Below are 57671 nucleotides of genomic sequence, written 5' to 3' on the forward strand. Positions count from 1 at the left end.
AAACGCTCGCGGTCTTCTGCGCGGTCAATCGCATCCGGGCTGGTGCCGATAACCGGTACACCTGCCGCTTCCAGCGCGCGCGCCAGTTTCAGCGGGGTCTGGCCGCCGTACTGTACGATAACGCCCTTCGGCTTCTCGATGCGCACGATTTCCAGCACGTCTTCCAGGGTCACCGGCTCGAAATAGAGGCGGTCAGAGGTGTCGTAGTCGGTCGATACCGTTTCCGGGTTACAGTTGACCATGATGGTCTCGTAACCGTCTTCACGCAGCGCCAGAGAGGCGTGTACGCAACAGTAGTCAAACTCAATGCCCTGGCCGATACGGTTTGGACCGCCGCCCAGCACCATAATTTTGTCGCGGTCTACGGACGGATTCGCTTCGCACTCGTCTTCATAAGTGGAGTACATGTAGGCGGTGTCAGTTGCGAACTCAGCGGCGCAGGTGTCCACGCGTTTGTAGACCGGGTGCAGGTTGTACTGGTCACGCAGCTTGCGGATTTCGGATTCACGCACGCCCGCCAGTTTAGCCAGACGCGCATCGGCAAAGCCTTTACGCTTCAGCATACGCAGGAAGTCCGCGTCGAGACCGGTGATGCCCATCTCAGCCACTTTCTCTTCCAGACGCACCAGCTCTTCAATTTGCACCAGGAACCAACGGTCGATGTTGGTCAGGTTGAAGACGCCATCCACGGAGAGGCCCGCGCGGAACGCATCGGCGATGTACCAGATACGCTCAGCGCCTGCGTCTTTCAGTTCGCGACGAATTTTGGTCAGCGCTTCCGGGTCATCGAGGCTCACTTTCGGGTCGAAGCCCATTGCGCCCACTTCCAGGCCACGCAGCGCTTTCTGCAGAGATTCCTGCTGAGTGCGGCCAATCGCCATCACTTCGCCGACGGATTTCATCTGGGTCGTCAGACGGTCGTTTGCGCCCGCGAATTTCTCGAAGTTAAAGCGAGGAATTTTGGTCACAACATAGTCGATAGACGGCTCAAACGACGCAGGAGTGCGGCCACCGGTGATGTCATTCATCAGCTCGTCGAGGGTGTAACCTACCGCCAGTTTCGCCGCCACTTTCGCAATCGGGAAGCCGGTCGCTTTCGATGCCAGCGCCGAGGAGCGTGAAACGCGCGGGTTCATTTCGATAACAATCAGGCGACCGTTTTTCGGGTTCACGGAGAACTGCACGTTAGAACCGCCGGTTTCGACGCCGATTTCACGCAGTACCGCCATCGAGGCGTTACGCATGATTTGATACTCTTTGTCGGTCAGCGTCTGGGCTGGCGCGACGGTGATGGAGTCACCGGTGTGGATGCCCATCGCATCGAAGTTTTCGATAGAGCAGACGATGATGCAGTTGTCGTTTTTATCACGCACCACTTCCATCTCGTACTCTTTCCAGCCAATCAGCGACTCATCAATCAGCAGCTCTTTGGTTGGGGACAGATCCAGACCGCGTTCGCAAATCTCTTCGAACTCTTCGCGGTTGTAAGCGATACCGCCACCGGTGCCGCCCATGGTGAAGGACGGACGGATAATGCACGGATAGCCCACGTCAGCGGCAACCGCCAGCGCTTCTTCCATGGTGTGTGCGATGCCGGAGCGCGCGGTGTCGAGGCCGATTTTTTTCATCGCCACGTCGAAACGGCGGCGGTCTTCGGCTTTATCAATCGCGTCGGCGGTGGCACCAATCATGGTCACACCGAATTCCGCCAGCACGCCCTGACGTTCCAGTTCCAGCGCGCAGTTAAGTGCTGTCTGGCCGCCCATGGTTGGCAGTACGGCGTCCGGACGCTCTTTTTCGATGATTTTGCGCACCACTTCCCAGTGAATCGGCTCGATGTAGGTCGCATCGGCCATTTCCGGGTCGGTCATGATGGTGGCTGGGTTAGAGTTCACCAGGATTACGCGGTAACCCTCTTCGCGCAGGGCTTTACACGCCTGTGCGCCGGAGTAGTCGAATTCGCAGGCCTGGCCGATGACAATCGGGCCAGCGCCAAGGATCAGGATGCTTTTTATATCTGTACGTTTTGGCATGGTGTTCTCGGCTCCTGATTATTTAGCGGTCTGACGGTATTGCTCGATAAGTTCGATGAAGTGATCGAACAGCGGCGCGGCATCGTGCGGGCCTGGGCTGGCTTCCGGGTGCCCCTGGAAGCTGAACGCCGGTTTGTCGGTGCGATGGATACCCTGCAGGGTATGGTCGAACAGCGACTTGTGGGTGACGCGCAGGTTGGCGGGCATTGACGCCTCATCCACCGCAAAACCGTGGTTTTGCGCGGTAATCATCACCGTGTTGTTGTCGATATCTTTCACCGGGTGGTTTCCACCGTGGTGGCCGAACTTCATCTTGATGGTTTTCGCACCGCTCGCCAGCGCCAGCAGCTGATGGCCGAGGCAGATGCCAAATACCGGAATATCGGTTTCGAGGAAGCGTTTAATCGCTTCAATCGCGTAATCACACGGTGCCGGGTCACCCGGGCCGTTGGAGAGGAAGATGCCATCCGGGTTCATCGCCAGCACGTCTTCGGCCGGGGTTTTCGCCGGAACGACTGTCAGGCGGCAGCCGCGATCCACCAGCATGCGCAGGATGTTGCGCTTCGCGCCGTAGTCGTAAGCCACCACGTGGAACGGCAGCTCGTCTTCTTTTTTGGCTTCTGGCAGTTCACCTGCCAGCGTCCAGCTCCCCTGGGTCCAGCTGTAGGCTTCCGCTGTGGTCACTTCTTTCGCCAGATCCATTCCGTTCAGGCCAGGGAAGGCTTTCGCTTTTTCCTGCGCCAGTGCCGCATCCAGGTTGTCGCCTGCGATGATGCAGCCGTTCTGTGCGCCCTTCTCGCGCAGCAAACGGGTCAACTTACGGGTATCGATATCGGCAATCGCCACGATGTTGTGACGCTTCAGGTAAGAAGAGAGGTCTTCAGTATTGCGGTAGTTGCTGGCAATCAGCGGCAGGTCGCGAATAATCAGACCTTGCGCGTGAACCTGAGAGGATTCTGCATCGGCTTCGTTGGTGCCGACATTACCAATATGAGGATAAGTAAGGGTGACGATTTGGCGGGAATAGGAAGGATCAGTGAGGATTTCTTGATAACCGGTCATTGAAGTATTGAAAACGACTTCCCCAACCGCCGAACCTGTTGCCCCTATGGCCCGACCGATAAACTGGGTTCCGTCTTCCAGAACCAATAGCGCTGACTTAATCAAAACACCCTCCAGAGAATATTCACTCACTTTATCTGCATATTAATTCACAACGGCGTTATGAATCAATGCAAATTTGTTTCCCGCGGATTTTCGGCAAACGGCGGCATTCTGGGGATTTAGAGGGGTAAAGTCAACTCAAAATGGCTTTTTTGTTTATTATTTTACGCGGCTTTGGCGTTTAACGGAGTTTAAGCCATAAAAAGATCAACAAAATCACGTTAGAAAACGTTTGTACGCTGAGTTTAGTGATATTTGATGAGGTAGCACAACAAAAACCAGACCAAATGGTCAAAATTTACAGTGCGATAACACAATAAAGAGAGATAACTGTAACTTTACTCAAAAATATTACGGAATCAATTTCAAACAGGCAAAATAAAAGGGCAATAAAATATTGCCCTGTGCAATCAATCAATTAAGACTGCAATAACCACATCACGATGGGTAATAACACTTATAAATCGTTAAGATTAAGCACATCTCGCATGTCAAAAAGACCATTATCTAAATTTTTGAGCCACAATGCCGAGCGCACAGCGCCGTTGGCAAAGGTCATGCGGCTGGATGCTTTATGAGTAATCTCCACGCGCTCACCGATATCGGCGAAGATCGCCGTATGTTCGCCGACGATATCCCCCGCTCGCACCGTAGCAAACCCAATCGTGCCCGGAACACGCTCGCCCGTATGCCCTTCGCGAGAATAGACCGCGCATTCCTTAAAATCCTTATGAAGTGCATAAGCAATCGCTTCGCCCATCGCCAGCGCCGTACCGGATGGCGCATCCACTTTGTGGCGGTGGTGCGCTTCGATAATTTCGATATCCGTGTAGTCGCCCATCACTTTCGCGGCTTTCTCCAGCAGCTTGAGCATGACGTTCACGCCCACGCTAAAGTTAGCGGCGAAGACAATCGCAATCTCCTGGGAAGCGTCTTTGATCGCCTGTTTGCCCGCGTCGTCAAAACCGGTGGTGCCGATGACCATTCCTTTACCGTGCTGACGGCAAAAGGCCAGATGGTGCAGCGTCCCTTCCGGGCGCGTGAAATCGATGAACACGTCAAAATCGTCTTTCACCGCATCCAGACTGCTTTGCACGATTACGCCCGTCTTGCCCACACCCGCCAGTTCACCCGCGTCCGTTCCAAGAAGCGAGGAGCCGTCGCGCTCCAGCGCCGCGCCAAGCGCAACGCCGTCTAACTGCAGCGCTGCCTGAATTAACTGACGGCCCATACGGCCACCCGCGCCCGCTATCGCGACACGCACCTGTGCATCATGCATAGTTATTCTCTTACGTTAAAAGTATGTAAATCGTTTTCAGATTAACCAGCCTGTGACGAAGCCGCTATCTTAAAACGCCGATAATTAGAATTTTATGATAAACAGGCGGCAGTATCAGTAAAAGACATGAGGATCAGCGAAAACCGCATGATTCACGCAAAGGGTGGAACTGTCGGGTTCATCACAGGGAATCAGACAAAAAAATGCCGGTCTCTTTCGGGACCGGCATTTTCTAAACAGAGAGGATTATTCGACTTCTTTCGCGTCGATGCGCAGCTCTTTCGGCACTTCAAAGACGATATTCTCTTCGCGACCTTCCAGCGGCACCGCTTCGCCGCCACCCAGCTCCTGCAAACGCTTAATCACGTTTTGCACCAGAATATCCGGCGCGGAGGCACCGGCGGTCACGCCGACACAGGCTGCGTTTTTGACCCACGCTTCCTGAATGTCCGTGGCGTCATCAATCAGAAACGCGGTTTTCCCCATACGCTGCGCCAATTCGGCCAGACGGTTGGAGTTGGAAGAGTTTTTGGAACCAACCACCAGCACCACATCCGCCTGCTCGGCCAGCGCGCGCACCGCTTCCTGACGATTAGTGGTGGCGTAGCAGATGTCATCTTTGCGCGGCCCGACAATTTTTGGGAACCGACTGCGCAGGGCATCGATCACATCAGAGGTGTCGTCTACCGAGAGCGTCGTCTGGGTCATGAACGACAGGCGCGCTTCGTTTTTCACTTCCAGCGACAGCACATCGTCCGGCGACTCAACCAGGTACATTCCCCCTTCCGTGTTGCTGTACTGGCCCATCGTGCCTTCCACTTCTGGATGGCCGGCGTGGCCAATCAGAATCGACTCTTCACCACGACGGCTGGCGCGGGCGACTTCCATATGCACTTTGGTCACCAACGGACAGGTGGCGTCGAAGACCGTCAGGTCCCGGCTTTTCGCTTCGTTACGCACCGCCTGCGAGACGCCGTGCGCCGAGAAGATCAGGATCGCGCCGTCAGGCACTTCACTGATCTGCTCGATAAAGATTGCGCCGCGCTCGCGCAGGCTGTCTACCACATAGCGGTTGTGGACCACTTCGTGACGGACATAAATCGGCGCGCCGTAAATTTCCAGCGCGTTTTCAACAATGCTGATAGCGCGGTCTACTCCGGCACAAAAACCGCGCGGGTTAGCCAACAGGATCTGCATTTACTTCCTCCAGCGCCGGGTCGATCTCCAGCACTTCAACATCAAAATGGACGGTACGCCCGGCCAGCGGATGGTTGAAATCAACGGTGATGGAATCGCCATTAATTTCACGGATCACGCCAGGCATTTCGCTGCCGTCCATAGCGGTAAAGAGCATAATCGCGCCGATTTCCGGCTCGCCCGCGTCCATGAATTCACGGCGCGAGAAATACTGGATCAGATCCGGGGTTGGCACGCCAAACGCCGCATCAGGCTCGAGAGAGAAGGCTTTTTTCTCACCCTCTTTCAGCCCAAGCAACTGCTGCTCCAGACCTTCCGAAAGAGAGGTGTCACCCAGGCGGAACAGCGCAGGTTTGCCGTTATTGCGGGTCGATTCCGCAGTGGAACCGTCGTCCAGTTTCAGCGTGAAATGGACCAGCACCGCGCTATTGCTCTGTATGGATTTTGACATGCCGATTTGCTCGCTTGTTTTGCCTCAACGGTTTGCCCGGTGGCGCCTGGCTTCCGAGCTTACGCGAGGCACATATTCTATAGGCCGGGTCACACCCGGCCTTTACATTTACGCCTGCTCTTTCGCTGCGGGTTTAGGCAAGAAACCTTCCAGCACAATCAACGCGGCGCCGATGCAAATTGCGCTATCGGCCAGGTTGAAGGTGGCGAAGTGCCAGTTACCGACGTAGAAGTCGATCATATCGACCACAAAGCCGTGCCACAGACGGTCAAACAGGTTGCCCAGCGCACCGCCAATGATCAGCGCGTAGGCGATGTTGGTCAGCTTCTGCGTCGCTTTTGAGCGATACATCAGCACCGCGAGGATCACGCAGATACCGACAGCGATACCCGCGAAGAACCAGCGCTGCCAACCTCCGCTGTCAGCGAGGAAGCTGAACGCCGCGCCGTAGTTGCGCGCGTAATGCAGATTTAGTGACGGGAACAGCAGAACCGTATCCCCCAGAGCAAAGTTCTGGAGGATCAGGAATTTGCTGCCCAGATCAATAATCAGTACGACGACGACCAGCCACAGCCAGCGCAGTCCTGTTGCACAGGGACATTTACTCATCAGGCAAACTTACGTTTTTCGCCATCACCGGCGATGTTGCTGACACAGCGTCCACAGATATCTGCGTGTTCCGCCACCTGGCCAATATCGTTGGTGTAATGCCAGCAGCGCGGACATTTCTCACCTTCGGCTTTGCTCAGCGCCACTTTCAGCCCTTTGAGCAGCTCGCTCTGCTGGGCATCGGCAGTCGCCTGTGCATAATCGGCAACGCTGGCACCTGAGGTCAACAGGACAAATCGCAATTCATCGCCCAGCGCCGTCAGTTTCGCCGCCAGCTCAGGTTCTGCGTACAGGGTCACTGCCGCTTCCAGAGAACCACCGACTTTCTTGTCAGCACGCGCCTGTTCGATAACCTTGTTCACTTCGCCACGCACTTTCAGCAGCTCGTCCCAGAAGGTATCGTTCATGGCTTCAGTCTCAGCCAGACCAAACAGGCCGGTGTACCATTCGCCGGTGAAGACGTACTTCTCGCGGTCGCCTGGCAGGTAGCCCCAGATTTCGTCTGCGGTGAAGGACATGATCGGTGCCATCCAGCGAACCAGCGCTTCTGCGATGTGATACAGCGCAGTCTGGCAGCTGCGACGCGCCACGCTGTCTGCTTTAGCGGTGTACTGGCGGTCTTTAATGATGTCGAGGTAGAACGAGCCCATCTCGATGGAGCAGAAACGCATCAGGCGCTGCACCACTTCGTGGAAATCGTAAGACTCGTAGGCTTTCAGGATATCGTCCTGCGCCGCTTGCGCGCAGCCCACAGCCCAACGATCCAGCACGACCATCTCTTCCGGTTTCACCATGTCTTTGACCGGGTCGAAACCGTTCAGGTTAGCGAGCAGGAAGCGCGCGGTGTTACGGATACGACGATAGCTGTCGGCAGCACGTTTGAGGATCTCATCGGAAACCGCCATTTCGCCGGTGTAGTCCGTAGAGGCCACCCACAGACGCAGAATGTCCGCGCCCAGTTTGTTCATCACATCCTGCGGAGAAACGGTATTACCGATGGATTTGGACATCTTGCGTCCCTGACCATCCACAGTAAAGCCGTGCGTCAGAACCTGACGGTATGGCGCTTGACCTTTCATCGCGGTGGAGATCATCAGAGAAGACATGAACCAGCCGCGGTGTTGGTCAGAACCTTCCAGATACATATCCGCCGCATGGCCATAGAACTCAGGGCGCACATCCACTACAGAAGAGTGGGTAGAGCCGGAGTCGAACCATACGTCGAGGGTGTCTGGTACTTTCTCGTAGTTGGCCGCGTCGTCGCCCAGGATCTCCTTCGAGTCCAGATCCCACCACGCCTGGATGCCATCCACTTCAACGCGTTTGGCGACTTCTTCCATCAGCTCCAGCGAGCGAGGGTGCAGCTCCTGCGTCTCTTTGTGAACGAACAGGGACATCGGTACGCCCCAGGTACGCTGACGGGAGATACACCAGTCAGGACGGTTCGCGACCATGGATTCGATACGCGCCTGGCCCCAGTCCGGGATCCACTGCACGCCTTTGATCTCTTTCAGAGACTGCTCGCGCAGGCCTTTCTGATCCATGCTGATGAACCATTGCGGGGTCGCACGGAAGATGATTGGCGACTTGTGACGCCAGCAGCACGGATAGCTGTGCTGCATCTTCTCAACGTGCAGCAGAGCACCGCTGGTGCGCAGCATGTCGACAATGATGTCGTTCGCTTTAAAGACGTTGATACCGTCCAGCGCCGGGTAGGTGCCTGGCAGGTATGCGCCGTCCGGCCCGACCGGGTTGGCGATTTCCAGACCGTATTTCAGGCTGATGTTGTAGTCATCCGGGCCGTGGCCACCGGCGGTGTGTACCGCACCGGTACCAGCGTCCAGCGTAACGTGATCGCCAAGAATGGCCGGCACGTCGAAATCGAGGAACGGGTGTTTGAAGCGCATCAGCTCAAGCTCAGCGCCGTTCACGGTGCCCAGCACGGTGTATTCGCTGATGTTTGCGCGTTTCAGGACGCTTTCAACCAGATCTTTGGCCAGAATCACCGCCTGGCCTTCAACCTGTACCAGCGCGTAATCAAAGTCCGCAGACAGCGAGATCGCACGGTTCGCAGGCAGGGTCCACGGGGTAGTGGTCCAGATAACCAGGGAAATTGGGCCGTTGACGGAGGTCACGCCGAATTTCGCTTTCACCGCGTCCTGATCTACCGCGTGGAACGCCACGTCGATAGACGGAGAGGTTTTGTCGTAATATTCCACTTCCGCTTCTGCCAGCGCAGAACGGCAGTCAACGCACCAGTGCACAGGCTTCGCGCCTTTATGCAGATGGCCGTTACCGATGATTTTACCCAGAGCGCGAATGATGTTGGCTTCAGTTTTGAAGTCCATCGTCAGGTATGGACGAGACCAGTCGCCCAGCACGCCCAGACGAATGAAGTCTTTACGCTGACCATCAACCTGCGCGGCCGCGTATTCGCGGCATTTTGCACGGAACTCGGCGGCGGTGAATTTCTCACCCGGCTTGCCGTATTCCTGCTCCACTTTCAGCTCGATCGGCAGACCATGGCAGTCCCAGCCCGGAACGTAAGGCGAGTCAAAACCGGTGAGTCCTTTGGACTTCACGATAATGTCTTTCAGAATCTTGTTTACAGAGTGACCAATATGAATGCTGCCATTCGCATATGGAGGGCCATCATGCAGAATGAAGGTTTTTTTGCCTTTTTTGGCTGCACGGATGATGCCGTACAGGTCATCATCGGTCCAACGCGCCAGCATTCCCGGTTCACGCTTGGCGAGATCGCCGCGCATCGGGAACCCTGTTTCCGGCAAATTCAGGGTTGATTTATAGTCACTCATCAGATTCTCGGTTCCGTATTTAAAACTCGTTCAGGCATTAAGCCGGGTTCGATAGCCCAAAAAATTCGCGGGCCGTTAACTCATCACGCGCAATTTGTGCTTTCAGCTCATCGAGCGAAGCAAATCGCTGCTCATTGCGTATTTTTTTACGCAGGATTACATCTATATGGCGACCGTAAAGGTCCATTACAACGTCAAGCAGATGCACTTCGAGCTGCTGACGCACACCTGCTACCGTTGGACGGGTGCCGATATTGGCCACGCCCGGCAACGGTTTATCACCCAGTCCGGTGACTTCTACCGCATACACCCCTTTTACCGGGGAAACCTGACGACGCAGCGGGACGTTCGCCGTCGGGAAACCTATTGTGCGACCGAGTTCATCGCCATGCACGACCCGCCCGGAAATGGCAAACGGATGCCCTAACAGGTTCTCCGCCACGTCCAGCTGATCGTCGGCTAAGGCCATACGCACTGCCGTGCTGCTCACGCGCACGCCACCTTCGCAGAAGGTCATGGTGCTGGTGACATCAAAGCCATACTCCAGACCCGCCTTCTGTAATAACAAGAAATCGCCCTGACGACCAGCGCCGAAGCGGAAATCATCGCCCACGGCGAGAAACTGCACGCCCAGACGTTTTACCAGCAGATCGCCGACAAAATTTTGCGCCGTCAGTGCCGCAAAACGTCGGTCGAAGCGCACGCATAGTACGTAGTCCACGCCGCATTCTGCCAGATAGCGCAATTTTTCACGCAGGCGAGTTAAACGCGCGGGCGCTTTATCACCGGCAAACAGCTCCAGCGGCTGCGGTTCGAAAATCATCACCACGACCGGCAGCCCACGGGCCTCGCCCTCTTTACGCAATCCCTGCAACAGCGCCTGATGCCCACGATGCACGCCGTCGAAATTACCAATGGTCAGTACGCACCCGTGCGGGGCGTGACTGAGATTATGTATGCCGCGTATCAGCTTCATGACAGGCTCAAAACAGTGAAAATCGCCCGAGTATACCTTGTACAGCGGTTAAGGTTAACCGGCGATTGTTGCCTCAAATCAGAAAGCCGTAATGATTTCATGATGCTTAGCTTTCGGAGGGAAAAAATCTGCCCGTTACTGCGTTTTTTTACATCGAAAGACTGTATTCAGCTGAGACAAGCTGGTAGAATCCTGCGCCATCACTACGTAACGTAGCGTCGCCATTCAACGGCGCTTATTTGCACAAATCCATTGACAAAAGAAGGTATAGAGGGCATATTCCTCGGCCTTTGAATTGTCCACATAGATCATATTTGGGAGTTGGACTTGGCTAATATCAAATCAGCTAAGAAACGTGCTATTCAGTCTGAAAAGGCTCGTAAGCACAATGCAAGCCGTCGCTCTATGATGCGTACTTTCATCAAGAAAGTATACGCAGCAATCGAAGCTGGCGACAAAGCTGCAGCGCAGAACGCATTTAACGAAATGCAACCAATCGTGGATCGTCAGGCTGCTAAAGGTCTGATCCACAAAAACAAAGCAGCGCGTCATAAAGCAAACCTGACCGCGCAGATCAGCAAACTGGCTTAATCGCCACTTGTTGTTGCTTGTTATAAAGAACCCGCTTAATGCGGGTTTTTTTATTGACTCATTTTGACGCTGGCGGCGTAAAGAGCGCCGAGTAGTCGCGGTTACAGATACGCTGCACCGCCGGATGCTGAATCATCCTTTCGGCAAAAATCGCGTGATACTCTTCCATCACGTTGTCCACCCGCCCAATCTCTGTGACCCTGTCATCGGTGTACAGATCATGTGCGTAAAGCGTTGGGGCGACGAAGATCGCGTTATGCGCTTCGCCAAAGGCTTTCATGAGCGCCGCATCATCAAACTCTCCCAGAATCTCTACCTTCAGACCCTGCGAGTTAAACCAGTTCAGCAGCTTGCGGCCTAACATCGAACGTCGTCCCGGCACGAGCAGGCGTCGCTCCTCAAGGCAGGCGGGAAACGGTTTATCTGGCGGCGGATTGATGCACCAGAAGCTCACACCGCATTCGCCAATCTTGACCGAGAACAGCCCTTCCTGTTGGGTAGAGTCGATCGGGCAGTCCGAGATGATGATGTCCAGCTTATGCTGGCTCAGCTGCTCCAGCAGCATCTCGTGCGTCGATTCAAAGCAGCGCAGATGGATCTGCTCATCTTCCACCACCGCCGCGTCCAGCACGCCGCTCACCAGCCGTTTAGACAGCGCATCCGCAACGCCCACATCAAACAGCAGGTTTGACTCTTTGCGGTAGTTCACGATATCGAGCATCTCCTGGCTCAGGGTGAACATCTTATCCGCGTAGCGAAAAACCAGTTCACCCAGTTCGCTCGGCTCAATACCACGACCCTTACGCTTAAACAGCTTCCCCTGCAGGCGTTCTTCAAGTGCCTTTATCTGACCGGTAATGGTCTGGGGCGTCAGATAGAGCGCCTCTGCTGCGCCGACCACTGAGCCTTCTTTGTAGACGTGCCAGAAATAGTACAGATGGTTGTAATTGATGTGAGACATAGCATTTCGCTCCCTGAGACTATTGTCAGGAGAGGGCCTCTGCCCTCCCCCTTTTAACTGTTAGGCCGGTTGCACCTGTCCGGACAGCTTCACTTTCAACAGTGTGTATCCCGTGAACGCGGCCAGTAACGAGCCGATCAAGATCCCGAGTTTTGCCCACACGATGAGCTGAGGGTCATATGACGCAAAGGCCAGGGTCGAGATGAAAATCGACATCGTGAAGCCGATTCCGCACAGCACGCCGACCGCCGCGATTTGCCGGAAGGTCGTCCCCTGCGGCAATGACGCGAACTTCAGCTTAAGAGCCAGCCAGCAGAACAGGCCGATCCCCAGCGGCTTACCGATAAACAGGCCAGCGACGATGCCCATCGGCAGCATAGACGTCAGGCCGCTCAGGGTGACGCCCTGCAGCGACACACCCGCATTCGCGAATGCAAACAGCGGCAGGATCATAAAGGCGACCCAGGGATGCAGGACATGCTCCAGCTGTTTGGCCGGGGATTTGCCCTTCTCATCCGCTTTCAGCGGCACAAAGAAGCCGATGATAACGCCCGCCAGCGTCGCATGAACGCCCGATTTCAGTACCGCGGTCCACAGCACCACGCCCACCAGAATGTAGATCCCGGTTCGGCGCACGTTAAACAAATTCAGCAGCGCCAGCACAGCGATAGCGCCCGCCGCCACGCTCAGAGATAACACCGACAGCTCGCTGGTATAGAACAGAGCGATAATCACGATCGCGCCCAGGTCATCGATAATCGCCAGCGCCATCAGGAAAATCTTTAACGCCACCGGCACGCGGCTGCCCAGCAGCGCCAGCACGCCCAGCGCAAAAGCAATATCCGTTGCCGCCGGAATCGCCCAACCATGGCGAGCGACCGGGTCATGGTAGTTAAACACCAGATAGAGCAGCGCAGGCACCACCATACCGCCCAACGCAGCAATAACCGGGAAAGCTGCCCGCTGACGACTGTTAAGCGACCCAAGAACCAGCTCACGCTTAACCTCCAGGCCCACCAGCAGGAAGAACACGGCCATCAGCGCGTCGTTAATCCACAGCAGCATGTTCTTGTTGATCTCTAATGCACCCACGCGCAGCTCAACGGGCGTGTCCAGAAATGCACGGTACAGGCCCTGAGTCGCATCCATATTCGCCAACACCATGGCGGCAAGTGCAGCGATAATCAAAATTACGCCGCCGGACGCCTCATTGCTGAAGAATCGTTGTAAAAGTTTCACTTTAGTTCTCTCTCTAAGACCATACCTCGATAAAACCATAATACCAAGGCAAACAGCTCGAAAAAATCAGATTAATGTTGCGGATATACTCGGTTTTGCCGAGTCATTCGCCACCAAAAGAAAAAGCCCGGAATCGCTTCCGGGCTTTGAAAAATTCACACTCGCTAAGGGATTAGCGGGTCAAATCATCGAAGAATTTTTTCACGCCATCGAAGAAGCTTTTGGAACGCGGGCTGTTATTCTCGCCCGTTGGACCGCCGAAGCTTTCCTGCAACTCTTTCAACAGCTGTTTCTGTTTGTCGTTCAGACCGACCGGCGTTTCGACGACCACACGACACAGCAGGTCACCCTGCGCACCGCCGCGAACGGATTTCACGCCTTTGCCGCGCATGCGGAACAGCTTGCCAGTCTGGGTTTCGCCCGGAACCTTCAGGTTCACGCGCCCGTCGAGCGTAGGCACTTCGATTTCGCCGCCCAGCGCCGCCATCGCGAAGTTGATCGGCACTTCACAGTACAGGTTGTTGCCTTCACGCTCAAAGATGGCGTGCTGCTTCACCTGAACCTGAACGTACAGATCGCCTGCGGGTGCGCCGTGCTCGCCTGCTTCGCCTTCACCGGACAGACGAATACGATCGCCCGTATCCACCCCTGCCGGAATTTTGACGGAGAGGGTTTTGGTCTTCTCAACGCGACCGTGACCGTGACATTTGTTGCACGGATCTTTAATCAGCGTACCGCGACCATGACAGTGCGGACAGGCCTGCTGTACCGCGAAGAAGCCCTGGCGAATCTGTACCTGACCGGAGCCGTGACAGGTTGGACAGGTCTGCGGCTTGGTACCCGCTTTCGCGCCGCTGCCGTGGCAGATATCACACTCTTCCAGCGTCGGAATGCGAATCTCTTTCGTGACACCGCGTACGGCCTCTTCCAGCGTAAGATCCATGTTGTAGCGCAGATCCGCGCCGCGCGCTGCGCGCTGACGACCACGGCCACCGCCGAAGATATCACCGAAAACATCGCCAAAGATATCGCCGAAATCAGCACCACCGCCACCAAAGCCACCGCCGTATCCGCCGCCGCCCATGCCGCCTTGTTCAAACGCCGCATGACCGTACTGATCGTAGGCTGCACGTTTCTGAGCGTCGGTCAGGATTTCATACGCTTCTTTGATCTCTTTAAATTTGGCTTCGGCCTCTTTGTCACCCTGGTTACGGTCCGGGTGAAATTTCATGGCCAGGCGCTTGTACGCCTTTTTGATTTCACGCTCTTCCGCGGTTTTCGGAACGCCTAAAATCTCGTAGTAGTCTTGCTTTGCCATTGGTTTTTTCAGCCCCTTAACATGCGAGCACGGGCGGAGAGGAAACCTCTACGCCCGTGCCGATTAATTACCCTGCATCAGGGCGATTATTTTTTGTCTTTTACTTCTTCGAACTCAGCGTCGACAACGTCGTCGTCTTTCGCGTTGTTCGCGGAAGCACCAGCTTCAGCGCCAGCCTGCTGCTGTGCGTGCTGTTGCTGAGCAATTTCCATCAGCTTCTGGGACGCCTGCGCCAGCTCCTGCATTTTCGCTTCGATGTCCGCTTTGTCTTCGCCTTTCAGGGAAGTTTCCAGCGCGCTCAGTGCAGCTTCGATAGCGGTTTTGTCATCAGCTGGCAGCTGATCGCCTGCCTCTTCAACCTGCTTACGAGTGCTGTGCAGCAGATGGTCACCCTGGTTACGGGTCTGAACCAGCTCTTCGAATTTACGGTCAGATTCAGCATTTGCTTCTGCTTCACGAACCATTTTTTCGATCTCTTCTTCGTTCAGACCAGAAGAAGCCTTGATGGTGATCTTCTGCTCTTTACCGCTGTTTTTGTCTTTCGCGGAAACGTGCAGGATACCGTCAGCATCGATGTCGAAGGTGACTTCGATCTGTGGCATACCGCGCGGTGCCGGGCTGATACCGTCGAGGTTAAACTGGCCCAGATCTTTGTTATCCGCAGCACGTTTACGCTCACCCTGCAGCACATGGATGGTTACCGCAGACTGGTTGTCTTCAGCGGTAGAGAACACCTGGCTGTGCTTGGTCGGGATAGTGGTGTTTTTGCTGATCAGCGCAGTCATCACGCCGCCCATGGTTTCGATACCCAGCGACAGCGGGGTAACGTCCAGCAGCAGAACGTCTTTCACTTCGCCGGTCAGTACGCCGCCCTGAACCGCTGCACCGATTGCCACAGCTTCGTCCGGGTTAACGTCTTTACGCGGCTCTTTACCAAAGAATTCAGCAACTTTCTTCTGAACCATTGGCATACGAGTCTGACCACCTACCAGGATAACGTCCTGAATGTCAGAGACAGACAGACCAGCATCCTGCAGAGCAACTTTCAGCGGCTCGATGGAACGGTTGACCAGGTCTTCGACCAGGCTTTCCAGTTTCGCGCGAGTCACTTTGATGTTCATGTGTTTTGGACCAGACGCATCTGCAGTGATGTACGGCAGGTTCACGTCGGTCTGCTGCGCAGAAGACAGCTCAATTTTGGCTTTTTCTGCGGCTTCTTTCAGGCGCTGCATGGCCAGCGGATCGTTACGCAGGTCAATGCCCTGATCTTTCTTAAATTCGTCAACGAGGTAGTTGATCATACGGCTGTCGAAGTCTTCACCACCCAGGTGGGTATCACCGTTGGTTGCCAGAACTTCGAAGGTTTTTTCGCCGTCAACTTCGTCGATTTCGATAATAGAGATATCGAAAGTACCACCACCGAGGTCGTAAACCGCGATAGTACGGTTGCCGACTTCTTTATCCAGACCGTAAGCCAGTGCAGCTGCGGTTGGTTCGTTGATGATACGTTTGACTTCCAGACCTGCGATACGACCGGCATCTTTGGTTGCCTGACGCTGAGCATCGTTAAAGTAAGCAGGTACAGTGATAACCGCTTCAGTTACCGGTTCACCCAGGTAATCTTCAGCCGTTTTCTTCATTTTCTTCAGCACTTCAGCAGAGATCTGCGGTGGTGCCATTTTCTGGCCCTTCACGTCGATCCATGCATCACCGTTGTCAGCACCGATAATTTTGTACGGCATGATGGCTTCATCACGCTGAACTTCTTCGTCCTGGAAGCGACGGCCAATCAGGCGTTTAATCGCAAACAGAGTGTTTTGCGGGTTAGTCACGGCCTGACGTTTAGCCGGCTGGCCAACCAGAGTTTCACCATCCTGGGTATAAGCAATGATAGAAGGCGTGGTGCGATCGCCCTCGGCGTTCTCCAGCACACGTGCAGTAGTGCCGTCCATAATCGCTACACAAGAGTTGGTAGTACCCAGGTCGATACCAATAATTTTACCCATCTAAACGTCTCCACTAAAAATTTGTTCATCATGTGGTTGTGAATCTGTAATAAGGGCGAAACGTGCGGTTTCAACTGCCCAGATTTGATTTTTTTCAGCTTCACTCACTGCGGTTGACTACAAGATGGGGTCGTAACGGCATCCATCAAGGGGGAAGGATAAAAAATTTTTTAATTTCACCCTGCTCAGATCATAGACGCCGAGAGTCGCGGTGATTATTATGCCGCGCCACGCCTGGGAGAGTGGGCGTGGTAAAACCATTTCACCATACTAATGATGATTTTTTGAGGACTTATGGGCAACACTAAGTTGGCTAATCCGGCTCCGCTGGGCCTGATGGGTTTCGGCATGACCACTATTCTGCTGAACCTGCATAACATCGGCTTATTCCCGATGGACAATGTTATCCTGGCGATGGGCATTTTTTACGGCGGTATCGCGCAAATCTTCGCGGGCCTGCTGGAGTATAAAAAAGGCAACACCTTCGGTTTAACCGCATTCACCTCTTACGGTTCTTTCTGGCTGACGCTGGTCGCCATTCTGGTTATGCCGCAAATGGGCTTTGATGCATCAAACGGCCACTTCCTGGGCGTATACCTGGGTCTGTGGGGCGTGTTCACCCTGTTCATGTTCTTCGGTACGCTGGTTGCTAACCGCGTGCTGCAGTTCGTCTTCCTGAGCCTGACCGTGCTGTTCGCCCTGCTGGCGATTGGCCATCTGGCGGAAAACGAAAGCATCGTTCACGTTGCTGGCTGGGTAGGTCTGGTCTGTGGCGCAAGCGCAATTTACCTGGCAATGGGTGAAGTGCTGAACGAGCAGTTTGGTCGCACCGTTCTGCCGATTGGTGAAAAACACTAATCCCCCTTCGTGCCCGCCTCGCGGGCACGAATCTCCTGCCTTAATTCTTCTGATTGATACCTCGTTCATGCGCTTTATGGGACACTGTGGCTCCCTCTTTTTATCAAGACGCTCGCTATGATGGCTTACGATCCGTCTCGTACTGACTGGCTGCAACGCTGGGCCGCGCTACTCCTCACCGGGATTCTGGCCGGGCTGGGCGGCATGCTGCTCGCCATGCTGCTGCATGAAGTTCAGCACCTCGTATACGGCTACAGCCAGACCATCCTCATCAGCCCGCAGTCATTTTTAGAGGGCGTGACGGATGCCAGCGCGCAGCGACGTTTTCTCGCCCTCACCGCTGCGGGTCTGGTAGCGGGTATCGGCTGGTGGTCGCTTGCACGCTATGCCAAAAAACGCATCAGCATTGGCGAGGCGATAAAAAACCCCGACAAACCAATGCCAGCCGTCACGACGCTCATTAACGCTCTGCTGCAAATTATCACCGTCGCGATGGGTTCGCCGCTTGGCCGCGAAGTCGCACCGCGCGAAGTGGGCGCACTGTTTGCCAGCGGCGTCGCCCGTCGTTTACACCTGAGTTCTGCGGATATCCAGCTGATGATTGCCTGCGGCGCCGGAGCCGGACTGGCGGCGGTCTATAACGTTCCTCTGGCCGGGGCCATATTTACTCTGGAAGTGCTGCTGGTCAGCTTCAGCTGGGAGAAAGCCATCGCCGCGCTGGTGACCTCGGCGCTGGCGGCGTGGATCGCCACATTAGGTCTTGGCGATGAGCATCAGTACCATTTCACCACCGAAATTGCCGCCACTTCGCTTGTTTTCTGGGGCGCGCTTTCTGGCCCGCTGTTTGGTGCGGCGGCGTTTCTGTTTCGTCGTGTGACGCAGCACGCACGCAGTAGGGTACGCAGTAACTGGCAAATGCCGGTCTTCAGCCTGATCGCCTTTACGGCCCTCGGCGCGTTATCCGTCTGGTTCCCGCAGTTGCCCGGCAATGGTAAAGGCCCGACGCAGCTTGCCCTCAACGGCGCTATTACGCTACAGCTCGCCACCGCGATCCTCGCTCTTAAAGTGGTGGTGATCTGGGCGGTACTGCGCGCCGGTGCTCAGGGTGGGTTACTGACGCCGGGCCTCGCCGTCGGGGGTCTGCTCGGTTCAGTGCTGTTTATCCTGATGGGGCGCTGGTTCCCCGGCACCGATATGGCGAGTTTTGCTCTGACGGGTGCGGCCGGTTTTCTCGCGGCCTCCCTGCAAATGCCACTGACCGCCATCGTGCTGATCATGGAATCCACCCGCATGGACCACAGCTTCCTGGTGCCGGTAGCCCTCTGCGTGACGGGCGCATACATGACCTGCCGCCGTCTGGAAGGTTGATTTTTGCGCACAACAGAAACCACGGTTAAACAAGTTGCGCTATTCACATCATTTTAATTGATAAGCATTATCATCCCGAATATTGTCACCGGGAGCATCCCGGATATTGGATATCAGGCAGCATCAAGGACAGGAACGTTTCGGGATAAACTACGATTCTGCTTTTGTTGCATAAGGTAAGCCAATGAGTTCCCCTCTTGTCGCCAGCGTGAAGCCTGACGGGTCAGCGGTGGCGTCACAGTACCGAAAAGTCGTGATGCGTCGCTTTATCGTTGCGGGTGTAATCCTGCTCATGATCATCTTCTCGCTGCTGCTCGATTTTACCCTCGGCCCTTCCGGGATTTCCGTCTCAACCCTGTGGCACACGCTGTTTGATGCCGCCTCGGCCGATGCGGGCACGCGGGTGATTGTCTGGGATTTACGTCTGCCCTTCGCGCTGATGGCGGTGGTGGTTGGCATGGCGCTGGGTCTCGCGGGCGCAGAGATGCAAACCATCCTGAACAATCCCCTCGCCAGCCCGTTTACGCTGGGTGTCTCTTCCGCCGCCTCTTTTGGCGCGGCGCTGGCAATTATTCTCGGGCTGGGAATCCCCGGTATTCCCGATCAATGGTTTATCTCCGCCAACGCCTTTGTCTTTGCGCTAATGGCCTGCTTCGTGCTCGACGGCATCAGCCGCTGGACGCGCGTCGCCACTTCCGGCGTGGTGCTGTTTGGCATCGCGCTGGTCTTCACCTTTAACGCGCTGATCTCCATTCTGCAATTTGTCGCCAGCGAAGATACCCTCCAGGGGCTGGTGTTCTGGACGATGGGCAGCCTGGCCCGCGCGTCGTGGGATAAGCTCGCGATTCTGGTGGTAGTGCTGCTGGTTGTCGTTCCCCTGTCGCTGAAAAATGCCTGGAAGCTCACGGCTCTGCGCCTCGGGGAAGATAGGGCAGTCAGTTTTGGCATTAACGTGCGCAAACTGCGGCTGGCGACGCTCCTGCGCATCAGCATTATTTCGGCGCTGACGGTGGCCTTTGTCGGGCCGGTCGGTTTTATCGGTCTGGTCGCGCCGCATATCTCACGTATGATGTTTGGCGAAGACCACCGGTTTTATCTGCCGGGAAGTATGCTGATCGGCGCGCTGGTGCTCTCCCTCGCCTCGGTGCTCTCCAAAAATATCGTTCCCGGCGTCATCATTCCGGTCGGCATCGTCACCTCGCTGGTCGGCGTGCCTTTCTTCCTGAGCATTATTATTCGCCATCGGGGGACGCTGTAATGGATGGCTTGATCGTCACCGACCTGCACACCGGCTATCGCAAAAAGAAAATCATCGACGGGCTGAATACGCCCCTGCTGCCGCGCGGGAAAATTACCGCGCTGCTTGGGCCAAACGGTTCGGGGAAATCGACGCTGTTGCGGGCACTGGCCGATCTGAATCCGGCGCAAGGCACGCTGGAGCTGAATGGCGAAGATCTGATGACATTACCTTCCGCCCAGCGGGCACAGAAGGTGGTCTATCTGCCGCAGTCGCTCCCGGCGGGAGTGCATCTGCATGCGCTGGAGTCAGTGATCGTCGCGCGACGCGCCAGCGGCTTTTACGCCGACGGCAACGCAGAGCAGGAAGCGTTCGATATCCTGCAAAAACTCGGCGTCGCCCATCTGGCAATGAGCTATCTCGACCAGCTCTCCGGCGGGCAGAAACAGCTCATTGGCCTTGCGCAGTCGCTGATCCGCCAGCCCGACCTCCTGCTTTTGGATGAACCGCTGAGCGCCCTCGATCTCAACTACCAGTTTCACGTCATGGATATCGTCGCCCGCGAAACGCGGCTGCGCAATATCGTGACGGTGGTGGTTATCCACGACATCAACATCGCCCTGCGCCACGCCGAATACGCCGTGATGCTCAAAGAGGGTGCCCTGGTCGCCAGCGGAATTCCGGGTGAAGTGGTCACCCCCGCAAATCTGGCAACGGTCTACGGAGTGAGGGGCCGGGTGGAATATTGTTCGCAAGGACTGCCGCACGTGGTGGTCGATGGTTTAACCGCATAACAAGCATCATGAGACGGGGAAGTAAGACGATGAAGAAGATGATATTCGCCGCGGTACTGCTGCTCTCGCCGCTGCTGGCGATGGCCCAGAACTGGCCGGTGACCGTAAAAGACAGGGATAACCGCACGGTCACCATTCCTAAGGAGCCGCAGCGCATTATTTTGCAGGATGGCCGCGATATCCTGGCGCTGGCGATTCTCGAGCGGGACGATCCCTTCGCCAAAGTCGTGGCGTGGAACAACCTGCCGAAGAAACAGGACACTGAAACCTGGAACGTGCTGAAGCGTAAATGGCCGGAAGCCGAGAAGATCCTTGATATGCAATTCTCGGATCAGGGGAATGTCGATCTGGAGACGGTGATTTCGCGCCATCCGGATCTGATGATTGCCCAGCTGCGCGCGAAACCTTCGCTGACGCAAAGCGGCGTGCTGACTCAGCTGGAAGCCCTGCACATTCCGGTGGTTTTCGTCGATTACGAACTGCATCCGGTGGAGAACACGCTGCCGAGTATTGATCTGCTGGGCAAGGTGTTAGGTCAGACGGAGCGCGCGCAGGCCTACATCGATTTCTACCAGCAGCGTCTGGATCGGATTCATCAGCGCCTGGCTACAGCAGAGAAAAAGCCGCTGGTGTTTATCGAACCGATCGCCGGAGTGGCTGGCCTGGATAACGGCTGTTGCTTTACCCACGCGCACAACGGCTGGGGCGGGCTGGTAGAGGCCGCAGGCGGCGTGAACATTGGCTCGCAGCTGCTGCCGGGCGCAACCGGAAATATCTCGGTGGAGAAAATTATCTCCCTGAACCCGGATTACTACCTGATGACCGGTTCAAAACGCTCGGGGAAAGGAACGGCGATTATACCGTTTGGCTACAACGTGCCGGAAAGCGATGTCGCCGCCGCGTTTAAGGCGCTGGTGTCGCGCCAGGGCGTGAGCAGCATTCCGGCCGTCGCGGAGGGCCGAACCGGCGCGCTGTACCATCACTTCTACAATAATCCGTATAACATCATCGCCATTGAAGCGTTGAGTAAACGCTTCTACCCAACGCTGTTCAATGATGTGGATCCGCTGGCGGATTATCACGAGCTGATCAAAAGCTTCACCCACATTCCGGATGACAACATCATCCTGAGTTTTACCCCTCGTTAGTCTGCGCGTGCGCCATCAGCTGATGGCGCTCACCGCGAAGCCAGATCCCAAGCCCCATTCCCATCAATGCCAGCGCCAGCACGTACCAGGCAGGCGCCATCGGCGACACGCCCATCAGCAGCGTGACGGCAATCGGCGTCAGGCCGCCGAAAATGGCGTACGAGACGTTGTACGAGAACGAAATCCCGGTGAAACGCACTTCTGCCGGGAAGGCGCGGACCATCACATAAGGCACCGCACCGACCACGCCGACGCATAGCCCCACGACGCCGTAGAGCAGGAACAGCTGTTCCGGATGTGCTCCCGCCAGATGATAGAACGCCCAGCTCGACCCGGCGAGCAACAGGCTGCCGACGATGAACGTCCGGCTGGCGCCAAAGCGGTCAGCCGCCAGACCGGCAATCAGACAGCCAAAGCAGAGCATGATGGTTGCAATGCTGTTGGCCTGCAGCGTCACCGCCGGGGCAAAGCCGTACTGTTTTTGCAGCCAGACCGGCGACATCAAAATCACCACCACAATCCCGGCAGACAGCAGCCAGGTGAGCAGCATGGAGATCACCACCGCTTTCTGATGGCGCACCACAACTGATTTCACCGGCAGTTCCTGCGCCAGCGCTTTACGCTGCTGCATTTCGAGGAAAATTGGCGTCTCCTGCAACCAGCGGCGCAGATACATCGCCACCAGGCCAAACGCGCCGCCCAGCAGGAATGGAATACGCCAGCCCCACTCATGCACGGCCTGGGTGGTCATGCTGGTGTTGATCAGGGTCGCCACCACCGAGCCGAGCAGAATCCCGACGGTCAGCCCGGCAGTTAAGGTTCCGCAGGCAATCCCGATGCGCCGCGCCGGAACGTGTTCAGCGACAAACACCCACGCCCCCGGCACTTCCCCGCCAATTGCCGCCCCCTGCAAAATGCGCATCAATAGCAGCAGCACCGGCGCCACGATGCCCATTGAGGCATAGGTCGGCAGCAGACCGATGGCCAGCGTCGGCACCGCCATCAGCAAAATGCTGAGGGTAAACATCTTTTTACGCCCGACCAGATCGCCAAAGTGGGCCATTATGATGCCGCCCAGCGGGCGCGCGAGATAGCCTGCGGCAAAAATGCCAAAAGTCTGTACCTGGCGCAGCCATTCCGGGATATCCGCCGGGAAGAAGAGTTCGCCCACAACGGCGGCAAAGAAGACGAAGATGATGAAATCGTAAAACTCCAGCGCGCCGCCAAGGGCCGCGAGCGTGAGCGTTTTGTAGTCCTGACGATTCAGAGGCCGGGTGTAATGTGACATAGCAAACCTTTACTGGCAGTGTTGATTTAATTTTACAGCAATCGTAAAGAAAAAATGACTATACCGTAAATGTATCACCACGCCATTGAGGCTGTAGCTTATGTCACAAACACACTAATTTCAGGAGATTGTTTCGCGTCGCGCGCTTTTAGGACGAAAAGCTGCTACCACTTGCGGATCGGTCTCAATGTAGGGGCCGTCCAGTAACTGTATACAATACGGTACACTGGCGAAAATCCCGGCCACCGCCACTTTCCCGTCTTCGGCTTTCACACCTTCAAGCGTCTCTTTGATCGACTTCGGCTGGCCCGGCAGATTGAGAATCAATGCCTGTTTGCGGATCACCCCTACCTGGCGCGAAAGAATCGCCGTTGGCACAAAATGCAGGCTGATCTGGCGCATCTGTTCACCGAAACCTGGCATCTCGCGATCGGCCACCGCCAGGGTCGCATCCGGCGTCACATCGCGGCGCGCAGGCCCGGTACCGCCGGTGGTCAGCACCAGATGGCAGCTCATTTCGTCCACCAGCTCGCACAAGGTTTGCTCGATGATCGGCTGTTCATCCGGGATTAAGCGGGTTTGCACTTCAAATGGGGTGGTCAGTGCGGCAGCTAGCCACTCTTCTAACGCCGGGATGCCTTTATCGGCATAAACGCCGCTGGAGGCGCGGTCAGAAATCGACACTAAGCCGATGCGTAAGGTATTCATATCCATTCCCTTCATAACAATACTGATTAAGGGGAATGATACACGCAGAGGGGAAAATCAGACAGGGGACGAAAGAAGTAACGTGGCCGGGAGAAGCTCCCGGCCATGAAAAATGATTACAGCAGATCGCCGATCATTTTTTCCAGTTTTTCCTGGTCAACAGCAAACTTACGGATACCGTCCGCCAGTTTGTCTACTGCCATTGGGTCCTGGTTGTGCTGCCACAGGAACTCGGACTCGGTGATACGCTCTGGACGCGCTTTCACTTCGCCGGTGTAGCTCAGTTTACGCTCCAGTGCGCCTTCGCTCTCTGCCAGCTCTTTCAGCAGCGCAGGGGCGATGGTCAGACGGTCGCAACCAGCCAGCTCGATGATTTCGCCGACGTTACGGAAGCTTGCGCCCATCACGACAGTCTCATAACCGTGCTGTTTGTAGTATTCGTAGATTTCAGTGACGGAAACCACGCCTGGATCTTCAGATGCTGCGTACTCTTTCTTGTCGGTGTTGGCTTTGTACCAGTCCAGAATACGGCCCACGAACGGAGAAATCAGGTACACGCCCGCTTCTGCACAAGCACGTGCCTGAGCGAAGGAGAAGAGCAGAGTCAGGTTACAGTTGATACCTTCTTTTTCCAGCTGCTCTGCAGCGCGGATGCCCTGCCAGGTAGAAGCCAGTTTAATCAGGATACGATCGTTGCTGATGCCCGCATCGTTATACAGTTTGATCAGGTGTTTGGCTTTCGCGATAGACGCTTCGGTGTCGTAGGACAGACGCGCGTCAACTTCGGTAGAGATACGACCCGGAACCAGTTTCAGGATTTCCAGACCGATGTTCACAGCCAGTTTGTCAGTTGCATCCACAACCTGCTGCGCACGATCGTTGCTCTGGCCTTTCGCCCAGGTGACAGCTTCGTCGATCAGTTTGCGGTACTCAGGGATCTGCGCGGCGTTAAGAATCAGAGAAGGGTTAGTTGTGGCATCCTGCGGCTGGTACAACTTCATTGCCGCGATATCTCCGGTGTCAGCTACGACAGTGGTGAACTGACGAAGGGAGGTCAATTTATCCGTCATGATAGTGTTTCTCTTTTAACGTGCCCTGGATAATTCACGCTACCGACAGCCTGCCAGCAGCGGAAAAATGACAGGTTTACTTGTTAGGGGGATGTAACCGGTCTGCCATGATGATAACACGACGGAATGACAGCGCAACCGCAGACAGTGCGCTTACGGATAGTATGGTAAACTCTGAATATTAACAGCGTGCTAATTAACAGCAGGCTTACTCAACAATCTAACCTTACCCTAAAACATTCGCGTTGCAGACAGGCGGCAGGCGAGCGAATCCCCGGAAGCGATACGTCCGTCACTGGGGTGAACGAGCACAGCCAACGCACCTGTGGCCCGAAGCAGGAGGGGTAAGAAGGTGGCATCAACAAGAGGGACGTTAATGCCGGACTATTTCTCGTTTATCAATGAAGTTCTGTGGGGCTCAGTAATGATTTATCTGTTACTGGGGGCCGGGATTTGGTTTACCGTTCGCAGCGGTTTTATTCAGTTTCGCTACATTCGCCAGTTTGGCAAAAGTCTTAAAAACAGCGTCAGCCCCCAGCCCGGCGGATTAACGTCCTTCCAGGCGCTCTGCACCAGTCTTGCGGCACGCGTCGGCAGCGGGAATCTCGCCGGTGTGGCACTCGCCATCAGCGCGGGCGGCCCTGGCGCCGTGTTCTGGATGTGGGTCACAGCCATTATCGGAATGGCGACCTCCTTTGCAGAGTGCTCGCTGGCGCAGCTCTACAAAGAGCGGGACAAGCATGGTCAGTTTCGCGGCGGCCCGGCCTGGTACATGGCCCGAGGACTGGGTATGCGCTGGATGGGCGTTCTGTTTTCCCTTTTCCTTCTCGTCGCCTACGGTCTTATTTTTAACACCGTTCAGGCCAACTCCGTGGCCCATGCTGTGCGCTATGCCTTCGACTTCCCGGAATGGATAACGGGTGTCGTCCTGGCGGTACTGACGCTGCTGGTGATCGTGACCGGTATCAAAGGCGTTGCGCGCCTCATGCAGTGGCTGGTTCCGGCCATGGCCCTGCTGTGGGTGATCGCAAGCCTGGTGGTCACCGCCGCGCATCTCGAACAGGTTCCAGGGGTGATCGCCACCATTTTCAAAGCCGCGTTTGGCTGGCGAGAAGCCGCCGCTGGCGCACTGGGATACACCCTCAGCCAGGCGCTGACCGCAGGTTTCCAGCGCGGTATGTTCTCTAACGAAGCCGGTATGGGTTCGACGCCAAATGCGGCCGCGGCGGCAGCGTCATGGCCCCCTCACCCGGCGGCTCAAGGGATCGTGCAGATGATCGGTGTGTTTACTGACACCATTATCATCTGTTCAGCCAGCGCGATGATTGTGCTGCTGGCGGGGCCGGTGACTCATTCCGCGGATGCCGTCGGAATTCAGATCATCCAGCAGGCGCTGGTGAACCTCTCAGGCAGTTGGGGTGCCGGATTTGTCTCGCTGATTGTGATTCTCTTCAGCTTCAGTTCCATCGTCGCCAATTACATTTATGCCGAAAATAACCTGATATTCCTGCGCATCGATTCACGCAACACCCTGTGGTGTCTGCGCGTCGCGCTCGTCGGTATGGTGTTGACAGGTTCGGTGATGAGCCTGCCGCTGGTCTGGCAGCTGGCGGATGTGATTATGGCGCTGATGGCAATCACGAATCTGACAGCCATTCTGCTGCTGTCGCCGGTGGTGACGCTGATTGCCAGTGATTATCTACGCCAGCGGAAACTGGGCGTGAGGCCGGTGTTTGACGCCACCCGCTATCCCGAAATCGAGTCACAAATTGCCCCGGGCAGCTGGGATGATTTGCCACGGCAATAACAGTCATCGATCAAATCAGGCCGTTTTTTTGCTAAAGTCGCACTAAATTTCCTGCAAGGACTGGATATGCTGATTCTGATTTCACCTGCAAAAACGCTCGATTACCAGAGCCCGCTCGCCACCGAGCGCTATACCCAGCCCGAACTGCTGGATCATTCCCAGCAGCTGATCCGTGAGGCGCGCAAACTTTCCGCCCCGCAGATTGGCAAGCTGATGAGCATCAGCGACAAACTCGCCGATCTCAACGCCACCCGCTTCCACGACTGGCAGCCGGACTTTACGCCGAAAAACGCCCGCCAGGCGATCCTCGCCTTTAAAGGTGATGTGTATACCGGCTTGCAAGCGGAAACGTTCAGCGAAGCCGATTTCGATTTTGCCCAGCAGCACCTGCGTATGCTCTCGGGTCTTTACGGCGTGCTGCGCCCGCTGGATCTGATGCAGCCGTACCGCCTGGAGATGGGCATTCGTCTGGAAAACGCCAAAGGCAAAGATCTGTACCACTTCTGGGGCGATATCATCACCGAGAAGCTGAACGACGCGCTGAGCGCTCAGGGCGATAACATCGTGATCAACCTGGCATCTGACGAATACTACAAATCCGTGAAGCCGAAAAAGCTGAACGCCGAGATCATAAAGCCGGTATTTTTGGATGAGAAGAACGGTAAGTTCAAAGTGATCAGCTTCTACGCCAAGAAAGCGCGCGGGTTGATGAGCCGCTACATCATCGAAAACCGCCTGACGAAGCCAGAACAGCTGACTCACTTTAACAGCGAAGGGTATTTCTTTGACGGCGAAGCGTCAGGGAAAGGCGAACTGGTGTTTAAGCGTCACGAGCAGTAATTCCCCGTGGCGCTACGCTTCCCGGAGCGACTCGTCGCTCTGATAAGCGCAGCGCCATCCGGCAGTGTTAATGATGTTTCCAGTCCGGCCCCTTGCCGTGGTTATCATGCTTATCGCCATGACGATTATCGTGAGGTTCGCGATGCTCGTCATGCGGATGCCAGCGGTTGTCGCGCCATTCGTAATGCGATTTCCACCAGTCATGGTCGCGCCAGCGGCCGCCATCCCAGTAGTGCCCGCTTTTATCCTGATCGCCAATCTGTAATTTAACCGCCGGGATCAGCGTGATCTCTCCGGCCTGTACCACTGCGGGAGCGACCAGCATCAGCGAAAGTGCGAGCATTGCAGGTTTCAGTTTAGACATAGGTGACTCCTTCATATTCTTGCCCAACGTGGGCCGATGTAAGGAGATTACGTGAGGGAAGTCGGGGATGTTATTCTCTGCAATCCTAATCTCTAAGTGAGCGCATTTATTGGGAATTTCTGCTTTTTCCCTGCATTTTTTCTCCTTATTTTCTCCATAAAAAAACCGGGCGAACCCGGTTTAGCTAGCTATGTGCGTTCTGTTAGCCGGTTAGGCGAAGCCGCCACCCGGCACAACCCTCACCCGCGCGTCATCATCAGCTGACGCAGCGCCGCAAAATCTGCTGGCAGAGTGTGGGACAGCAGCGGCAGATCGGCGCGATCGGCCAGCTCTTTTGGCAACGGCAGCGATTCACCCAGGATCTCATCCACGCTCTCTTTGAACTTCGCCGGGTGCGCCGTTCCGAGGAACAGGCCGTACTCGCCCGGATTAAGCTGGTCGCGCAGCGCACGATAGGCAATCGCCGCATGCGGCTCGGAGGTATACCCCACCGCTTTCAGCTCACGCATCGTCGCTTTGGTGGTGTCATCACTCACGGCCGCATAGCCGAGATCGCCCAGACGCCAGATCTTACGGCGGAACAGCTCTTCCACGCGCGGCCAGTTGTTCGGCTGGCTCACGTCCATCGCGTTAGAGAGCGTCGCCTGCGTCGCGTTTGGCGTCCACTTGCCATCCTTCAGGAAGCGTGGAACGGTGTCATTGGCGTTGGTCGCCGCGATAAAACGCTTCACCGGCAGGCCCAGGGATTTGGCCAGCAGCCCGGCGGTCAGATCGCCAAAGTTGCCGCTTGGGACAGAAATCACCAGCTGATTGCGGGCTTCCTGCGGCAGTTGCGCCACCGCCTCGAAGTAGTAGCAAATCTGCGCCAGCAGACGGCTGATGTTGATTGAGTTCGCCGAGTTCAGCCCCAGCGCCACTTTCAGCTCTTCGTCGTCGAAGGCCTGTTTCACCAGCGCCTGACAGGCATCGAAATCGCCGTCGATGGCGACGGTTTCAATGTTACCGCCGAGGGTACAGAACAGTTTTTCCTGTAGCGGGCTGATTTTGCCCTGCGGATAGAGGATCACCACGCGCACGTTTTTCAGGCCGTAAAACGCGTGAGCCACCGCTGCACCAGTATCACCAGACGTCGCCGTCAGAATCGTGACCGGTTTGTCGCCGCTGATGTGCGTCAGCATCTGCGCCATAAAGCGCCCGCCGAAATCTTTAAACGCCAGCGTCGGGCCGTGGAACAGCTCCAGACAGCCGATGTCCAGCTCAACGGATTTCACTGGTGCCGGGAAGGCAAACGCATTGCGCACGCGCGCTTCCAGCAGTTCGTGAGGAATTTCATCGCCAATAAAAGCAGAGAGGATTTTCGCGCTGCGGCTGACGAAATCCTGCTTCAGCATGTCATCGACTTCCGTCAGGCTAAACTCCGGTAAATCATGCGGAAAAAACAGCCCCTGATTTTTGCCCAGCCCCTGAGTCACCGCCTGCGCGAAGCTCACCTGCTCGTTATGATCTTTAAGATTGTAGAGTTTCATCGTTTATCCCAGTACTCGTGCGCCTGCCGTGTCCAGACGGCAAATATGAACAAAGCCTTCCTGATTTTGCAGGTAGTTTTTCGCCAGCCAGTCTGCCACGCGCTGCGCGGTGTCCGGCTTATCACAAAGGGCGAACAGCGTTGGGCCTGAGCCCGAAATACCGCACGCCTGCGCGCCGATATCCAGTGACGCCTCACGCGCTTCATTGAAGCCCGGCAGCAGTTTGGTGCGGTACGGCTCGGCAATCACATCTTTCATCAGCTTCGCGGCAAGTGCAGGCTGACGGGTATAGCAGGCGTGAATAAAGCCCGCCAGATGACGACCGTGCGCGATACAGTCCTGACGACGATACTGCGCGGGCAGAATCGCGCGCGCTTCAGCGGTCGAAACTTTAATCCCAGGATAGGCCAGCACCCATAGCCACTCATCAAAGCCTGGCACCTGCTGGCTGATAATGCCGTTCTCTTCGATCATCAGCTGCATCCCGCCAAGGAAGCACGGCGCGACGTTATCATAGTGAATGCTGCCAGAGATGCGCCCTTCCAGTTCGCCCATCAGTGACAGCAGGCGGGTGTTGTTAAGCGGTTTGCCGCAGTGTTCGTTCATCGCCACCAGCGCGGCGACGACGGAACAGGCGCTGGAACCCAGCCCGGAGCCAATCGGCATACTTTTTTCAAGGGTCATGGCGACCGGCACGTTTTTACCGATCTCCTGACAGAAGCGCTCCCAGCACTGGTAGACAATATTCTCGCGCGGCTCTGGCGGCAGCTTGTTGGCGAAGCGGCCAATGTTATTGAGGCTGAAACTGTCCGCCGCTTCGACGGTGACGGTATCACCCAGCAGCGAACCGTCGAGGGGCGTTACCGCCGCACCCAGCACATCAAATCCGACGCTCATATTAGCGCTGGAAGCCGGGGCATAAACTTTGACCATGTTAAACTCCTAACTTCCATGACAGGGTACGCAGCAGATCGGCAAACACGCCCGCCGCCGTCACATCATTCCCTGCGCCATAACCGCGCAGTACCAACGGTAATGGCTGATAATAGTGGCTGTAAAACGCCAGGGCGTTTTCGCCGTTTTTCACTTTAAAGAGCGGATCGTTCCCGTCCACTTCAGCAATCTTCACGCGGCACACGCCGTCGTCTTCAATGTTGCCAACATAGCGCAATACTTTGCCTTCATCACGGGCTTTTGCGATACGTGCCGCAAAGTCGTCATCCAGCTGCGCTAAGCGATCCATAAAAGTAGCGACATCGCCGCTGTCATCAAAACCTGCAGGCAGCACCGGCTCGATGACGATATCCGACAGCTCCAGCTCACGGCCGGTTTCACGGGCAAGGATCAGCAGCTTACGCGCGACATCCATACCCGAGAGATCGTCACGCGGGTCTGGCTCGGTATAGCCCAGCTCACGCGCTTCACGGGTGGCTTCCGAGAGGCTCATCCCTTCATCCAGCTTGCCGAAAATAAACGACAGGGAACCGGAGAGAATGCCGGAGAAGCGCTGCAGTTCATCACCCGCGTTCAGCAAGTTTTGCAGGTTCTCAATGACCGGCAGCCCCGCGCCGACGTTGGTGTCGTAGAGGAACTTACGGCGAGACTTGCTGGCCGCGGTGCGCAGCTGATGGTAGTAATCCATCGACGAGGTGTTGGCCTTTTTGTTCGGCGTCACCACGTGGAAACCTTCGCGCAGGAAGTCAGCATACTGATCGGCGACGGCCTGGTTTGAGGTACAGTCCACAATCACCGGATTAAGCAGGTGATACTCTTTCACCAGACGAATCAGACGGCCAAGATTAAACGGCTCTTTCGCCTGCGCCAGTTCATCCTGCCAGCTTTCCAGATTCAGCCCGTGGACGTTGGTCAGCAGCGCTCGGGAGTTCGCCACGCCGCAAACGCGCAGATCGATATGTTTGTTCTTCAGCCAGCCCTGCTGACGCTTCACCTGCTCCAGCAGCGCGCCGCCCACACCGCCGACGCCAATGACGAATACTTCGATCACCTGATCGGTGTTGAACAGCATCTGGTGCGTGACACGCACCCCGGTGGTCGCGTCATCATTGCTCACCACAACCGAAATCGAGCGCTCGGAAGAGCCCTGGGCAATGGCCACGATGTTGATGTTGGCGCGTGCCAGCGCGGCAAAGAATTTGGCGGAGATCCCGCGCAGGGTGCGCATTCCGTCGCCGACGACCGAGATAATCGCCAGGCGTTCCTGGATCGACAGCGGTTCCAGCAGCTCTTCTTTCAGCTCCAGATAAAACTCATCTTCCAGCGCACGACGCGCACGGCCACAATCCGCCTGCGGCACGCAGAAGCTGATGCTGTATTCAGAGGAGGACTGCGTGATGAGCACAACGGAGATACCGTTGCGTGACATCGCGGCAAACACACGTGCGGCCATGCCGACCATGCCTTTCATCCCCGGACCGGAGACGCTGAACATCGCCATGTTATTCAGGTTAGAGATGCCTTTAACCGGCAAATCGTCTTCATCATGGCTCGCGCCAATCAGCGTGCCTGGCGCTTGCGGGTTACCGGTATTTTTGATGAGGCAAGGGATCTGGAACTGAGCAATCGGGGAGATGGTGCGTGGATGGAGGACTTTCGCGCCGAAATACGACAGCTCCATCGCTTCCTGATACGACATCGATTTCAGCAGCCTTGCGTCCGGCACCTGGCGCGGATCGCAGGTATAGACGCCGTCAACGTCCGTCCAGATTTCGCAGCAATCGGCGCGCAAACAAGCAGCCAGCACGGCGGCAGAGTAGTCGGAACCGTTACGGCCCAGCACCACGAGTTCGCCCTTCTCGTTACCGGCAGTGAAGCCCGCCATCAGAATCATATGATCAGCCGGGATTTTACTGGCAGCGATGCGACGGGTAGATTCGGCGATATCGACGGTGGATTCGAGGTAATGGCCCACCGCCAGCAATTTTTCGACCGGATCGATCACCGTGACATGGTGACCACGCGCTTCCAGTAGGCCCGCCATGATAGCAATTGAGAGTTTTTCACCGCGGCAAATCAGCGCCGCGTTGATGCCATCCGGGCATTGTCCCAGCAGGCTGATGCCGTGCAGGACATGTTTGATCTGTGCGAACTCTTGTTCCACTAAGGCTTTCAGCCGGGCGAGCGGGAAGCCTGGCTGGATATCTGCCAGCCCCTGAAGCAGCTCGGTAAAAATGCGCTCGGCATCGCTGATGTTCGGGAGAGCATCCTGGCCACCGATGGTTTTTTCAATCATCGCCACCAGGTGGTTAGTAATTTTCGCCGGGGCAGAGAGCACGGTTGCCACCTGCCCCTGCCTGGCGTTGCTTTCCAGGATATCGGCAACGCGCAGAAAACGTTCTGCGTTTGCCACTGATGTACCGCCGAACTTCAAGACTCGCATGGTTTACCTCGTGATCTTTGGTCGAAAAAAAAGCCCGCACTGTTCAGGTGCGGGCTTTTTTCTGTTTTTCCTGTTACGCGTCAGCCCGCATCGTTACCTGTGGTAATGATGATGGTTGTTGTAATGGTGGTGGTGCTAACGCGATTCATGGATGTTGTGTGCTCTGTGTTGTTTTCTGTCTGTCCTGTATTCTTTTAGGGTTAAAGTATCCGGCACCTTAAGTCAATGAATTTTTAATTTGATCACAATTTGTAACCCTTTCACGACCCGCTGCTTGCGGTTTTATTTTTATCCGGATACAACCAGTTGCAACCCTTATCGACAGACGGTTAAGCCATACGAAAAACAAATGTCAGGTTTTTATTCTGCCAATTTTTTTTCGATATCGTGCAGCAATCGGTGCAACATTGCCGTGTCGCGCTGCTCAAGCAACCCCAGTCGCTGATGAAGCCAGTCCACCATTTTCTGATCGTCCGCCACGCCAAGCTGGGTTAAGAGCGAGTGCGTTCGCGCGCGCAACGCCCGCAGCTGGTTTTCATCCCCGTCGTTCACGTCGGGCGTGGGAATTTGCATTAAAGATGCTAATTGATAGCAATAGACCATCACCGCCTGGCCGAGATTGAGGGACGGATAATCTGCCACCATCGGCACACCGGTCAGCACGTCTGCCAGCTCCAGCTCTTCGTTGGTCAGGCCCGAATCTTCGCGGCCAAAAACCAGTGCCGCTTTGGTTAGCCACGCGCTTTTTTCTTCCAGCAACGGCACCAGTTCGGTTGGCGTCGCGTAATAATGATACTTCGCCCGGCTGCGGGCGGTGGTCGCGACGGTGAAAGAAATGTCATGCAGCGCGTCGGCGAGAGTCGCGTAAGTGGTTATGTTATCGAGGATTTCACCCGATCCATGTGCAACCCAACGGGCGGCTGGCTCGAGGTGCGCCTCGCTGTCTACGATGCGCAAATCGGTGAATCCCATGGTCTTCATTGCTCGGGCGGCAGCGCCAATATTTTCTGCTCGTGCTGGCGAAACCAGCACTATCGATAAGTGCATTTTTGCTCTCTTTTTAATCAGTTAGCCGGTAAAAGTGTGACGCAGCTCAACATATTACGCAGCGCGAATTTACAAAATTGCAACACAAATCACCGAAATAGCGTTTCACCATGAATTAAAAGCGCTAAACTGTTCCGTAACGGAACTAGTGATTCAAATGTTAACAGACATTAGTTATCCGTATGTTTAATAATGATAATACTCGTATTGATTGGTTTTTCGAATTGGATTCGCGTTGTTTATTAATCAATATCTGCAACTAGTTGGTTTATTGAAAAATTGTGACAAAGGCTAGCAATCAGATACGATGATTTCATCAAACTGTTAACGTGCTACAATTGAACTTGATATATGTCAACGAAGCGTAGTTTTATTGGGTGTCCGGTGTCACTTAGCCTGTTATGTTGCTGTTAAAATGGTTAGGATGACAGCCGTTTTTGACACTGTCGGGTCCTGAGGGAAAGTGCCCACGACCAAGCTAATGATGTTGTTGACGTTGATGGAAAGTGCATCAAGAACGCAATTACGTACTTTAGTCACGTTAGGCCGATCATGTTAATTTGCGACATGTATCAGGCAGGTCAGGGACTTTTGTACTTCCTGTTTCGATTTAGTTGGCAATTTAGGTAGCAAACATGCAGACCCCGCACATTCTTATCGTTGAAGACGAGTTGGTAACACGCAACACGTTAAAGAGCATTTTCGAAGCAGAAGGCTACGATGTCTTTGAAGCGACCGATGGCGCAGAGATGCATCAGATCCTTTCTGAAAATGATATCAACCTGGTCATCATGGATATCAACCTGCCCGGGAAAAACGGCCTTCTTCTGGCACGCGAGCTGCGTGAACAGGCGAACGTGGCGTTAATGTTCCTGACAGGCCGTGATAACGAAGTTGATAAAATTCTTGGCCTGGAAATCGGCGCTGATGACTACATCACCAAGCCGTTTAATCCTCGCGAGTTAACCATTCGTGCACGCAACCTGCTGTCCCGCACCATGAATCTGGGTACGGTGAGTGAAGAGCGTCGTAGCGTAGACAGCTACAAATTCAACGGCTGGGAACTTGATATCAACAGCCGTTCGCTGGTTAGCCCGAACGGTGAACAGTACAAACTGCCGCGCAGTGAATTCCGCGCCATGCTGCACTTCTGCGAAAACCCGGGCAAAATTCAGTCCCGTGCAGAGCTGCTGAAGAAGATGACGGGCCGCGAGCTGAAGCCGCACGACCGTACTGTTGACGTGACGATCCGTCGCATTCGTAAACATTTCGAGTCTACGCCGGATACGCCAGAAATCATCGCCACTATCCATGGCGAAGGCTATCGTTTCTGCGGCGACTTGCAGGAATAATCCCGCTCTCAATGCAGTAAAAACGGCGCTTAACGCGCCGTTTTTTTATTTCCAGATCCGTAACGAATCCGGGTTCTCTTCACTTTTCGGCATACTGCGTTTCACCTGTGTGAGCGAGTACCAGTCAAAGTGCCGCGTCAGATACATCACCGCAAACAGCGCTAACGCCAGCACGCCCGACCCCAGCAGCAGCGCGCTGTCTTCCGAACGCAGCAGGAACCACATCACACCGTCCAGGCCTAACAGCGCCACGACAAACACCGCGCTTCGCTTCCAGCCCTTCAGCACCGCCTGCAGATATACCCCGTTCATCATCGCCCCGACCAGGCTTGCGATAATCCAGGCAGGGGTAAAGCCCACATGTTCTGACAACGCCAGCAGCACCAGGTAGAACAGCACCAGCGACAGTCCCACCAGCAGATACTGCATCGGGTGCAGACGAAGGTGAGAGAGCGTTTCGTAGACAAAGAAAGCCATAAACGTCAGCGCAATCAACAAAATGGCATACTTAATCGCGCGGTCAGTTAACTGATACTGATCGGCAGGCGTCGCCACCGTCACGCTAAAGGCTGGAACGTCACGAAACGAAGGCGTTTCACTCGCGCTGAACACGCTTTCAAGATTGTTCGCAAACCAGCTGCTTTGCCAGTGGGCCTGAAATCCTGAGGCGCTGATTTCGCGCTTCGACGGTAAGTAATCGCCCATAAAACCAGGGTGCGGCCAGTTGCTGCGCAGCGTCAGCTCGCTGTTACGCCCGACCGGCACGACGGAGAAACTGCCCGTCCCGTTGAGATTCAGCGCCATCTCCAGTTCGATATTTTTTGCATTGAGCGTCTCCCACGTCAACGGAATGTGAATCCCCGCCTGCTCCCCCAGGATGCCGGAACCCGGCTCTACGGTCATGGTTTCGCCGTTCACTTTCGACACGTTCACCGCACCGATCCCACGCGCATCACCGACGCCGACGGCCACAAACGGCTGACCCAGCGTGATGGTTTCCCCTTTAAGCTGGTCCAGCTTATCCGTATTAAATTGCGCTTTCAGTTTCAGATCAGTGCTCCAGATCTGCCCGTCGTAGATGCCGATGCTTCGGGATTCGACCTGCTGATTGCCATCAATCACCAGCGATTCCGGCAGCAAGAAGTGCAGGAAACTGCGCTTGTGCTCAACCTGAACCTTATCTTCAATCGTGTAATAAATTTCCGTTACCGGAATCGCGATTAACGGACCGGTGAGCTGCTGCGGCCCGCTGGTGCTTTGGCGCAGCGTATCTTCGACGTCATCGCGATAGCTGGCACGCTCCGAAATCAGGTTGCTTACCATAAACAGCGGAACTAACAGCAGCAGGATGCACCCCATCAGGGTGCTAACTTTCCAGAACAGTGGGGATTTTTTCATTGCTTTCTCCTTAGTGATGGAGAGAGCGTAACGTGGCTATGTGCGCGGAATTTGAAGTTATGTGAAGGGACGGTGAAGTGCCAAAATAGCCTCGACGCCGCCTGCTTCGCGATTGCGAAGTTGAATATCGCCGTGATGCAGACGCGCCACCTCCTGCACAAACGCCAGCCCAAGGCCGCTGCTTTTCAGGCCCGTTTCGCGCGGAAGTGAGTAAAAGCGCTCAAAGATGCGGGCCAGGGCGTAGTCCGGAATACCGCTGCCGCTGTCGGTCACTTTCAGCAGGATCTGCTTGTGCGCCGCTTCAGCGGTGAGCGTGACACTCCCGCCGTGCGGCGTAAAGTCGATGGCGTTATCCAGCAGGTTGCCCAGCGCCTGCTCCAGCAAATCCGCGTCGCCCTCGACCGTCTGCACGTCGACCTGGCAACTCAGGTGGATATTTTTTGCCGCCAACAGCGTTGCGCGCGCGTCGCTGATGCGCGTGAACAGCGTAGTAATATTGACGGTGCCGGGGATAATTTCCACGCGGTTTTCCAGTTTCGCCTGCTCCAGCAGCTTTTCGACCAGCGACTGCATCCGCGCGTTCTGCACCAGAATATTGTCGATAAACCGCGCGGCCACCGGCGGCGGCGGCTGCTCTGACAAAATCTCCGCCGCGCCGCGAATCGCCGCCAGCGGGCTTTTCAGCTCATGGGTCAGGGCGTGAACGTAATGCTCAATGTAATTTTTGCCTTCGAGGCGGATACGCATGTTTTCCAGCGCCTGCGCCAGCTTGCGCAGCTCACTACTGCCCGGATCGGGCAACGGCAGCGGCGTGTCGTGGGTCACAGAATCCGCGTAGCGCGACAGGGAACTGATGGAACGGTTGATCCACCACGCCACAATCAGCCCTATCAGCAGGGCAATCCCCAGCAGCGCGCCGCCCGCCCAGAGAATGCGCCGCTCGCTGCGGTGGATCACCGGCGCCATAGCGCTGTTTGGTTTCCCCACCGACAGCACGCCGATGACTTTTCCCCGATCAACAATGGGTGCCGCCACGTACATCACGGTGCTCTCAGGGTCGTTGGGATCGTCCTGGGTACTGCGCGCGCCGTACTGCCCGCGCAGGGTGCGCCAGACATCATTCCAGCGCGAATAATCCTCACCCAGCCCTTTTCCGGTGGAATCAAACACCACTTTGCCCTGCGCGTCGGTCATGTATAAGTGATATTCGTTGCGCACTTTGTAGATGCCGCCAATGTTGGCGCGAAACGGGCGTTGATGCAGCTGCGAGAAGGCCTGCGCAACTCTGCCGTTTTGGGGATCATTCGCCAGCAGATCGTCGCGCCCCACTTCCGCCAGCAGCGTGGCGGTATCAATCAGTGTCCCCTCGGTGGCCCTGCGTACGCCGGGTTTCACCTCCTGCACAAAGATCGACAGCACAAACCAGGCGGCGATTGCGACAATCAGGAAATAGCCCAGCAGCAGCCGCATGCCGATGCGCATTACGACAGCCCCAGGCTGTAACCCATGCCGCGATGGGTGCTGATGGGCGAAAGGTCCGCATTCACGGCGCGCAGTTTGGCGCGCAGAGTCTTGATATGGGTATCCACGGTGCGATCGAAGCTGTCGCCATCCTCGCCCCAGACTTTGTCCATCAGCTGCTGGCGGGAAAATACTCGGCCAGGCGCGTGGAGCAAGGTTTTAAGCAGCAAAAATTCGTAGCGCGTTAAAAGTAATGCTTCGCCGCACCAGCTGATCTGCGCGGCGGGTTCGTTGAGTTCAAACTGCCCGATGCGCAAGATCTCCGAAGGCAACGCCGATTTCTGCATCCGTCGCAAAATGGTCCGCACCCGGGCGCACACTTCGCGCGGCGAGAAGGGTTTGGCGACGTAATCATCGGCCCCCATTTCGAGGCCCAGCAGTTTATCCACCTCATCGCTGCGGGCCGTGAGGAACAGCACCGGCAGTGATGGATGTTGCGCCAGCAGCTGACGACACAGCTCGAAACCGCTGATATCCGGCAGACCCACATCCAGAATCGCGAGCGCAGGCGCCTGACGCCGCGCCTCTTCGAGCGCAGGCAGCCCGCGTTCGAAGGACTTCACCGCAAAGCCTTCCTGCGAAAGCATGTAAATTAGCGTCTCGGCGATGCTGATTTCGTCTTCCACCAGCCAAATCAACGGTTGCTGCATCCTGTGCCCCCTGGGTTAGCGCCACGGCATGATCGGCACGGCACTCAGTGCGTTTTTCGGCGAGCCCTCAACCACTTTATCGGAGTACGCGAGGTATGCCAGCGTGTTCCGTTTTGCATCATAGAAACGCACGACCTGCAGTTTTTTGAACACCAGCGAAGTGCGTTTCTGGAACACCACATCGCCCTGCGCTTTGCCGTTTTTAATTTTGTCGCTCAGCTCCACCGGCCCCACCTGCTGACAAGAGATCGCCGCATCGGCCGTATCTTCGGCCAGCCCCAGCCCTCCTTTGATCCCGCCCGTTTTCGCGCGGCTGATATAGCAGGTGACGTTCTTCACATCGGGATCGTCAAAGGCTTCGACCACGATTTTATGGTCCGGGCCAAAGATTTTAAACACGGTATCGACGGAGCCAACTTCTTCGGCCAGCGCGTTACGACCCACTAACAGCATCAGAGCGGTGAAGATCAATGTCTTGTATTTCATATTGTTACCATTCTTTAAAATTGCATTGAGCGATTATTCAACAAACAGGATAAAAATGTAGCAAGATCACAGGATTAGCAATTTGATGCCCATAATGTGCGGCAAAAAGCATTAATGCGCAAAAAAAACACTGAATGCTAAAACATCAAAAAATGCTATTATCCGCTACCCTGTTATCAGGCACCTGCTGTTTTAAGGATGAGGATAGTATATGGATCAGGCTGGAATTATTCGCGATCTGCTTACCTGGCTAGAAGGTCATCTGGACCAGCCTTTGTCACTGGATAATGTGGCGGCAAAAGCAGGTTATTCCAAGTGGCATTTGCAAAGGATGTTCAAGGATGTCACCGGTCATGCTATCGGTGCCTATATTCGTGCACGTCGTCTCTCAAAATCGGCGGTGGCCTTGCGCCTGACAGCGCGTCCGATTCTGGATATTGCGCTGCAATACCGTTTTGACTCGCAGCAGACCTTTACTCGCGCTTTCAAAAAACAGTTCTCGCTGACGCCTGCGCTCTATCGTCGTTCACCCGACTGGAGTTCGTTTGGCATGCGCCCGCCGCTGCGTCTGGGCGAATTTGCGATGCCAAAATATGAATTCGTCACCCTACCAGAGACGCACCTGATTGGCACGACGCAAAGCTACTCCTGTTCGCTGGAACAGATTTCTGAATTCCGTCATCAGATGCGCACCCAGTTCTGGCGCGATTTCCTGAGCCATGCCCCAGCGATCCCGCCGTTGCTGTATGGCCTGAACGAAACGCACCCAAGCCAGGAAAAGGACGACGAGCAGGAAGTGTTCTACACCACCGCGCTCACGCCTGAGATGGCCAATGGCTATATTCAGGGCTCGAAACCGGTCGTGCTGGAAGGCGGTGAATACGTGATGTTCAACTATGAAGGGCTGGGAACGGGCGTTCAGGAGTTTATCCTGACCGTTTACGGTACCTGCATGCCGATGCTGAATCTGAACCGCCGTAAAGGTCAGGACATTGAGCGCTACTATCCGGCCAGCGATGCTAAACCGGATGAAGGCCCAATCAATCTGCGTATGGAATTCTTAATTCCTATTCGCCGCTAACGCTGCAGTTCATCCAGCGCAGGGGCGTCCAGATGCGAGATGTCCCCTGCCATTTCCACCACCCAACCAGACGCCAGCCACGGGCTTTCCTGATAGTCGATACGGGAAATAGAGCAGTTGCGCAGACGCAAACGGCGTTCGGCATAGGCCGGCAGCCCAAGAATGGTGCTCACCAGGCAGCCCAGTGCGATACCGTGGCTCACCAGCAGCGGTCGGCTACCTGCCGGTAGCTTGAGGCAATCTGCCAGTGCCGCCTGAACGCGCACGCTCAGCTCCTGCATGGACTCCCCCTCAGGAATACGGCCATCTTCGGTGCCGTTGACCAGCGTACGACGCCAGCCCTCTTCCTGCTCCGTCAGAGAATCCACATGACGTTTTTCCAGCACGCCCATGTCGAGCTCGCGCAGGCGAGGATCGAGGATAATGTCGCACCCGCAGGCCTCAGCGATAATGCGTGCCGTTTGCTGCGTGCGCCCTAAATCGCTGGCGATAATGTGCGTGATGCCCAGGGTTCTGGCGCGCTCCGCAACCTGCCATGCTTGTTGCTCACCTTTGGCGGTGAGAGGACTGTCTGACTGGCCTTGAATACGTCGCTCGGCGTTCCACTGCGTTTCACCGTGGCGAACAAGGTAAACCTGTAACATGTTTTTTTCCGTTATACTGCGATGAGTTTTTTTCGAATCGAGCTTAATTATGCACCATGTTGTCTCTGCCACCACTAATCCTGCCAAAATTCAGGCAATTCTAAGGGCATTTGAAGAGATCTTCGGCGAAGGATCCTGCCATATCGACGCCGTCGGCGTCGAGAGCGGCGTCCCTGAACAACCTTTCGGAAGCGAAGAAACGCGCGCCGGCGCACGAAATCGCGTCGTGAATGCGAAAGCTCTGCGCCCGCAGGCCGATTTTTGGGTCGCGATTGAAGCGGGAATTGACGAAGGGGCAACCTTTAGCTGGGTGGTGATTGAGAGCCGCGAGCAGCGCGGAGAATCCCGTTCAGCGACGTTGCCTTTACCGGCCACCATTCTGGAAAAAGTGCGGGCCGGAGAAGCGCTCGGGCCGGTGATGTCGCACTACACCGGCATCGACGAGATTGGCCGCAAAGAAGGAGCCATCGGCGTGTTTACCGCCGGGACGCTGACGCGTTCGAGCGTTTACCATCAGGCAGTGGTGCTGGCGTTAAGCCCGTTTCATAACGCGATTTACCGTAAAAACACCACAATGAGAGCTGATCTTTTGCAGGTCTGATAAGCGCAACGCCATCAGGCCTGCAATCGCACTCTTTCCCGATAACAGGAAATCCCCTCAGGCATTTTTCAGCAGCACTTCCTCAAGCCACTGGCGCAGCTCTACCGGGGCTGATTTCAGGCTGTTCGATCCACGGGTAATCGTAGCAATCCCCGCCCCCAGCTCATTCTTCAGCTCACGCTGGCTCATCTCCCCCCGCAGCAGCTCTTCAATGATGCGCACGCGCGTCCCTAGCGCTTCGCGCTCGTCGGGCGTCAGGATCAGCTGCATCAGAGGCAAGTGCAGATCTTTCTCGTAGGACTGGCGAAGCAGCTCCACAAAACGAAGCCACTCCTGGTTGCGCTGTTCGGCCATCGCCGATGAATAAGGGGAATGCTGGGTCATGTTATGCCGCCGTTTGTACTCTTAGACGAGTACAAGCATAACACAACCCATCCGGATTAATACTTTCTCTGCCACTCCGCGTCGCTCATCAGGGTGTCTTTCTGCCCCATGAAGTAGCGGTAGTAGGCGTCATAGGCCAGCACATTCTTCACATAACCGCGCGTTTCGGAGAACGGAATGCTCTCGATAAACGCCACCGCGTCGATGCGCCCGGCGCTGTTGCCAAGCCAGGTGCGCACACGCCCAGGCCCTGCGTTATACGCCGCCGAAGAGAAGATGCGGTTATTGCCGAACTGCTGATAAACATACTGCAAATAGCTGGTGCCGATGTTGATGTTGGTATCCGGATCCAGCAGCTGTGACGGGCTGCTGTAGCCTGGAATATTAAACATTTTCACCATATGCGTGGCGGTGCCGGGCATAATTTGCATCAGGCCACTGGCCCCCACCGGCGAGCGCACTTTCGGGTTCCAGGCACTCTCCTGACGGGCAATCGCCATCGCATAGCTCTGCGGGATATCTTTGCCGCTGGTGTAACGATCAAACAGATCGTTGTAGGCCAGCGGGAAACGCTCTTCCAGATGATCCCACAGTTTGCCGGCGATCGTCGCCTGCACGCTCAGATCCCACCAGCGGTTATCGAAGGCATAGCGCGCCAGCTGGGCTTTTTCGTCAGTCGTACGGCTGGTCACCAGGTTGGCCCACTCGCTGCGCGCGGTGTTATCCATGCTCCAGTACATCAGCTCGCGCACGCGCGCCATTTCCGGTCCCTGCGTCAGGGCTGGATTGGCGTTTGTCGGGGCTTTGTCGATCTTCAGCGTGTACTCCTCGCCCAGACGCTGCGCCGCCGCCATCGGATAGAAACCGCGCTGCTGCATCAGGGAGTGGAGGATCTCTTTCGCTTCGTCATCACGCCCGCGCTCCATCAGCAAATCGGCCTGCCAGTAACGCCACTCGTCTTTTTCCTTCGCATCCATCGGCAGGCGGGAGAGCCAGGTGTTTAAACCACGGCGATCGCCGGTTCCGAGCGCCATACGCACGCGGCGTTCAACCAGCGACGTCGAGTTTGAGCGCATGATCGCATCGTCACGCCAGCGCGCCTGTTCGTCGGTCACATCGGTGCCCATCAGACGCCACGCGACAATATCGCGCAGCTCCTGGGTTTGATCGTCGTTGAGCTGCTGCGCCTGCACCAGCTGCGGGATCATCAGCCGTGCGTTTTCCACATCGTCACGCGCCACGCTGGTAAAGGCCACCGCCGCCATCTGGCGGGTGAAATCGGTCGCGCCCGTCGAGCGAGCAAACGTCAGCACAGAATTGGGATCGTTGGCGAGCTGAAGAACCGCTGTGGAAATGGTCTGGTAATCGGAGGGCATCTGCCCGGCCAGCGTGGTCACGAGACGCGTGTTGCCCGCTTTCATCGCCAGGCGAATACGTTCGAGATAGGCCAGCGGATCTTGCTGACCCGATGCGCGCCAGGCGCCAAACAGCGAGTCACAGGCGTTTGGCAGATTTTTGCCTGTCAGCCACAGATCTTTCGCCCCGCTCCAGGCTTCCTGCTGCTGCCCGGTCGCCCATTTGGCGTAATAGAAATTACACTGCGCTTCGGTGGTGCCCGGTTTTTCCGGGCTGAACGCCAGCAGACCGCGCCAGTCTTCACGACGCGCCAGCTCATTCACAAAGCGCGATTGCAGAGCGCGGGCGGGCGGTAGCGTCGGATTCGCCTGGATAAAATTCGCGACGGTGAGGGTCGGCTGGTTCATGAGATCGTCGGTGATCTGGCGGTATTCCAGATACGGATAGAGCGGATACTCTTTCAGCGTCGGCATCAGTGCCTGCACGGTATCCATCTGCTTACTGTCCCACGCCTGCTTGATTTGCGCATAGCGGTTGCGCTGTTCATCCAGTGAATCGGCATGCGCTGCGTGGCTTATCGTCATCACGCATACGCTGGCAGCCAGCAGACGCCAGACCACCTGTTTGGCTTTTTCCACAAGCTCTTCCTCATTTTGTTGAATACCGTTGCGGCGTCGTGCCACATAAAAATGTAATGGATCTATGCTAACCAGGCATACCGCAACACGCCACGTTATGGACACTTTTTTACCTTTCTTGCGTGCTTTAACACTCCCGACGTTCCTGGCTGGGATTAGGCACTGAAAAAGGCTACACTTCGCAGCTGAATTCTATTTTCTTCACGATAAAAGAGGCGAAGTCCACGTGGCTCAATTCGTTTATACCATGCATCGTGTCGGCAAGGTCGTTCCGCCGAAACGTCATATTCTGAAAAATATCTCGCTGAGCTTCTTCCCGGGCGCAAAAATTGGTGTTCTGGGTCTCAACGGTGCCGGTAAGTCCACCCTGCTGCGCATTATGGCCGGCATCGATACAGACATCGAAGGTGAAGCTCGCCCGCAGCCTGGTCTCAAAATCGGTTACCTGCCGCAGGAACCGAAGCTTAACCCGGAACACACCGTTCGCGAATCCATCGAAGAAGCCGTTTCTGAAGTTGTTAACGCACTGAAAGGCCTGGACGAGGTGTACGCGAAGTACGCTGAACCGGACGCTGACTTCGACAAACTGGCGGCGCAACAGGGTAAATTTGAAGAAATTATCCAGGCGCATGACGGTCACAACCTGAACGTCCAGCTGGAGCGTGCGGCCGATGCCCTGCGCCTGCCAGACTGGGACGCGAAAATCGAAAAACTGTCCGGTGGTGAACGCCGCCGCGTCGCGCTGTGCCGTCTGCTGCTGGAAAAGCCAGACATGCTGCTGCTCGACGAACCAACGAACCACCTGGATGCTGAATCCGTCGCCTGGCTGGAACGCTTCCTGCACGACTTCGAAGGGACCGTTGTGGCAATTACCCACGACCGTTACTTCCTTGATAACGTGGCAGGCTGGATCCTCGAGCTGGACCGCGGCGAAGGTATTCCGTGGGAAGGCAACTACTCCTCCTGGCTTGAGCAGAAAGATCAGCGTCTGGCGCAGGAAGCGTCTCAGGAAGCCGCTCGTCGTAAATCGATTGAGAAAGAGCTGGAGTGGGTTCGTCAGGGCGCTAAAGGCCGTCAGTCTAAGGGCAAAGCCCGTCTGGCACGCTTTGAAGAGCTGAACAACTCCGAATACCAGAAACGTAACGAAACCAACGAACTGTTTATTCCACCAGGCGCGCGTCTGGGGGATAAAGTCGTTGAAGTGAGCAATCTGCGTAAATCCTACGGCGATCGCCTGCTGATCGACGACCTGAGCTTCTCCGTGCCGAAAGGGGCGATTGTCGGGATCATCGGTCCGAACGGCGCCGGTAAATCAACCCTGTTCCGCATGATGTCTGGTCAGGAACAGCCTGACAGCGGCACCATTACGCTGGGTGATACCGTGAAACTGGCCTCCGTTGACCAGTTCCGTGACGCAATGGACAACAGCAAAACCGTATGGGAAGAAGTCTCCGGCGGGCAGGATATCATGCGTATCGGTAACACCGAGATGCCGAGCCGCGCCTACGTTGGCCGCTTCAACTTCAAAGGTGTGGATCAGGGTAAACGCGTCGGCGAGCTGTCCGGCGGTGAGCGTGGCCGTTTGCATCTGGCGAAACTGCTGCAGGTTGGCGGTAACGTACTGCTGCTCGATGAACCGACCAACGACCTGGATATTGAAACCCTGCGTGCGCTGGAAAACGCCATGCTGGAGTTCCCGGGCTGTGCGATGGTGATCTCGCACGACCGTTGGTTCCTGGACCGTATTGCCACCCACATTCTGGATTACCAGGACGAGGGTAAAGTGGAGTTCTTCGAAGGTAACTTTACCGAATACGAAGAGTACAAGAAACGCACGCTCGGCGCCGATGCGCTGGAGCCAAAACGTATCAAGTACAAGCGTATCTCCAAATAAGTGCCTGATTTGCCCGGCGGCGTTTTGCCTGCCGGGCAAACGAAAGAAAGCAGGCCGGGTAAGGCGTCATCGCCTCCCGGCATTCACACCCCAACGTAAAACCGCTTCACCTCATCAAACTGCATCGCAAACTGGATATAGCTCATCAGCGCAGGCGAATTCAGCTTCCGGCTCGGGTAGACCAGCCATAGTTCATTCCCCTCCACGCGCCATTCTGGCAACACCGGCACCAGCGCTCCCTTCTCGATTTTATCTTCCAGCAAAAACGCGGGCAGCAGCGTGATTCCCGCCCCCGCAATGGCACTCTCCCTGGCGTAAACCAGGTTATCCGTGACATGCGCGTTGTCAGGCAGATGCCGATAATCCTCGTCGTTACGACGCAACAGCCACTCCGGCCAGGCTTTGTGAGTGATACAGCGGTGATCCACCAGCTGCCGTGGATGTTCCAGAGGAGCAAAACGCGCCAGATAATCGGGCGAGGCCAGCATATAGCGCGGGCAGTTGCCAATCATACGGCCAATCAACGAAGAGTCCTGCGGCTTACCGGTGCGCAGCGCAACGTCATAGCCAGACTCCACCAAATCCTGCACATCATCTGAAATACAGACATCGAGTGACACATCCGGATAACGGCGCTGAAACTCCGCATTCAGATGCGCCAGCAGCGTGGCACCAATCCCCGCCGGGCTTGTGATCCGCAGCCGACCGCCGGGATTATCGCGCAGACGCTGAATGGCGTATTCCGCGCGCTCGCTCGCCGCCAGCATCTCGCGGCAGTGCACCAGATAGTGCTCTCCGGCATAGGTTAAATTGAGTTTGCGGGTGGTGCGGTTCAGCAGGCGGATACCGACCTGCTGCTCAAGCTGGCTGATTCGCTGGCTGACGCTTGATTTTGGCAGGCTCGCTTTTTGCGCCGCCGCGGTAAAACTCCCCATCTCGGCCACCAGCGCAAACAGGGCCATATCCTGTAGCTGTTTAAACATGATTGTTCATCTCAAGCGAACACTTTGTTATTGATTGTCCATCTTATCACGCAACTGGTGACTTAATAGACTAGCCTCAACAAACGCATTCCATGAGGAGTTCACCATGTCCGTTAAAGCCATTGCCGTTAATCCAGACCAGCCTTCTGCTTTTATTGAGATCACGCAGCCCATGCCGCAGCCCGGTGAGCATGATTTGCTGGTTGAGGTGAAAGCCGTTTCTGTAAACCCGGTCGATACTAAAGTTCATGCCAGCCTGAGCAAAAACGGTCTGCAAGCGCCGCGTATTCTGGGCTGGGACGCCAGCGGAATTGTGAAGGCGGTCGGTGCGAGCGTTACGCAATTCAAAGCCGGTGACGAAGTGTGGTACGCAGGGGACATCACCCGTCCGGGCAGCAATGCCACGCACCAGCTGATTGATGCGCGCATCGTCGGCCACAAACCGCAAAACCTCGACTGGGCTGCCGCAGCGGCGCTGCCGTTAACCGCCCTGACGGCGTGGGAAGGATTGTTTGAACGGCTGAATATCCAGGACGCCGGATCGGACAAAACACTGCTGATCATCGGGGGCGCGGGCGGCGTCGGATCGCTGGCGATCCCCTTTGCCAAACACAACAGCCAGATCAAGGTGATCGCCACGGCGTCCCGGGAAGATTCGGCCCAGTGGTGCCGGGATCGCGGTGCGGATCTGGTGGTGAATTATCGCGACCTGCAAGGTGAACTGGCGAAGCACGACATTACCTTTGTGGATTACATTTTCATTCTTAACGATACCGACGGGCACTGGGCGGCGGTCAGCGAGCTGATTGCGCCGCAGGGGCATATTTGCACCATCGTTGAGAACGACCATCCGCTGGATCAAAACAAGCTGAAGTCTAAATCTGCCGCGCTGCACTGGGAGTTCATGTATACCCGAAGCATGTATCAGACTGCGGACATGGCGCGTCAGGGTGAGATTCTGAATGAGGTCGCGAAGCTGGTCGAAAACGGCGTGGTGGAGAGTTCGCTGAGTGAGACGCTGCAGGGATTAAGCGTGGAGAGCATTAGCGAAGCGCACCGCAAAGTGCTGGACGGGCATATGCGCGGGAAGGTGGTAGTGCAGTTCTGAGGTCATTACCCTCTTTCTGACCCTCTCCCTGTTTAGGAGAGGGGATCGTTCGGAGCAGCGCTTTACGCCTGCTCCCCCATCAACGTCTTCACCAGCTCCACGCAACGCAGGAAGCGGCCATCGTAGTCCGACTCCTCCACATGGACAAACTCCACGTTATTCTCACGCAGCATATCCACCAGCATGGTCTGGAACTCTTTGCGGTCGACGGAGCTGCCCAGGCTGCGCATCCCATCGGCGACCCACGGCGTGTTGTTTTCCAGCAAAATCACCAGATCGAAGCGATACTCATCGATCAGCGCCTGAACAAACGGATGCTCACGGCCCTCGTACTTTTTACAGAACGCCTGAGTGGTCACAAAATCCGTATCCACAAACGCCACTTTGTTCGCGTATTTCACCGCGAAATCAATGTACTGCGCATGGCCCAGCGCGATTTTGTCGTAATCGGAATACTGGAGCGCCATCTCATCGCCGCCCAGGTGTGAGAAGACGTAATCGCGCCCGTACTCCCAGGCACTGGTGGTGTTGAAGATATTCGCCAGCTTGTTGACCAGCGTAGATTTACCGCTCGATTCACCGCCCAAAATCGCCACCGTGCGCACAAAGAACGGCTTCACTTCCGTTGGGATGTAATCCCAGTAGCGGAACGGGTTTTCGCGGATTTGCGCGCCGCTGATGTTCATGAAGGTGCGCTTAGGATCGATCAATACCGTTTCCGTTCCGAGATGTTCGCGGAACTGTGGCGCATCGGACTCTTCAGACGTATAGATCCAGTTCGGGGCTATCCCCTTCTCTTCCATAAAGGCTTTGATGCCGTTACTCCACACATCCCAGCCGTGCGGATACGGCTCCATGCCCTCTTCGTTAAAGGCATGAATACGAATGTTTTTTTGGTATTTGAACGTCTGCAGCAGCCAACGCAGACGGTCTGAGACAGTCGGCTGCTGGGACATGGCGCTATCTTCGAACAACGCGCGGTCACGCGTGTCATCGTAACCCATGATGATATGCAGCTCATCCACCTGGCTACAGGCGCGCTGAATCAGATAGATATGGCCGGTATGCAGCGGATAAAACTTGCCAAATACCACCCCGATATTCTTTTGCATGCGCGGAAATTCGAGGCCCAGAAAGCGGTGCAGCGCCTCAAGTTTTTGCGCGCTCGGGCTTTTGATTTTGGCATTCAGAAGCTGGCTTAAATAGCCCTTGGTCATCCCGCTCGCTTCCGCCACCTGCTGCAAAGTACAGCCTTTCTGGCGGATCGCGGTTTTAAGATAGTCAAATGTTGACACAAGAGCCTCCTGCTAAGTGAGGCGGGTCAGCAAAACGCTCCCGCCAAAAAAGATACGCACGTTAATATTATAAGTCGTCAAAGACGCTTAACGCATCCGACAGTTTTTTCACCGGGAAAATTTTCATCCCTTCCGGCACTTTTTTCGGTACGTTGGCAGCAGGGACAATGGCACGACGGAAACCGTGTTTCGCCGCTTCGGAGATACGCTCCTGGCCGCTCGGGACCGGGCGAATTTCTCCGGCCAGCCCCACTTCGCCAAACACCACCAGATCCTGCGGGAGCGGTCGGTTGCGCAGGCTGGAGACCATCGCCAGCAGCAAGGCCAGATCGGCACTGGTTTCTGTCACTTTCACGCCGCCCACCACGTTGACGAACACATCCTGATCCGCCATTTGCAGCCCGCCGTGGCGGTGCAGTACCGCCAGTAGAATCGCCAAACGGTTTTGCTCAAGCCCGACCGCCACGCGACGAGGGTTGCCCATCATGGATTGATCCACCAGCGCCTGAATCTCCACCAGTAGCGGCCGCGTCCCTTCCCAGAGCACCATCACCGAGCTGCCGGCGGTCTCTTCGTCGCCACGGCTCAGGAAGATGGCCGATGGGTTGCTCACTTCACGCAGACCCTGTTCGGTCATGGCGAAAACGCCCAGCTCATTCACCGCACCAAAACGGTTTTTATGGCTGCGCAGGGTGCGGAAACGGGAATCCGCATCGCCGTCGAGCATCACGGAGCAGTCGATACAGTGCTCAAGCACTTTCGGACCGGCCAAAGAGCCGTCTTTGGTGACGTGGCCGACCATCACGATAGCCACGCCGCGCGTCTTAGCAAAGCGCGTCAGATAGGCGGCGGTTTCACGCACCTGCGCCACGCTGCCCGGCGAAGACTGAATATCCGCCATGTGCATGACCTGGATGGAGTCGATGACCATCAGCTTCGGCTGCTCTTCGTCAGCAATCATACAGATTTGCTCGATGCTGGTTTCCGACAGCATATTCAGATTGCCGGTCGGCAGACCGAGACGGTGTGCGCGCATCGCGACCTGCTGCAAAGACTCTTCACCGGTCACGTACAGGGTTTTCATCTGTTCGGCGAGTTTGCACAGCGTTTGCAGCAGCAGCGTCGATTTACCGGCGCCGGGGTTACCGCCGATCAGAATCGCGCTGCCCGGCACCACGCCGCCGCCCAGTACGCGGTCAAACTCTTTAAAACCGGTGGAAAAACGCGGCACTTCATCGAGGCTGATCTCGGAAAGTTTTTGTACCTTCGAGACGCCAGCGTTGCCCGCATAGCCGCTCAGACGCTCATTACGGGCCACGGTTGGCGAAGCGGCCACACGCACTTCGGTGATGGTGTTCCAGGCATGACAGGCACTGCACTGCCCCTGCCAGCGCGGATAATCCGCACCACATTCATTACAGACAAATGCGCGTTTTGGAGCTTTCGCCACGGTTTACCTCTTTATTTCTGATTCACGCTACCGGAGAGGATGCAGAACACCCCCATCAGATCGGCGTGACGAATGGTGACTTCCGTCTTTTCGTTTACTTTTGGCTTGGCATGATAGGCAATGCCCAGCCCGGCCACTTTGATCATTGGCAGATCGTTCGCGCCGTCACCGATGGCGACGGTCTGCGTGACCGGAATTTCATATTTTTCCGCCAGACGCGTCAGGGTGTTGGCTTTGTACTGGGCATCCACGATATCGCCGATCACTTCGCCGGTCAGTTTACCGTCGCGGATCTCCAGTTCGTTCGCCACAACGGTGGTCAGGCGCAGTTTGTCGCGCAGGTAGTCCGCGAAGAAAGTGAACCCGCCGGAGGCAATCGCCACTTTCCAGCCGAGGGTTTCCAGCTTCAGTACCAGTTGGGTGAGGCCAGGCATCAACGGGAGTTCATCACGCACCTGACGCAGGATGTTGGCATCGGCCCCTTTCAACGTGGCGACGCGCTGCTTCAGGCTGGCGGCAAAATCGAGTTCGCCGCGCATGGCGCGTTCGGTCACTTCCGCCACCATCTCGCCGCTACCGGCCAGTTTCGCGAGTTCGTCGATGCACTCGATCTGAATGGCGGTCGAATCCATATCCATCACCAGCAGTCCTGGCGTTTTCAGATGCGGGATTTTACCCAGCGGCGCCACATCCAGCCCGGCTTCGTGGGCCAGGCGGGTCGCGCGTTGTGTCAGAGATCCGGCCAGACGCAGCACCTGATAATCTTCCACGCACCAGGCCGCCACAATCACCATCGCCGCGCCGAGCTTGGTTTGGTATTGCGTCAGGCGTTGCTTATCCAGGCCACGGCCATACAGCAGCCAGCCGCTACGCCCCGCATGGTAGTCCAGAGGCATGACCTCGTCGCCACTTAATGAGAGCGGCAATCCTGGCCATAAAGAGACGTCATCGGTCAGGTCGCACCAGGTAATGTTCGGCATTGAAGCTCCTGTAAATTGGTTCGCGCCGGAAGGTTCCAGGGGGAAAATAACGCATGAGGCTACCCTGTAACCATCACTTCTGGCAACATTAAGCCGTAAATTTTCAGCAGGTGGAATATGGCTCGCGCAAAACTGAAATTCCGGCTTCATCGTGCAGTGATTGTCCTGTCCTGCCTCGCGCTTCTGGTGGCGCTGATGCAAGGGGCATCCTGGTTTAGCCAGAATCATCAACGACAACGTAATCCGCAGTTCGAAGAGCTGGCGCGAACCCTGGCGCGTCAGGTTACCCTGAGCGTTGCGCCCGCAATGCGCACCGAGACGCCGGACGATAAACGCATCGCCCAAATACTGCGTCAGATTACGGAAAACAGCCGTATTCTGGATGCAGGGGTCTACGACGAGCAGGGCGATCTGATTGCCCGCGCCGGTGAGCACGTTGACGTGCGCGACCGTCTGGCGCTCGACGGCAAAAAGGCTGGCGGCTATTTCAATCAGCAAATTATCGAGCCGATTCAGGGCAAGAATGGCCCGCTGGGCTACCTGCGTCTGACCCTCGACACCCACACCCTGCCGACCGAAGCCAAACAGGTGGATAACACCACGAATATTCTACGCCTGATGTTACTCCTTTCGCTGGCGATTGGCGTCGTGTTAACGCGCACGCTTTTGCAGGGCAAACGCACGCGCTGGCAGCAGTCGCCTTTCCTGCTGACGGCCAGTAAATCGGTGCCAGAAGAGGAAGAGAGCGAGAAGAAGGATTAATGGTAAAGTGGGTGGACGATTCGGAAAGGAAATCTGCCATGACGACACTACGCCTGCTTATCTCTGACTCTTACGATCCCTGGTTCAACCTCGCGGTGGAAGAGTGCATCTTCCGCCAGATGCCTGCCACACAGCGCGTCCTGTTTCTCTGGCGCAACGCCGATACGGTGGTCATTGGCCGCGCGCAGAACCCGTGGAAAGAGTGCAACACCCGGCGCATGGAAGAGGACAACGTGCGTCTGGCCCGTCGCAGCAGCGGCGGCGGCGCGGTATTCCATGACCTCGGCAATACCTGTTTCACCTTTATGGCCGGGAAACCGGAGTACGATAAAACCATCTCCACCGCGATTGTGCTCAATGCCCTGAACGCCCTCGGCGTGACGGCAGAAGCCTCCGGGCGAAACGATCTGGTGGTCAAAACCCCAGAAGGCGACCGTAAAGTTTCCGGCTCGGCCTATCGCGAAACCAAAGATCGCGGTTTTCATCACGGCACTCTACTGCTTAACGCTGACTTGAGCCGTCTGGCGAACTATCTCAATCCCGACAAGAAAAAGCTGCAGGCCAAGGGGATTACCTCGGTGCGCGGTCGCGTGGCAAATCTGGTGGAACTGCTGCCAGGCATTACCCATGAGCAGGTCTGCGCGGCAATTCGTGAGGCGTTTTTCGAACATTATGGCGAGCGCGTCGAAGCGGAAGTGATCTCCCCGGACAAAACGCCGGATTTGCCCAACTTCGCCGAAACCTTTGCCCGGCAAAGCAGCTGGGAGTGGAACTTCGGCCAGGCACCGGCGTTCTCGCATCTGCTGGATGAGCGTTTCACCTGGGGCGGCGTAGAGCTGCATTTCGACGTTGAACGGGGCATTATCACGCGCACGCAGGTGTTTACCGATAGCCTCAATCCGGCCCCGCTGGAAGCGCTGGCGGCCCGTTTGCAGGGATGTCTGTATCGCGCGGAGAGTCTGCAGCAAGCGTGTGACGCGCTGTTAGGCGAATTCCCGGAGCAGGAAAAAGAGTTGCGGGAGTTGTCGGCGTGGATAGCGAAAGCGGTGCGGTGACAGAAAAGCCCGCAAGCGGGCTTTAACATTGCAGGCCGGGTAAGGCGGAGAAGCCACCCGGCAAACAGACTTACTCTTTATCGCCCAGCAGAACGGATTCCAGCGCGATTTTGATCATGTCGTTGAAGGTGGTCTGACGCTCAGCGGCAGTGGTCTGCTCGTGAGTACGGATGTGGTCAGATACGGTGCAGATGGTCAGCGCTTTCGCACCAAACTCAGCCGCTACGCCGTAGATGCCCGCCGCTTCCATTTCCACGCCCAGGATGCCGTATTTTTCCATCACGTCGAACATTTCGCCGCCGTCCGGTGCATAGAACAGGTCAGCAGAGAAGATATTACCAACGCGCGCATCAACGCCCAGCGCTTTCGCCGCGTCAACCGCGTTACGCACCATGCCGAAGTCAGCGATGGCTGCAAAGTCGTGGTCTTTGAAACGCATACGGTTGACTTTGGAATCGGTGCAAGCACCCATACCGATGACGACGTCACGCAGTTTCACGTCCATACGCACTGCACCGCAAGAGCCGACGCGGATGATTTTCTTCACGCCGAAATCGGTGATCAGCTCTTTGGTGTAAATGGAGCAGGACGGGATACCCATACCGTGACCCATCACAGAGATTTTGCGGCCTTTGTAAGTACCTGTGAAGCCCAGCATGCCGCGCACGTTGTTAACTTCACGCACGTCTTCGAGGAAGGTTTCCGCAATGTGCTTCGCGCGCAGCGGGTCACCCGGCATCAACACTACGTCCGCGAAATCGCCCATTTCTGCATTAATGTGTGGGGTAGCCATCTTCAGATCCTTTTAAAATTGTCGTTTTGTCGGGTGGCGGCTGCGCCTGACCCGACCTACTAAATCGTAGGCCCGGCGAGCGCAGTGCTGCCGGGCATGTGCATCACAGCATGTTTTTGCCGTAGTCCATTGGCGAAGTACCGAAGTAGCTCGCAATGGTCTGGCCGATATCCGCGAAGGTTTCGCGGTGGCCCAGCGATCCTGGTTTCACTTTCGGTCCGTACACCAGCACAGGAATGTGCTCGCGGGTGTGGTCGGTACCGGTCCAGGTTGGGTCGCAGCCGTGGTCAGCGGTGAGGATGATGATGTCATCTTCCCCCACCAGCTCCAGCAGTTCTGGCAGACGGCGGTCGAACAGTTCCAGACCGGCAGCATAACCAGCGACGTCGCGACGGTGGCCCCAGGAGGAGTCGAAGTCTACGAAGTTGGTGAAGACGATAGTCTTGTCGCCCGCTTCTTTCATCTCTTTGATGGTGGCGTCGAACAGCGCGTCCAGACCGGTGGCTTTCACTTTTTTGGTGATGCCGCAGTTGGCGTAGATGTCTGCGATTTTACCGACAGACACCACTTCGCCCGCTTTTTCATCAACCAGTTTCTGCAACACGGTCGGTGCTGGCGGTTCTACGGCCAGATCGTGACGGTTGCCGGTACGCTGGAAGTTGCCCGGTTTGTCGCCGATAAACGGACGAGCAATTACGCGGCCAATGTTGTAGCCGCCTTCGGTCAGCTCTTCACGCGCGATTTCGCACAGCTCGTACAGACGATCCAGGCCGAAGGTCTCTTCGTGGCAGGCAATCTGGAACACGGAGTCAGCGGAAGTATAGAAAATCGGCTTGCCGGTTTTCATGTGCTCTTCGCCGAGCTGATCCAGAATCACCGTACCGGAGGAGTGGCAGTTACCGAGGTAACCCGGCAGATTGCCGCGCTCAACCAGCTTGTCCAGCAGCTTCTGCGGGAAGCTGTTTTCGTGATCGGAGAAGTAGCCCCAGTCGAACAGAACCGGTACACCGGCGATTTCCCAGTGACCAGACGGGGTATCTTTACCTGAGGAAAGCTCGTGCGCCCAGGCGTATGCGCCGATCACTTCTGCGTTAGCGTCCATACCGGCCGCCACTTTACCAGTCGAACCTTCATGCGCCTTAACCAGACCCAGGCGGGTCAGGTTTGGCAGCGTCAGTGGGCCTTGACGGCCATTGTTCGCTTCGCCTTTCGCACACGCTTCTGCGATATGGCCCATGGTGTCGGAACCGACATCACCAAAGCGGTCTGCATCTTCTGTAGCGCCGATGCCGAATGAGTCCAGCACCATAATAAATGCACGTTTCATATGTTCTCCGTACTTATGTGCTTCAAAAATTCATAAAAAACCGATCAGATCAGTATACCGCTATTCGGTGATACGACGATAGACGGTTGGTGTGGTTTCGGGAGCTGTGTCGTCAAGTTTAATGGCCGCTTTCACCGCTTTCGCCGCTTCCTGCCAGCTGGCTTCGTCTTTAGCATGGATGACCGCCAGCGGACGCTGCCCGTCAACGCTGTCACCCAGACGGGTCATATCGGTAAAGCCGACGCTGTAATCAATCGTGTCCGATGCCTGACGGCGTCCGCCGCCCATCGATACCACGGCCATGCCCAGCGCACGGGTGTCCATGGCGGAGACAAAACCTTCCGCATCGGCGTAAACCGCCTTGCTGAGCGTCGCGGTCGGCAGGTATTTCGCATAGTTTTCGGCGAAATCGGTTGGGCCTTTTTGCGCAGCCACCATGCGACCGAAGATCTCCGCCGCTTTGCCGTTATCCAGCACCGCCTGCAGTTTCGCGCGCGCGTCGGCGTCGTCTTTGGCGAGCTTACCGGAGATCAGCATCTCAACGCACAGCGCCATCGTGACGTCGAACAGACGCGGATTGCGGTATTCCCCGGTCAGGAACTGCACGGCTTCGCGCACTTCGACGGCGTTACCCGCGCTGGAAGCCAGCACCTGGTTCATGTCGGTGAGCAGCGCCGTTGTGCGCACGCCTGCACCGTTGGAGACGCCCACGATCGCTTCGGCCAGTGCCGCAGAGAGTTCATAGGTTGGCATAAACGCGCCGCTACCCACTTTCACATCCATCACCAGGGCATCCAGACCTTCTGCCAGCTTTTTGGCGAGGATCGAGGCGGTGATCAGCGGAATGGAATCCACTGTCGCGGTGATATCGCGGGTGGCGTAAAAACGTTTATCTGCCGGCGCGAGAGAGCTGGTCTGGCCGATAATCGCCACACCAACGTCTTTAATAATTTCGCGGAAGCGCTGGTCATCCGGGAAGATATCGAAGCCCGGAATGGCTTCCAGTTTGTCGAGCGTACCGCCCGTATGCCCCAGGCCGCGCCCGGAGATCATCGGGATATAGCCCCCACATGCGGCGACCATTGGGCCGAGCATCAGGGAAGTGACATCGCCCACGCCGCCCGTGGAGTGTTTATCCACAATCGGGCCGTTGAGGTTAAGGCTTTTCCAGTCCAGAACGGTTCCTGAATCCCGCATCGCCATGGTCAGCGAGACACGTTCCGGCATCGCCATATCGTGGAAGAAAATGGTCATCGCCAGGGCGGCAATCTGCCCTTCAGAGATGGTGTTGTCACGAATACCGTTGATAAAGAAGCGGATCTCTTCGTCGCTTAATGCATGACCATCACGTTTTTTACGAATAATTTCTTGTGCGAGAAACACGGTAACCCCCGGGGAATCAGGTTAAATGCGGCGGTAAACCCGCCGCGATAATAATATTACTCTACATAATTCGAGCTGCCGGAGGGCGGCAAGAAAGTGCCCCCCAGGCGCCTACACAAGTAAGAGACTGGGGTGAAAGTGCAGCCTGACTATGACGAGTAATTAGTAGCTGCTGGCGCTCTTACCGTCACCGTGACCCAGCGCTTTCAGCAGGCTTGCCAGCAGGCTGGATGCGCCGAAGCGGTAGTGACGGGAATCCGCCCAGTCGGCGCCAAAAAGATCGTCAGCGATGGCCAGGAACTGCTGCGCGTCCTCTGCAGTACGCACGCCGCCCGCAGGTTTGAAACCAACGGTTTTAGACACGCCCATGTCACGAATCACTTCCATCATGATGCGAGCGCTTTCTGGCGTTGCGTTGACCGGCACTTTACCGGTAGA

General features: G+C 56.1%; 52 protein-coding genes, 1 pseudogene and 1 other annotated feature (2 of these 54 only partly in view). Of the genes and pseudogenes, 15 read left to right on the plus strand and 38 right to left on the minus strand.

Going from position 1 to position 57671, the window contains the following annotated elements; translation table 11 throughout:
• The 9 genes and pseudogenes from carB to ABIE11_RS14515 all read right to left on the minus strand — a co-directional run.
• Nucleotides 1-2033, minus strand: the 5' portion of a protein-coding gene (gene carB, locus ABIE11_RS14475) for a carbamoyl-phosphate synthase large subunit (protein WP_100777685.1). 1192 nt of this gene lie to the left of the window's left edge; only the first 2033 of its 3225 coding nucleotides appear in the window; the start codon lies at nucleotides 2031-2033; its stop codon lies beyond the left edge, outside the window.
• Between the two features lie 18 nt (nucleotides 2034-2051).
• Nucleotides 2052-3200: a glutamine-hydrolyzing carbamoyl-phosphate synthase small subunit gene (gene carA, locus ABIE11_RS14480; RefSeq protein ID WP_102104569.1), complete on the minus strand. Its 1149-nt coding sequence runs from the start codon at nucleotides 3198-3200 to the stop codon at nucleotides 2052-2054.
• 454 nt (nucleotides 3201-3654) lie between these two features.
• Nucleotides 3655-4476 carry a 4-hydroxy-tetrahydrodipicolinate reductase gene (gene dapB / locus ABIE11_RS14485; RefSeq protein ID WP_429184761.1) on the minus strand — a complete coding sequence of 274 codons (822 nt, stop codon included), beginning with the start codon at nucleotides 4474-4476 and terminating at the stop codon, nucleotides 3655-3657.
• Nucleotides 4477-4722: 246 nt separating this feature from the next.
• The gene (ispH, locus tag ABIE11_RS14490) at nucleotides 4723-5673 is read right to left on the minus strand and encodes a 4-hydroxy-3-methylbut-2-enyl diphosphate reductase (protein WP_429184762.1); all 951 of its coding nucleotides are present in this window, start codon (nucleotides 5671-5673) and stop codon (nucleotides 4723-4725) included.
• Complete coding sequence (gene fkpB / locus ABIE11_RS14495; protein WP_095280714.1) at nucleotides 5654-6124, minus strand: FKBP-type peptidyl-prolyl cis-trans isomerase; 471 nt, start codon at nucleotides 6122-6124, stop codon at nucleotides 5654-5656. Before fkpB ends, ispH begins: the two co-directional genes overlap by 20 nt.
• A 108-nt stretch (nucleotides 6125-6232) precedes the next feature.
• Nucleotides 6233-6733, minus strand: a complete 501-nt coding sequence (lspA, locus tag ABIE11_RS14500; protein ID WP_429184763.1) for a signal peptidase II — start codon at nucleotides 6731-6733, stop codon at nucleotides 6233-6235.
• The gene (gene ileS / locus ABIE11_RS14505; protein WP_429184764.1) at nucleotides 6733-9549 is read right to left on the minus strand and encodes an isoleucine--tRNA ligase; all 2817 of its coding nucleotides are present in this window, start codon (nucleotides 9547-9549) and stop codon (nucleotides 6733-6735) included. Before ileS ends, lspA begins: the two co-directional genes overlap by 1 nt.
• Before the next feature lie 37 nt (nucleotides 9550-9586).
• Nucleotides 9587-10525: a bifunctional riboflavin kinase/FAD synthetase gene (gene ribF, locus ABIE11_RS14510; protein WP_102104566.1), complete on the minus strand. Its 939-nt coding sequence runs from the start codon at nucleotides 10523-10525 to the stop codon at nucleotides 9587-9589.
• Nucleotides 10526-10532: 7 nt separating this feature from the next.
• Nucleotides 10533-10754: pseudogene (locus ABIE11_RS14515) on the minus strand (DUF2575 domain-containing protein).
• A 98-nt stretch (nucleotides 10755-10852) separates the two neighbouring features.
• On the opposite strand from ABIE11_RS14515, the gene rpsT reads away from it, so the two are divergent.
• The gene (gene rpsT / locus ABIE11_RS14520) at nucleotides 10853-11116 is read left to right on the plus strand and encodes a 30S ribosomal protein S20 (protein ID WP_100777693.1); all 264 of its coding nucleotides are present in this window, start codon (nucleotides 10853-10855) and stop codon (nucleotides 11114-11116) included.
• Between the two features lie 58 nt (nucleotides 11117-11174).
• On the opposite strand, the gene nhaR is transcribed toward rpsT, so the two are convergent.
• From nhaR to dnaK, 4 genes are all read right to left on the minus strand, one after another.
• A complete protein-coding gene (nhaR, locus tag ABIE11_RS14525) occupies nucleotides 11175-12077 on the minus strand; it encodes a transcriptional activator NhaR (RefSeq protein WP_100777694.1) in 903 nt (300 codons plus the stop codon).
• Between the two features lie 60 nt (nucleotides 12078-12137).
• Nucleotides 12138-13316: a Na+/H+ antiporter NhaA gene (gene nhaA, locus ABIE11_RS14530; protein WP_100777695.1), complete on the minus strand. Its 1179-nt coding sequence runs from the start codon at nucleotides 13314-13316 to the stop codon at nucleotides 12138-12140.
• 172 nt (nucleotides 13317-13488) lie between these two features.
• On the minus strand, nucleotides 13489-14634 hold the full coding sequence (gene dnaJ, locus ABIE11_RS14535; RefSeq protein ID WP_102104565.1) for a molecular chaperone DnaJ: 1146 nt from the start codon (nucleotides 14632-14634) through the stop codon (nucleotides 13489-13491).
• Between the two features lie 86 nt (nucleotides 14635-14720).
• Nucleotides 14721-16640 carry a molecular chaperone DnaK gene (dnaK, locus tag ABIE11_RS14540; protein WP_100777697.1) on the minus strand — a complete coding sequence of 640 codons (1920 nt, stop codon included), beginning with the start codon at nucleotides 16638-16640 and terminating at the stop codon, nucleotides 14721-14723.
• Nucleotides 16641-16934: 294 nt separating this feature from the next.
• Between dnaK and satP the strand changes: the two genes are divergently transcribed.
• The 5 genes from satP to ABIE11_RS14565 all read left to right on the plus strand — a co-directional run bounded on the left by satP (nucleotide 16935) and on the right by ABIE11_RS14565 (nucleotide 22045).
• A complete protein-coding gene (gene satP / locus ABIE11_RS14545) occupies nucleotides 16935-17498 on the plus strand; it encodes an acetate uptake transporter (protein ID WP_100777698.1) in 564 nt (187 codons plus the stop codon).
• A 117-nt stretch (nucleotides 17499-17615) separates the two neighbouring features.
• Complete coding sequence (locus tag ABIE11_RS14550; protein ID WP_429184765.1) at nucleotides 17616-18866, plus strand: chloride channel protein; 1251 nt, start codon at nucleotides 17616-17618, stop codon at nucleotides 18864-18866.
• A 256-nt stretch (nucleotides 18867-19122) separates the two neighbouring features.
• Nucleotides 19123-20124: a FecCD family ABC transporter permease gene (locus tag ABIE11_RS14555; RefSeq protein WP_369804796.1), complete on the plus strand. Its 1002-nt coding sequence runs from the start codon at nucleotides 19123-19125 to the stop codon at nucleotides 20122-20124.
• Nucleotides 20124-20897 (plus strand): ABC transporter ATP-binding protein, encoded by a 774-nt coding sequence (locus tag ABIE11_RS14560; protein ID WP_102104562.1) that lies wholly within the window; start codon nucleotides 20124-20126, stop codon nucleotides 20895-20897. The genes ABIE11_RS14555 and ABIE11_RS14560 overlap by 1 nt, the downstream gene beginning before the upstream one ends.
• Before the next feature lie 29 nt (nucleotides 20898-20926).
• A complete protein-coding gene (locus ABIE11_RS14565) occupies nucleotides 20927-22045 on the plus strand; it encodes an ABC transporter substrate-binding protein (protein WP_429184766.1) in 1119 nt (372 codons plus the stop codon).
• Here the strand turns inward: ABIE11_RS14565 and ABIE11_RS14570 are convergent.
• The 3 genes from ABIE11_RS14570 to tal all read right to left on the minus strand — a co-directional run bounded on the left by ABIE11_RS14570 (nucleotide 22032) and on the right by tal (nucleotide 25111).
• Nucleotides 22032-23333: an MFS transporter gene (locus ABIE11_RS14570; protein ID WP_100777703.1), complete on the minus strand. Its 1302-nt coding sequence runs from the start codon at nucleotides 23331-23333 to the stop codon at nucleotides 22032-22034. The genes ABIE11_RS14565 and ABIE11_RS14570 overlap by 14 nt on opposite strands.
• 120 nt (nucleotides 23334-23453) lie before the next feature.
• Nucleotides 23454-24041: a molybdopterin adenylyltransferase gene (gene mog / locus ABIE11_RS14575; RefSeq protein WP_248859636.1), complete on the minus strand. Its 588-nt coding sequence runs from the start codon at nucleotides 24039-24041 to the stop codon at nucleotides 23454-23456.
• 116 nt (nucleotides 24042-24157) lie between these two features.
• Nucleotides 24158-25111, minus strand: a complete 954-nt coding sequence (tal, locus tag ABIE11_RS14580) for a transaldolase (RefSeq protein WP_100777705.1) — start codon at nucleotides 25109-25111, stop codon at nucleotides 24158-24160.
• A gap of 376 nt (nucleotides 25112-25487) precedes the next feature.
• Here tal and ABIE11_RS14585 point away from each other — a divergent pair, with 376 nt between their 5' ends.
• Together ABIE11_RS14585 and yaaA are read left to right on the plus strand one after the other, a co-directional pair.
• A complete protein-coding gene (locus tag ABIE11_RS14585) occupies nucleotides 25488-26918 on the plus strand; it encodes an alanine/glycine:cation symporter family protein (protein ID WP_107702293.1) in 1431 nt (476 codons plus the stop codon).
• A 66-nt stretch (nucleotides 26919-26984) separates the two neighbouring features.
• Complete coding sequence (gene yaaA, locus ABIE11_RS14590) at nucleotides 26985-27758, plus strand: peroxide stress protein YaaA (RefSeq protein WP_231276739.1); 774 nt, start codon at nucleotides 26985-26987, stop codon at nucleotides 27756-27758.
• Nucleotides 27759-27825: 67 nt separating this feature from the next.
• Here the strand turns inward: yaaA and ABIE11_RS14595 are convergent, their stop codons facing one another.
• From ABIE11_RS14595 to yjjY, 7 genes are all read right to left on the minus strand, one after another.
• Nucleotides 27826-28122, minus strand: a complete 297-nt coding sequence (locus ABIE11_RS14595; protein WP_100777708.1) for a DUF2502 domain-containing protein — start codon at nucleotides 28120-28122, stop codon at nucleotides 27826-27828.
• A gap of 239 nt (nucleotides 28123-28361) precedes the next feature.
• The gene (gene thrC, locus ABIE11_RS14600; RefSeq protein WP_429184767.1) at nucleotides 28362-29648 is read right to left on the minus strand and encodes a threonine synthase; all 1287 of its coding nucleotides are present in this window, start codon (nucleotides 29646-29648) and stop codon (nucleotides 28362-28364) included.
• Between the two features lie 3 nt (nucleotides 29649-29651).
• Nucleotides 29652-30581 carry a homoserine kinase gene (thrB, locus tag ABIE11_RS14605; RefSeq protein ID WP_100777710.1) on the minus strand — a complete coding sequence of 310 codons (930 nt, stop codon included), beginning with the start codon at nucleotides 30579-30581 and terminating at the stop codon, nucleotides 29652-29654.
• Between the two features lies 1 nt (nucleotide 30582).
• Entirely contained in the window at nucleotides 30583-33045 is a 2463-nt protein-coding gene (gene thrA / locus ABIE11_RS14610) for a bifunctional aspartate kinase/homoserine dehydrogenase I (RefSeq protein ID WP_100777711.1), read from the minus strand.
• A gap of 23 nt (nucleotides 33046-33068) precedes the next feature.
• Nucleotides 33069-33187: a sequence feature (Thr leader region), on the minus strand.
• Nucleotides 33126-33194, minus strand: a complete 69-nt coding sequence (thrL, locus tag ABIE11_RS14615) for a thr operon leader peptide (protein ID WP_107704209.1) — start codon at nucleotides 33192-33194, stop codon at nucleotides 33126-33128. It overlaps the preceding feature by 62 nt.
• A gap of 211 nt (nucleotides 33195-33405) precedes the next feature.
• The gene (locus tag ABIE11_RS14620; protein WP_100777712.1) at nucleotides 33406-34092 is read right to left on the minus strand and encodes a tRNA/rRNA methyltransferase; all 687 of its coding nucleotides are present in this window, start codon (nucleotides 34090-34092) and stop codon (nucleotides 33406-33408) included.
• A 399-nt stretch (nucleotides 34093-34491) separates the two neighbouring features.
• Nucleotides 34492-34632 (minus strand): protein YjjY, encoded by a 141-nt coding sequence (yjjY, locus tag ABIE11_RS14625; protein ID WP_001303782.1) that lies wholly within the window; start codon nucleotides 34630-34632, stop codon nucleotides 34492-34494.
• 95 nt (nucleotides 34633-34727) lie between these two features.
• On the opposite strand from yjjY, the gene arcA reads away from it, so the two are divergent.
• A complete protein-coding gene (arcA, locus tag ABIE11_RS14630; protein WP_006174002.1) occupies nucleotides 34728-35444 on the plus strand; it encodes a two-component system response regulator ArcA in 717 nt (238 codons plus the stop codon).
• Nucleotides 35445-35489: 45 nt separating this feature from the next.
• On the opposite strand, the gene creD is transcribed toward arcA, so the two are convergent.
• From creD to creA, 4 genes are read right to left on the minus strand one after another with little or no spacing between them, the layout of a single operon-like run.
• Nucleotides 35490-36842, minus strand: coding sequence for a cell envelope integrity protein CreD (creD, locus tag ABIE11_RS14635; RefSeq protein WP_181827309.1), 1353 nt, complete (start codon nucleotides 36840-36842; stop codon nucleotides 35490-35492).
• 57 nt (nucleotides 36843-36899) lie between these two features.
• Nucleotides 36900-38324, minus strand: coding sequence for a two-component system sensor histidine kinase CreC (gene creC, locus ABIE11_RS14640; RefSeq protein WP_429184768.1), 1425 nt, complete (start codon nucleotides 38322-38324; stop codon nucleotides 36900-36902).
• Entirely contained in the window at nucleotides 38324-39013 is a 690-nt protein-coding gene (gene creB, locus ABIE11_RS14645) for a two-component system response regulator CreB (protein ID WP_100777715.1), read from the minus strand. The genes creC and creB overlap by 1 nt, the downstream gene beginning before the upstream one ends.
• A gap of 15 nt (nucleotides 39014-39028) precedes the next feature.
• A complete protein-coding gene (gene creA / locus ABIE11_RS14650) occupies nucleotides 39029-39499 on the minus strand; it encodes a protein CreA (RefSeq protein WP_100777716.1) in 471 nt (156 codons plus the stop codon).
• Between the two features lie 211 nt (nucleotides 39500-39710).
• Between creA and robA the strand changes: the two genes are divergently transcribed.
• Nucleotides 39711-40580 carry an MDR efflux pump AcrAB transcriptional activator RobA gene (gene robA / locus ABIE11_RS14655; protein ID WP_100777717.1) on the plus strand — a complete coding sequence of 290 codons (870 nt, stop codon included), beginning with the start codon at nucleotides 39711-39713 and terminating at the stop codon, nucleotides 40578-40580.
• Here robA and gpmB read toward each other — a convergent pair.
• A complete protein-coding gene (gpmB, locus tag ABIE11_RS14660; protein ID WP_100777718.1) occupies nucleotides 40577-41224 on the minus strand; it encodes a 2,3-diphosphoglycerate-dependent phosphoglycerate mutase GpmB in 648 nt (215 codons plus the stop codon). The two genes, robA and gpmB, sit on opposite strands and share 4 nt — an antisense overlap.
• 49 nt (nucleotides 41225-41273) lie before the next feature.
• Between gpmB and yjjX the strand changes: the two genes are divergently transcribed.
• Nucleotides 41274-41825 carry an inosine/xanthosine triphosphatase gene (gene yjjX, locus ABIE11_RS14665; RefSeq protein ID WP_429184769.1) on the plus strand — a complete coding sequence of 184 codons (552 nt, stop codon included), beginning with the start codon at nucleotides 41274-41276 and terminating at the stop codon, nucleotides 41823-41825.
• A gap of 57 nt (nucleotides 41826-41882) precedes the next feature.
• Here the strand turns inward: yjjX and trpR are convergent, their stop codons facing one another.
• Both trpR and sltY read right to left on the minus strand, forming a co-directional pair.
• A complete protein-coding gene (trpR, locus tag ABIE11_RS14670; RefSeq protein WP_100777720.1) occupies nucleotides 41883-42209 on the minus strand; it encodes a trp operon repressor in 327 nt (108 codons plus the stop codon).
• Nucleotides 42210-42265: 56 nt separating this feature from the next.
• Complete coding sequence (sltY, locus tag ABIE11_RS14675) at nucleotides 42266-44203, minus strand: murein transglycosylase (protein WP_429184770.1); 1938 nt, start codon at nucleotides 44201-44203, stop codon at nucleotides 42266-42268.
• Between the two features lie 226 nt (nucleotides 44204-44429).
• On the opposite strand from sltY, the gene ettA reads away from it, so the two are divergent.
• Entirely contained in the window at nucleotides 44430-46097 is a 1668-nt protein-coding gene (gene ettA, locus ABIE11_RS14680; RefSeq protein WP_100777722.1) for an energy-dependent translational throttle protein EttA, read from the plus strand.
• 83 nt (nucleotides 46098-46180) lie between these two features.
• On the opposite strand, the gene ABIE11_RS14685 is transcribed toward ettA, so the two are convergent.
• Nucleotides 46181-47080 carry a LysR family transcriptional regulator gene (locus tag ABIE11_RS14685; RefSeq protein ID WP_194512674.1) on the minus strand — a complete coding sequence of 300 codons (900 nt, stop codon included), beginning with the start codon at nucleotides 47078-47080 and terminating at the stop codon, nucleotides 46181-46183.
• Nucleotides 47081-47186: 106 nt separating this feature from the next.
• Here ABIE11_RS14685 and ABIE11_RS14690 point away from each other — a divergent pair, with 106 nt between their 5' ends.
• Nucleotides 47187-48188: a zinc-binding alcohol dehydrogenase family protein gene (locus ABIE11_RS14690; RefSeq protein ID WP_429184771.1), complete on the plus strand. Its 1002-nt coding sequence runs from the start codon at nucleotides 47187-47189 to the stop codon at nucleotides 48186-48188.
• A gap of 62 nt (nucleotides 48189-48250) precedes the next feature.
• On the opposite strand, the gene nadR is transcribed toward ABIE11_RS14690, so the two are convergent.
• The 3 genes from nadR to serB form a co-directional block, all read right to left on the minus strand.
• Nucleotides 48251-49483: a multifunctional transcriptional regulator/nicotinamide-nucleotide adenylyltransferase/ribosylnicotinamide kinase NadR gene (gene nadR, locus ABIE11_RS14695; RefSeq protein ID WP_100777725.1), complete on the minus strand. Its 1233-nt coding sequence runs from the start codon at nucleotides 49481-49483 to the stop codon at nucleotides 48251-48253.
• 67 nt (nucleotides 49484-49550) lie between these two features.
• The gene (gene radA / locus ABIE11_RS14700) at nucleotides 49551-50933 is read right to left on the minus strand and encodes a DNA repair protein RadA (RefSeq protein WP_100777726.1); all 1383 of its coding nucleotides are present in this window, start codon (nucleotides 50931-50933) and stop codon (nucleotides 49551-49553) included.
• Between the two features lie 11 nt (nucleotides 50934-50944).
• Entirely contained in the window at nucleotides 50945-51913 is a 969-nt protein-coding gene (gene serB / locus ABIE11_RS14705) for a phosphoserine phosphatase (RefSeq protein ID WP_100777727.1), read from the minus strand.
• A 117-nt stretch (nucleotides 51914-52030) separates the two neighbouring features.
• Here serB and ABIE11_RS14710 point away from each other — a divergent pair, with 117 nt between their 5' ends.
• Both ABIE11_RS14710 and lplA read left to right on the plus strand, forming a co-directional pair.
• Nucleotides 52031-52675 carry a YtjB family periplasmic protein gene (locus ABIE11_RS14710; protein WP_100777728.1) on the plus strand — a complete coding sequence of 215 codons (645 nt, stop codon included), beginning with the start codon at nucleotides 52031-52033 and terminating at the stop codon, nucleotides 52673-52675.
• 38 nt (nucleotides 52676-52713) lie between these two features.
• Nucleotides 52714-53730 (plus strand): lipoate--protein ligase LplA, encoded by a 1017-nt coding sequence (gene lplA, locus ABIE11_RS14715; RefSeq protein WP_100777729.1) that lies wholly within the window; start codon nucleotides 52714-52716, stop codon nucleotides 53728-53730.
• A gap of 70 nt (nucleotides 53731-53800) precedes the next feature.
• On the opposite strand, the gene deoD is transcribed toward lplA, so the two are convergent.
• The 4 genes from deoD to deoC form a co-directional block, all read right to left on the minus strand.
• Nucleotides 53801-54523: a purine-nucleoside phosphorylase gene (gene deoD / locus ABIE11_RS14720; protein WP_100777730.1), complete on the minus strand. Its 723-nt coding sequence runs from the start codon at nucleotides 54521-54523 to the stop codon at nucleotides 53801-53803.
• A 103-nt stretch (nucleotides 54524-54626) separates the two neighbouring features.
• Nucleotides 54627-55850 (minus strand): phosphopentomutase, encoded by a 1224-nt coding sequence (gene deoB, locus ABIE11_RS14725; RefSeq protein ID WP_100777731.1) that lies wholly within the window; start codon nucleotides 55848-55850, stop codon nucleotides 54627-54629.
• A gap of 60 nt (nucleotides 55851-55910) precedes the next feature.
• A complete protein-coding gene (gene deoA, locus ABIE11_RS14730; RefSeq protein ID WP_429184772.1) occupies nucleotides 55911-57233 on the minus strand; it encodes a thymidine phosphorylase in 1323 nt (440 codons plus the stop codon).
• Nucleotides 57234-57395: 162 nt separating this feature from the next.
• On the minus strand, nucleotides 57396-57671 hold the final stretch of the coding sequence (gene deoC / locus ABIE11_RS14735) for a deoxyribose-phosphate aldolase (protein ID WP_103947176.1). It continues 504 nt past the right edge of the window; only the last 276 of its 780 coding nucleotides appear in the window; its start codon lies off the right edge, out of view; its stop codon occupies nucleotides 57396-57398.

It is taken from the genome of Lelliottia sp. 489 (assembly GCF_050435885.1).
Classification (GTDB): Bacteria; Pseudomonadota; Gammaproteobacteria; order Enterobacterales; family Enterobacteriaceae; genus Enterobacter; species Enterobacter nimipressuralis.

What these genes read in the sequence shown, in the direction of transcription:
- dnaJ (WP_102104565.1), bottom strand. Translation starts at nt 14,634, where the DNA reads ATGGCAAAGCAAGACTACTACGAGATTTTAGGCGTTCCGAAAACCGCG.
- deoD (WP_100777730.1), bottom strand. Translation starts at nt 54,523, where the DNA reads ATGGCTACCCCACACATTAATGCAGAAATGGGCGATTTCGCGGACGTA.
- dapB (WP_429184761.1), bottom strand. Translation starts at nt 4,476, where the DNA reads ATGCATGATGCACAGGTGCGTGTCGCGATAGCGGGCGCGGGTGGCCGT.
- nhaR (WP_100777694.1), bottom strand. Translation starts at nt 12,077, where the DNA reads ATGTCTCACATCAATTACAACCATCTGTACTATTTCTGGCACGTCTAC.
- yjjX (WP_429184769.1), top strand. Translation starts at nt 41,274, where the DNA reads ATGCACCATGTTGTCTCTGCCACCACTAATCCTGCCAAAATTCAGGCA.
- ileS (WP_429184764.1), bottom strand. Translation starts at nt 9,549, where the DNA reads ATGAGTGACTATAAATCAACCCTGAATTTGCCGGAAACAGGGTTCCCG.
- trpR (WP_100777720.1), bottom strand. Translation starts at nt 42,209, where the DNA reads ATGACCCAGCATTCCCCTTATTCATCGGCGATGGCCGAACAGCGCAAC.
- fkpB (WP_095280714.1), bottom strand. Translation starts at nt 6,124, where the DNA reads ATGTCAAAATCCATACAGAGCAATAGCGCGGTGCTGGTCCATTTCACG.
- creC (WP_429184768.1), bottom strand. Translation starts at nt 38,324, where the DNA reads ATGCGCATCGGCATGCGGCTGCTGCTGGGCTATTTCCTGATTGTCGCA.
- ABIE11_RS14690 (WP_429184771.1), top strand. Translation starts at nt 47,187, where the DNA reads ATGTCCGTTAAAGCCATTGCCGTTAATCCAGACCAGCCTTCTGCTTTT.
- ABIE11_RS14585 (WP_107702293.1), top strand. Translation starts at nt 25,488, where the DNA reads ATGCCGGACTATTTCTCGTTTATCAATGAAGTTCTGTGGGGCTCAGTA.
- ABIE11_RS14565 (WP_429184766.1), top strand. Translation starts at nt 20,927, where the DNA reads ATGAAGAAGATGATATTCGCCGCGGTACTGCTGCTCTCGCCGCTGCTG.
- dnaK (WP_100777697.1), bottom strand. Translation starts at nt 16,640, where the DNA reads ATGGGTAAAATTATTGGTATCGACCTGGGTACTACCAACTCTTGTGTA.
- mog (WP_248859636.1), bottom strand. Translation starts at nt 24,041, where the DNA reads ATGAATACCTTACGCATCGGCTTAGTGTCGATTTCTGACCGCGCCTCC.
- creD (WP_181827309.1), bottom strand. Translation starts at nt 36,842, where the DNA reads ATGAAAAAATCCCCACTGTTCTGGAAAGTTAGCACCCTGATGGGGTGC.
- arcA (WP_006174002.1), top strand. Translation starts at nt 34,728, where the DNA reads ATGCAGACCCCGCACATTCTTATCGTTGAAGACGAGTTGGTAACACGC.
- ABIE11_RS14710 (WP_100777728.1), top strand. Translation starts at nt 52,031, where the DNA reads ATGGCTCGCGCAAAACTGAAATTCCGGCTTCATCGTGCAGTGATTGTC.
- lspA (WP_429184763.1), bottom strand. Translation starts at nt 6,733, where the DNA reads ATGAGTAAATGTCCCTGTGCAACAGGACTGCGCTGGCTGTGGCTGGTC.
- satP (WP_100777698.1), top strand. Translation starts at nt 16,935, where the DNA reads ATGGGCAACACTAAGTTGGCTAATCCGGCTCCGCTGGGCCTGATGGGT.
- ABIE11_RS14555 (WP_369804796.1), top strand. Translation starts at nt 19,123, where the DNA reads ATGCGTCGCTTTATCGTTGCGGGTGTAATCCTGCTCATGATCATCTTC.
- creA (WP_100777716.1), bottom strand. Translation starts at nt 39,499, where the DNA reads ATGAAATACAAGACATTGATCTTCACCGCTCTGATGCTGTTAGTGGGT.
- ABIE11_RS14550 (WP_429184765.1), top strand. Translation starts at nt 17,616, where the DNA reads ATGATGGCTTACGATCCGTCTCGTACTGACTGGCTGCAACGCTGGGCC.
- ABIE11_RS14570 (WP_100777703.1), bottom strand. Translation starts at nt 23,333, where the DNA reads ATGTCACATTACACCCGGCCTCTGAATCGTCAGGACTACAAAACGCTC.
- deoB (WP_100777731.1), bottom strand. Translation starts at nt 55,850, where the DNA reads ATGAAACGTGCATTTATTATGGTGCTGGACTCATTCGGCATCGGCGCT.
- ribF (WP_102104566.1), bottom strand. Translation starts at nt 10,525, where the DNA reads ATGAAGCTGATACGCGGCATACATAATCTCAGTCACGCCCCGCACGGG.
- gpmB (WP_100777718.1), bottom strand. Translation starts at nt 41,224, where the DNA reads ATGTTACAGGTTTACCTTGTTCGCCACGGTGAAACGCAGTGGAACGCC.
- thrA (WP_100777711.1), bottom strand. Translation starts at nt 33,045, where the DNA reads ATGCGAGTCTTGAAGTTCGGCGGTACATCAGTGGCAAACGCAGAACGT.
- ABIE11_RS14560 (WP_102104562.1), top strand. Translation starts at nt 20,124, where the DNA reads ATGGATGGCTTGATCGTCACCGACCTGCACACCGGCTATCGCAAAAAG.
- lplA (WP_100777729.1), top strand. Translation starts at nt 52,714, where the DNA reads ATGACGACACTACGCCTGCTTATCTCTGACTCTTACGATCCCTGGTTC.
- yaaA (WP_231276739.1), top strand. Translation starts at nt 26,985, where the DNA reads ATGCTGATTCTGATTTCACCTGCAAAAACGCTCGATTACCAGAGCCCG.
- thrB (WP_100777710.1), bottom strand. Translation starts at nt 30,581, where the DNA reads ATGGTCAAAGTTTATGCCCCGGCTTCCAGCGCTAATATGAGCGTCGGA.
- ABIE11_RS14595 (WP_100777708.1), bottom strand. Translation starts at nt 28,122, where the DNA reads ATGTCTAAACTGAAACCTGCAATGCTCGCACTTTCGCTGATGCTGGTC.
- ABIE11_RS14620 (WP_100777712.1), bottom strand. Translation starts at nt 34,092, where the DNA reads ATGCACTTATCGATAGTGCTGGTTTCGCCAGCACGAGCAGAAAATATT.
- ABIE11_RS14685 (WP_194512674.1), bottom strand. Translation starts at nt 47,080, where the DNA reads ATGTTTAAACAGCTACAGGATATGGCCCTGTTTGCGCTGGTGGCCGAG.
- serB (WP_100777727.1), bottom strand. Translation starts at nt 51,913, where the DNA reads ATGCCGAACATTACCTGGTGCGACCTGACCGATGACGTCTCTTTATGG.
- ispH (WP_429184762.1), bottom strand. Translation starts at nt 5,673, where the DNA reads ATGCAGATCCTGTTGGCTAACCCGCGCGGTTTTTGTGCCGGAGTAGAC.
- thrC (WP_429184767.1), bottom strand. Translation starts at nt 29,648, where the DNA reads ATGAAACTCTACAATCTTAAAGATCATAACGAGCAGGTGAGCTTCGCG.
- robA (WP_100777717.1), top strand. Translation starts at nt 39,711, where the DNA reads ATGGATCAGGCTGGAATTATTCGCGATCTGCTTACCTGGCTAGAAGGT.
- creB (WP_100777715.1), bottom strand. Translation starts at nt 39,013, where the DNA reads ATGCAGCAACCGTTGATTTGGCTGGTGGAAGACGAAATCAGCATCGCC.
- tal (WP_100777705.1), bottom strand. Translation starts at nt 25,111, where the DNA reads ATGACGGATAAATTGACCTCCCTTCGTCAGTTCACCACTGTCGTAGCT.